This is a genomic window from Pseudomonas sp. Irchel s3a18 (assembly GCF_900187535.1).
Lineage (GTDB): Bacteria > Pseudomonadota > Gammaproteobacteria > Pseudomonadales > Pseudomonadaceae > Aquipseudomonas.
In genome coordinates, this window is sequence record NZ_FYDV01000008.1 from 1 (window position 1) to 54,969 (window position 54,969).

Sequence of the window (54,969 nt, forward strand, 5' to 3'; positions counted from 1 at the left end):
GCGGCTACTCATCGAGGGCCGAGCGCTGTTGCCACAGCGCTCACCATGAGCCCGGATACATTAGCGCAAGCCAGCTTTACCGAAAACAGCCAAAGAGGTTGCAGGAGATGGGCTGACCATACATTTTTCATGGGCGCATGACTGGCCCGGACACACACTGCAAAGCTCCCGAGCGCGCCCGCGCAATGGCTGGTCTAGCCTTCAAGCATCCCCCCAGAGCAAGGATGCTCATGATGCGACCTGTGCACCTGTTGTCGATCGGCGCATGGCTGACCACTGTTTGCCTGAACGTCAACGCAAGCCCCTGCCCCGACTGGCCAGCCAAGCGCGCCTACGCGGAAATCAACGCCCTGCAACAGCAGATCAGCGACTGGGATGACAACTACCATCGACAAGGGCGTTCACTGGTTGCCGATGAGCTCTACGACCAGTCCCGCGCCCGCCTCGACAGCTGGCGCTCCTGCTTCAACCCGGGCACGACACCGGTCAATCCGTTAAGCACGGCTCGCGGAACGGTGCTCCACCCCATCCCCCATACCGGCCTGGATAAATTGAGCGATGGCCAGGCGGTCCAGGACTGGCTCGCCTCCCGCGATGACGTGTGGGCTCAACCCAAAGTCGATGGCGTTGCCGTCTCACTGGTTTATCGCAACGGGCGACTTGCACAGGCAATCAGTCGCGGCGACGGCATCAACGGCCAGGACTGGACTATCCCGGCACGCAAGATCGATGCAATCCCTCAGCAACTGACGCAACCTGTCGACCTGGTGGTGCAAGGCGAACTCTACTGGCGCCTGACCGATCATGCACAAGCCGCCGCGGGCAGCCTCAATGCCCGTGGCAACGTGGCCGGGCTGATGGCCCGCAAGACGCTGAGTCTTGAGGAGGCCAACAAGGTCGGACTGTTCACCTGGGACTGGCCCCAAGGCCCGAGCAACCTGCCAGCCCGTGCGACAGCACTGACCGAGCTGGGCTTCGCCACCACGGGGCCCTACTCCCAGCCGATCAAGACTTTCGCCGATGCCGAACATTGGCGTGACCACTGGTATCGCACACCACTGCCCTTCGCCAGCGACGGTATCGTTCTGCGTCAGCAGTCGCGGCCGCCGGCCGAACGCTGGCAAGCAAAATCGCCGTACTGGGCCATCGCCTGGAAATACCCCGTTGCCCAAGCGTTGGCGCAGGTGCGCAAGGTTCACTTCACGGTCGGCCGCACCGGGCGCATCACCCCGATACTGGAACTGGAGCCGATTACCCTTGATGATCGGCGGGTCAAACGGGTCAGCGTCAGCTCGCTGCAACGCTGGCAGCACCTGGATATCCGCCCCGGCGATCACGTCGCCATCAGCCTTGCCGGCCTGACCATCCCCCGGCTCGACAACGTTGTATGGCGCAGCACCGAACGGCCCGAAGTGCTGGCGCCACGCCCTGAAGACTTCCACCCCCTCAGCTGCTGGCAACCGACACCCGGATGCGAAAGCCAGTTTCGCGCGCGCTTGACCTGGCTCAGTGGCAAGCACGGCCTGGCGCTGCAGCATATGGGAGCCGGCACCTGGGAAAAGCTGATCGATGCCGGCCGCATCAAAGGGTTACTTGATTGGTTGACCCTTGAAGCTCAAGAGCTTGCTACCATTGATGGTTTCGGCGAGCGCAGTGGTGCCCGCCTGGCAACCAGTTTTCAACACGCCCGACAACAGCCCTTTTCACGCTGGCTGAAGGCCTTGGGCATGCCGCCGACGGGCAACGCGAGCCTTGCTGGCTCATGGAAGTCCCTGGCACAACGAGACACCGGACAATGGCAGGCCGAAACCGGAATCGGCCCAGGGCGCGCGGCGCAATTGAGCGCCTTTTTTCGCGACCCTCAGGTACAGGCATTGAGCGAACAATTACGCACGGCCGGCATCGACGGGTTTTAGAGGCCCGAATGTCCGGCAACGGTTGAACCCACCGGGTATTGATGCGCTCCAATCGACCATCTGCTCGCCGACTTGAACACGTTCTTAAACGGAGCCTTTATGAAATTTCTTGCACCGATTGCCCTGCTCGCCCTGTGCAGTGCCATCGTCACGCCCCTGATGGCTACCGAGCAAACACCGGAACTCACTGGCTGCGCAGCCAAGCGCCAGTCCATCAGCACCCAGATTGAACAGGCCAAGACCCAGGGCAATGCCGAACAACTGGCCGGCCTGGAAAAAGCCCTGAGCGAAGTGACCGCGCACTGCACCGATGCTTCGCTGAAGAAAGAGCGCGAAAACAAGGTGCTGGACGCCAAGCACGAAGTCAGTCAACGCCAGGCCGACCTCGACAAGGCGATGAAAAAAGGCGATCCGGAGAAGATCAACAAACGCAAAGACAAACTCGCCGAATCCCGCAAGGAACTGCAGCAGGCGCTGGAAGAACTGGACAAGTAATTCGGATCACACGTGCAGGAGCCGGCTTGCCAGCGCCTGCACATCAGCGTGAAACGTCAACCTGCGAAGACTCTGGACTCAGTGATCACGAAACTCTTTATGGCACGCACTGCAGGCGTCTTCGACCTTCTGCATCGCAGGCCCCAGGTTACTGGCCTTGTAGGGCTGCACCTGGCTGGCGATCACCAATTCACCGGTGGCGGCCTCAAGCGTGCGAGCCATGTCCTGGAAACGTGCCTGCTTTTGCCAGACCTCATCCTTGGCGCTGGTGTGGTCTTCTTCGCGAACCTGCGGGAAATGCTTCCACGGCTCGCGGGACAACGCGTCGAGCTTCACAGCACCCTCGGCAAATCGAGGCCCGTCGAACGGGATGCGGCCACGCAGCATGCCACCCAGGTCTTCGCCGGTCTTGAGCATTTGCTTGAAGATCGCCTTGCGCTGACCCAGCGGCGAGTTCGGATCGACGCCGCCACAGGCGGACAGCGCCAGGCAGGCCAGCAATACAACAGAAAGTCTTTTAAGAGTCATGGTGGCTCAAGGTTCGGAAATCGGCGGCCAGTATCCTCGCCTCATTCGCAAAGACCAATAGCCCTATTAACAATAAGGGTTGCCTGAGTGCTTGAGCACTCCGGCAGCCGTCACAGGAAGCACTGCATGAACAGCCGTTACAAGGCCTGGCGCAAAAGCCTGCTCTGGACCTTCCCGATGATCGCCCTGCTTGCCGGTTGCAACGGTGGCGATCATACCAAGCCACAAACCCACGCCATCGCCACCTATTCCAGCGCGACCTGGGACGCCTTGCCAGCGGTGTCCGATAACGACCTGCTGGCCGGTTTCGGCTCATGGCGCAGCGCCTGCACCCGCTTGAAGGCCGACCCGGTCTGGGGGGCGACCTGCGCGGCAGCCGCCAACGTGCCGCAAAACGCCGAGGCGATCCGCTCCTTCCTCAAGGAGCACCTGCAGGTCTATGGCTTGCGCTCCTCGGGCGGCAATGCCAACGGCTTGATCACCGGCTACTACGAACCGGTGTATCCAGGCAGCCTGACGCAAACGCCAGTGGCCAATGTGCCGGTTTACGGCATACCGGAAGACATGATCATCGTCTCCCTCGACAGCATTTACCCGGAACTCAAGGGCAAGCGCCTGCGAGGCCGGCTGGAGGGGCGAGTACTCAAGCCCTACGACGATGCCGCGACCATCGGCGCCCAAGGCGTCAAGGCGCCAACACTGGCCTGGTTGACCGACCCGATGGACCTGCAGTTCCTGCAGATCCAGGGCTCGGGTCGCATTCAGCTCGAAGATGGCCGCCAACTGCGCATTGCCTATGCCGACCAGAACGGTCATCCGTACCGGCCTATCGGCCGTTGGCTGGTGGATCAGGGCGAGTTGAAAAAAGAAGACGTGACCATGGGTGCCATCAGCGCCTGGGCCAAGGCCCACCCGACACGCATCCCGGAACTGCTGGGCAGCAACCCGAGCTACGTGTTCTTCACCCGCAACCCGGAGAGCAACGAAGGCCCGCGCGGCTCACTGAATGTGCCGCTGACATCGGGCTACAGCGTGGCGGTGGATCGCAAGGTGATTCCGCTGGGCAGCCTGTTGTGGCTATCCACCACTCGGCCAGATGGCACCCCGCTCGTGCGGCCAGTCGCCGCACAGGATACCGGCGGCGCGATTACCGGCGAAGTGCGGGCCGACCTGTTCTGGGGCACGGGCGATGCCGCCGGGCAATTGGCCGGCGACATGAAACAGCAGGGTCAGATCTGGATGCTGTGGCCAAAAGGCGTGGCGTTGCCACAGTTGCCGCAAGTGACTGACGCCAAGTAAGTAGCCGCCATCCTGCCGCCGCCTGCGCTCGAAGACACAGGCCGCGGCAGCGACGGCAACTACATCGGCGCGCCGCTTTAGAGCGAGACGAAGAAGAAACTGATGATCAGTCCCATGCCGACAAACCACACCAGCGAACGCAGGATCGCCCAGTCCGCCAAGTAGCAAATGATGTACAGCAGGCGACTGGTGATGAACAGTACCGACAGTACGTTGATGGTCACCAGTTCCGCATTGCCGGCCAGGTGAGCGACGATGACCGCGGCGGCAAATGCCGGTGTGACTTCGAAACTGTTGAGCTGGGCCGAGTGAGCCCGCTTGGCGAAGCCGTCCAGGGTTTCCAGGAAGGACCGCGGGTCATGATTATCCCGAAGCCGGTACCCACCCCCGACCTTGGCGATGCCAATACACAGGTATGGCAGGAAAATCGCGATCAAAATGCACCACAAAGCAACAGTCATTACGGGTTCCTTTTTTAAGTTTTACGATCATTCGCTCAGAACTTCATCACCAGCATACCGATCAGCACCAGCCCACAGGCCAGCAGCCGTGGCCTGCCGAACGGTTCTTTCAGGTAACGCATGCCGAACAGCACCACCAGGATCACACTGATCTCGCGCAGTGCCGCCGCCTCGGCAATCGACCCCAACTGCATGGCCCACAGCACCAGAGCGTAGCTGAACAACACGCAGAATCCGACCGCCAGCCCCAACCGCCATTGCTCGCGCCAGAACAGCAAGAACGCAGGACGCTTGCGCACCAGCGCCAGCAGCGGGAACGGCCAGGCACTGAGCAGCGTGACCCACACCAGATAATCCAGTGGATGCGACCAGCGCCGTAGCGCCTGGCCATCGATGAAGGTGTAGCAGCCGATGCACAGGCCAATCAACGCCACCACCGGCAGCATCGACCAGGGCAGCCGCTCGCCACCACCGCCCTGCCACAGCAGGCAGAGCATGCCGAACGGGATCAACAGAATCCCGAGGATTTGTTGAGGGGTCAGCACTTCACCGGCGAAGATCAGCGTCAGTGCCAGCACCACCAACGGCGACAACCCGCGCATCAACGGGTAGACCAACCCCAGGTCGCCCACCCGGTAGGCCTGGATCAGCAAATAGCGATAGAGCAACTCGAACGCCGCCGAGGCCAGGATCCACGGCCAGATCGCCAGGGGTGGCAGGTTCACGAATGGCAACATCAGCGCGACGAAGAGCATCGCCACGCTGTCCATGCAGGCCACCACCAACAGTCGCTCAGCACTGAATTTGATCAGGGTGTTCCAGGCCGCGTGCAACAGCGCCGCCACCAGAACCAGAACCGTCGCCAGCACGTCGCCTCCTTGCTCGATAGAATTGATTCGCCATAGATCAGCAGCTGTTTATACTGCAACCGACCACGCTGCACTCACTTGCGCACATAACTTATTCCAAAAAATTCCGCTGCTGCCCGACTCGACACCGAATCGGGGGGCCGGCATGCGTTTGCCTGATCAGAGCGTCAAGACTAACGACAGAGACCTTGCGCATGCCACTGGCCTTGCTTGCTTTGGCTGTTGCCGCCTTCGGCATCGGCACCACTGAATTCGTCATCATGGGCTTGCTGCCCGATGTCGCCCGCGACCTGGGTGTCAGCATTCCCGACGCAGGGCTGCTGATCACCGGCTATGCCCTGGGCGTGGTGTTCGGTGCACCGATCCTCGCGGTCGGCACCGCCAACATGCCGCGCAAAGCCACGCTGCTGGGCATGACGCTGATGTTCATCCTCGGCAACATCCTCTGCGCCCTGGCGCCGAACTACAGCACGCTGATGGCGGCCCGGGTGATCACCGCACTGTGTCATGGCGCGTTCTTCGGCATCGGTTCGGTGGTGGCCGCCGGGCTGGTGGCCCCCAACAAGCGGGCCCAGGCGATCGCGATGATGTTCACCGGCCTGACCCTGGCCAACGTGCTTGGTGTGCCGCTGGGCACGGCACTGGGGCAGTACGCTGGCTGGCGTTCAACCTTCTGGGCGGTCTCGGTGATCGGCGTGATTGCCGCCATCGCCCAATGGCTCTGGTTGCCCAAGGCAATTGCCATGGACAAGGCCAACCTGGCCAGTGAATTCAAAGTGCTGGGCAAGGCCAACGTGCTGCTGGCGCTGGGCATGAGCGTGCTGGCGTCCACCAGCCTGTTCAGCGTTTTTACCTATATCGCGCCGATTCTGCAGGACATCACCGGTGTCAGCCCCCATGGCGTCACCGTCATGCTGTTGCTGTTCGGTGTCGGCCTGACCGCTGGCAGCATGCTCGGCGGGCGCCTGGCAGACAGCCGCTTGCTGCCTTCACTGGTGGGCATGGCCCTGGCGGTGGTCATTGTATTGGCCGCCTTCAGCCAGACCAGCCACTCGGTCATCCCGGCGGCCATTACCTTGGTGCTGTGGGGAATCTTTGCCTTTGCGCTGTGCCCGATCCTGCAACTGCTGATCATCGACCAGGCCCATGAAGCGCCGAACCTGGGCTCGACCCTGAACCAGAGCGCCTTCAACCTCGGTAACGCGGCAGGCGCCTGGATCGGCGGGCTGGTGGTGGCCAGCGGTGCCAACCTGGCCGACTTGCCGTGGACCGGCGCCCTGGTCAGCGGTTTGACCGTGCTGACGGCACTGTTCTTTATCTACCTGCAACGTCGCCGCGCTGCGACGGAAACGGTCCCCGGCTGAGACTTTCGCTGGGGCCGTGCAACGAAGCCAAACTCCGTGGCGAGGGAGCAAGCTCCCTCGCCCCAACGACCGCCATCATTCGACCGCGGCGTCATCCTGGAACTGGTCCTTGACGTACTTGATCTCGGTGCGGCCGTGCGGTGCGGGCAGGCCGTCTTCACCCAGATTGACGAAGACCATCTTCTCCACGGTGAGGATGCTTTTGCGGGTGATCTTGTTGCGTACTTCACACGTCAGGGTGATCGAGGTACGACCGAATTCGGTGGCGGTGATGCCCAGTTCGATGATGTCGCCCTGGCGCGAGGCGCTGACGAAGTTGATTTCGGAAATGTACTTGGTCACTACGCGCTGGTTGCCCAGCTGAACGATGGCATAGATCGCCGCTTCTTCATCGATCCAGCGCAACAGGCTGCCGCCGAACAGTGTGCCGTTGGGGTTGAGGTCTTCGGGTTTTACCCATTTGCGGGTGTGGAAATTCATGGGGGGGCGGGGCTCCGAGGGGGATGGACGCAAGGTTTACCCCCCCAGCTTCAAGTTTCAAGCGACAAGCTGCAAGTAAAAGCCGATCCGCTCTTACTTGCCGCTTGCGGCTTGCCACTTGCAGCTCAAAGAAAGCTATAATCGCCTCCGTTTCAAAACGGTCATCTTCGATTGCTACCGTTTTCCCGCCACCTGTCCGAGGGGCGCTGCAGCAGGTTCGACCTGTCAGGCTCGGATGGGGCGTTGCCTGGCTTTGAGTAGCCAGACTTTAAACGCACAACGGCGCCCATTCGCATACTTACGAATGGAGGCTCTTCATGAGCGCTGTCAACACGCCTGCAGATTTTAACGACTACAAAGTCGCCGACATGTCCCTGGCTGCCTGGGGTCGTCGCGAAACCATCATCGCCGAATCCGAAATGCCAGCCCTGATGGGTCTGCGCAACAAGTATTCCGCCGAGCAACCGCTCAAGGGCGCGAAAATCCTTGGCTGCATCCACATGACCATTCAGACCGCCGTGCTGATCGAAACCCTGGTTGCCCTGGGTGCCGAAGTACGCTGGTCGTCCTGCAACATTTTCTCGACCCAGGACCAGGCTGCAGCCGCCATCGCCGCTGCCGGCATCCCGGTTTTCGCCTGGAAAGGCGAGACTGAGCAAGAGTACGAGTGGTGCCTGGAGCAAACCATCCTCAAGGATGGCGCGCCATGGGACGCCAACATGATCCTCGACGACGGCGGCGACCTGACCGAGCTGCTGCACAAGAAGTATCCGGCTGTCCTGGACCGTGTACACGGCGTGACCGAAGAAACCACCACTGGCGTACACCGCCTGTTGGACATGCTGGCCAAGGGCGAGCTGAAAATCCCGGCCATCAACGTCAACGACTCGGTGACCAAGAGCAAGAACGACAACAAGTACGGCTGCCGTCACAGCCTGAACGATGCGATCAAGCGCGGCACCGACCACCTGCTGTCCGGCAAGCAAGCGCTGGTCATCGGTTACGGTGACGTGGGCAAGGGTTCCGCTCAGTCCCTGCGTCAGGAAGGCATGATCGTCAAGGTTTCCGAAGTCGACCCGATCTGCGCCATGCAAGCCTGCATGGACGGTTTCGAACTGGTTTCGCCGTTCATCGACGGTATCAACACCGGTACCGAAGCGAGCATCGACAAAGCGCTGCTGGGCAAGATCGACCTGATCGTGACCACCACCGGTAACGTCAACGTCTGCGATGCCAACATGCTCAAGGCTCTGAAGAAGCGTGCTGTTGTCTGCAACATCGGCCACTTCGACAACGAAATCGACACCGCTTTCATGCGCAAGAACTGGGCATGGGAAGAAGTGAAGCCACAGGTTCACAAGATCCACCGTACCGGCGCTGGCGATTTCGACCCACAGAACGACGACTACCTGATCCTGCTGGCCGAAGGCCGCCTGGTTAACCTGGGCAACGCCACTGGCCACCCAAGCCGCATCATGGACGGTTCGTTCGCCAACCAGGTACTGGCCCAGATCTTCCTGTTCGGCCAGAAGTACGCCGACCTGTCGCCAGCCCAGAAAGCCGAGCGCCTGACCGTTGAAGTACTGCCGAAGAAACTCGACGAAGAAGTGGCCCTGGAAATGGTTCGCGGCTTCGGTGGCGTGGTCACTCAACTGACCAAGCAACAGGCCGAGTACATCGGCGTGACCGTCGAAGGCCCGTTCAAGCCGCACGCTTATCGCTACTAAGCAGCTGCAAGTTTCAAGCTTCAAGCTTCAAGCTTCAAGCTTCAAGTAAGAGCATCGTTTACTTGCGACTTGAAGCCTGTGGCTTGCTTCTTCATCGCTATCATGCAGCCGTGAGCTGCAAGCTTCTTGCGCAAGACTCGGCGCTCTGCCCTCTTGCAGCTTGTAGCTTGCAGCTTGCTGCTGGGAGGCACTCCTGATGTCCCAAGATCGTCGCTACAGCTTCGAGTTCTTCCCGACCAAGACCGATGCTGGGCATGAAAAGCTCATCGCCACTGCCCGTCAGCTGGCCGGCTACAACCCCGACTTTTTCTCCTGCACCTATGGCGCTGGCGGTTCGACCCGTGATCGCACCCTCAACACCGTGCTGCAGCTTGAAAGCGAAGTCAAAATCCCTGCCGCGCCGCACTTGTCCTGCGTGGGTGACAGCAAAGCCGACCTGCGCGGCCTGCTGAGCGAGTACAAGGCTGCCGGCATCAAGCGCATCGTCGCCCTGCGCGGCGACTTGCCTTCGGGCATGGGCATGGCCAGCGGCGAAATGCGCCACGCCAATGACCTGGTTGAATTCATTCGTGAAGAGACCGGCAATCATTTCCACATCGAAGTCGCCGCCTACCCGGAAATGCATCCGCAAGCACGCAACTTCGAAGACGATCTCACCAACTTCGTGCGCAAGGCCAACGCTGGCGCCGACAGTGCGATCACCCAGTACTTCTTCAACGCCGACAGCTACTTCTATTTCGTCGAGCGTGTACGGGCCATGGGCGTGGACATCCCGATCGTGCCGGGCATCATGCCGATCACCAACTACAGTAAGCTGGCACGCTTCTCCGACGCCTGCGGTGCGGAAATCCCGCGCTGGATCCGCAAGCAACTGGAAGCCTACGGCGACGACACCCAGAGCATTCAGGGTTTCGGTGAACAGGTGATCACGCAAATGTGTGAACGTTTGTTGCAGGGCGGCGCACCAGGGCTGCATTTCTATACCCTGAACCAGGCTGAGCCTAGCCTAGCTGTCTGGAACAACCTGAAGCTGCCGCGCTGACACCGGCATCGTCTTCAGGAACAAGGCTCTGGCGAAAACCAGGGCCTTTTTTTTATTTGTCATATCACCAGGGTAAAACGTAGTAGATGTCGATACCTCATCCAGCCCCCACCCCCCAACTGATCTATCTGGTTTACGGGGCAAGCACCTACCACCAGGAAGCGGTCTTCAGCATCGCCAGCGCCTTGGCGGGGCTGCGAAAAACGCCGGGCGAAGCACTCGACATCCAGGTGTTCACTGATAACCCCGCGCCCTATCGTGACTTGCCAGTGCGTATCCGCGAGCTGGACGAAAGCACCCGTCAACGCTGGATTGCTCCTCACGGCTATCACTTCCGCGCCAAGCATGTGGTCATGCAACAGGTGCTGCGCGAATCCGAGCGGGCACTGCTGATCGACACCGACACGTTTTTCCATTGCTCGCCATTGGAGCTGTTCCGACGCATTGAGCCCGGCACGCTGCTGTGCAACGCGCTGGGCATGCCTTATGGCGCCAACCGGCAAACCCGGCTTTACCAGGCCCTGGCCCCGCTGCTGCAGCAACGACAACTGGCAGACGACCAGATGCCCTTGCTGAACTCCGGCGTGATCGGACTTGAGCGTACGGATGCCGATGTCCTCGATCACTCGATCGCCTTGATGGACGAGTTGTATCCCCTGGCCCAGGGCGCCTATACCCTTGAAGAGTTCTGCCTATCGGTGGCCGCCTACCGCACCCGGAACGTGCGCGAATGCACCGACCTGATCCATCACTACTGGAGCCGCAAGGAACTGTTTCGCGCCAAGATCAAGGCCTGGCTGGACAAGCACGGGGATGACCCCACCAGCGCTTTCGCCCTGGATGAAACCGGCCTGGTGACGGCCACCCTGCCTCGCCCGCCCACATTGCAGCGCCTGGCCTACAAAATCATTACCCTGGCCTTGCCCCGGCAACAGCGCCAATTCATGCGCGAAATCCTCTACGGCTGCTACCGTCACCCCAATCCGTTTGATCAGGCATGCACGCCCGTCTGGTGGGAAAAGGCCCGTGACAACCTCGAAAAGCGCTTGAAACGACCGCTTCAGAGCCACCAACTGGAACGCTGGTTCAACCACCCGATCAATCGACTGGTGCTCGGCCAACGAAGAAACGCCATTTACCTACATCTGATGCAGACAAAAGGCGACTCTGCCTCAGGCTAGCTATTTCACTACCTCTCGTCGTAATCTCAAACGATGCCCGTCATTGCCCAACTGCTGACAGCTGTACTTTTTGCTTGCCTGAGCCTTAGCGCCCGGGCGGAAAAATTGCGCATCGTCACCGAGCCCTGGGCTCCCTACGTTTACGAAGAAAACGGCCAGGCCCGCGGACTGGATTACGAAACCACGGCGATTGTCTTCCAGCGCCTGGGAATCGAAGTGCAATGGCAGTTCCTGCCCTGGAAACGCTGCCTGCAAATGCTCGACCAAGGGCTGGCCGACGGTGCGCTGGACATTTTCCACAGCAATGAGCGCGACGCCACGTTGCTCTACCCCAGCGAGCCGCTGTCGCAAGTCGAATTCGTGATGTTCTACGCCAATGCCCGCCCTCACCCCTTCCGCACCCTGGAAGACCTGCGCGGCCTGACCATCGGCACCTCCCCCGGCTACCTGTACAGCCAGGACTTTCGTGAATCGACGTTGTTCACCCGCGAACCGGCGCCGACCCATGAAGCCAACTTCGGCAAGCTGGCGCGCGGGCGCATCGACCTGCTGATCACCGACCGCCGAGTGGGCCAGACCCTGCTCGACAGCCTGAACCTGCGCGATCAGATCAGCGAAAGCCCGACCGTCATCAGTCAAGAAAGCCAGTTCCTGGCCGTACGCCGCAATGCCGGCATGGACCTGCTAGTGCAACGCTTCGGCGCCGAACTCAAGCGCTTCAAGCGCGAACCGGCCTACGCCCAGCTCAGCGCGCGCTATGGCGCAGCACCCGCCTCCGCGGCCCAGTTGGCGACGCCGCAAGCGGGCAATGAAAAAACCGTTGAGCAGCAGGAAAGCAGCGCACACTGATTGCTCTGTTATACTCCGGCCTTCCCGCCAGGCTTACGCCCGGACGCTCGGGACTGTTTAAGGCCTCTCGACATCGCTACAGCGCAGCTTTCCAGCCCGCGCGAGCACTCGAAGTTGAGCCTTCAGGCCCCAGCAGGACCGGACGCGATTGCGCTTCTCTCAAACGCCACTCGCGCCAGGCAAGACTATCCCATTGGGCCAAGCCCTAACTAAAAACAGGATTACTCATGTCCTTTGCTTCCCTCGGTCTCTCCGAGGCTTTAGTCAGCGCCATCGAAGCCGCCGGCTACACCCAGCCTACTCCGGTGCAACAGCGGGCCATTCCCGCCGTGTTGCAAGGTCGCGACCTGATGGTCGCGGCACAGACAGGCACAGGCAAGACCGGCGGTTTCGCCCTGCCGATTCTGGAACGCCTGTTTCCCAACGGTCACCCGGACAAATCCCAGCGTCACGGCCCGCGCCAACCGCGCGTACTGGTCCTGACCCCGACTCGCGAACTCGCCGCCCAGGTGCATGACAGCTTCAAGCTCTATGCCCGCGACCTCAAGTTCGTCAGCGCCTGCATCTTCGGCGGCGTTGGCATGAACCCGCAGGTTCAGGCCATGGCCCGTGGCGTTGACGTGCTGGTTGCCTGCCCGGGTCGCTTGCTCGACCTGGCCGGCCAAGGCAGCGTCGACCTGTCCCACGTGGAAATCCTGGTACTGGACGAAGCCGACCGCATGCTCGACATGGGCTTTGTCCATGACGTGAAGAAGGTCCTCGCCCGCCTGCCGGCCAAACGCCAGAACCTGCTGTTCTCGGCGACGTTCTCCAAGGACATCACCGACCTTGCCGGCAAGCTGCTGCACAACCCTGAGCGCATCGAAGTCACGCCGCCGAACACCACGGTCGAGCGCATCGAGCAACGGGTCTTCCGCTTGCCTGCCAGCCACAAGCGTTCGCTGCTGGCGCACCTGATTACCGCGGGCGCCTGGGAACAGGTACTGGTCTTCACCCGCACCAAGCACGGCGCCAACCGCCTGGCCGAGTACCTGGACAAGCACGGCCTGAGCGCCGTGGCGATCCACGGCAACAAGAGCCAGAATGCCCGTACCAAAGCCCTGGCTGACTTCAAGGCCGGCGAAGTGCGCATCCTGGTGGCCACCGACATCGCCGCACGCGGCCTGGACATCGACCAGTTGCCACACGTGGTCAACTTCGAACTGCCGAACGTCGACGAAGACTACGTGCACCGTATCGGCCGTACCGGCCGTGCCGGCCGTTCGGGCGAGGCCATCTCGCTGGTAGCACCGGACGAAGAAAAACTGCTGAAAAGCATCGAGCGCATGACCAAGCAGAAAATCGCCGATGGCGACCTGATGGGTTTTGACGCCAGTACCGTAGAAGCGGAAAAGCCTGAAGTACGCGAGCGTCCGGATGTGCGTAACCCGCGCAACCCACGTGGCCCTCGCGGCGACGGTCCGAACGGCGGTGGTGGCGGTCGCAAGGACAAGGGCAAGGACAAGGGTGGCAAGGAAAAAACGGCCGCCACCCGTGGCGAGCGCCCTGCGCAGAAGCCGCGCGAAGGCACTCCAGCCCGTGAACAGCAGCGCCCCGCTCCACGCGCCGCCGCTGATCGCGCACCGGACGAGTTCCTTGACGACGATATCGACAACTTCGGTAACCGTGTCGACTACGTGCCTCAGCAACCGAAAAACCAGGGCCGCGGCCGTCGTCCAGGCGCTCCGGCACAAGGTGCAGGCGCAGGCGCTCCGCGTACGGGTCAACCGCAAGGCCGTCAGAACGGTCCGCGCAACAGCAGCGGCGGCACCACCGGAACTCCACCGGCCAAACGCAGCGGCCCGCGTAGCGGTGCTCCTCGTGACGGCCAGGCCCGCCGCGAAGACTCGCGCACCCGTCGTCCGGCCCGTGACGATCAGGCGCGCCAGGAACCGGCGGTACAAAACCCGCGCGGCGGCCCGGCACCGAAGATCATTCACAAGGAGTCCAAGAGCGATCGCTTCCCGACACCTGAGCAGCTCGATCAACTGCCAAGCCGTCCACGCGGCGAAAAACCAGCGTTGCTGACCCGCAACCGCTGATTTTTCAAGCACCATGAAAAACGCCCCGGATCTTGCGATCCGGGGCGTTTTTGTTGTAGCTGCGAAAATTACTTCGCTTTCACGCCTTCAAACGTGATGTACAACTCAACCGCGTCGGAAGCCGGGCCCAGATTTTTCTGCTTGCCGAAATCGCTACGCTTGATGTGGGTGGTACCTTCGAAGCCCGCACGGTAGCCGCCCCATGGATCCTTGCCTTCGCCCAGGAAGGTGGCCTTGACCACCACCGGCTTGGTCACGCCCAGCAGGGTCAGGTCGCCTGTCACGTCAGCGGTTTCTTTACCCTCTGCGTTCTTGCCAGTGGACTTGACGCTGGTGGAGACGAACTTGGCATCAGCAAACTGGCCCGCATCCAGGAAGTCTTTGCTAGTGATGTGCTTGTCACGCTCGGCATGGTTGGTGAACACACTGCCAGTGCGTACGTTGACTTCGATCTTGCTGTCTTCCGGCTTGGCCGCGTCGAAGCTGAACTTGCCATCCAGGTCCTTGAAAGTACCGGTGATGTAGCTGTAACCCAGGTGGCTGATCTTGAAATCAACGAAGGCGTGCTGGCCTTCCTTGTCGATCACATAGTCCGCGGCCATCACCTGACCTGCCGACAATACTGCAGTACCAATTGCCAGAGCGGCGAGAGTCTTTTTCAACATGCTTTCTATTCCTTGGAGTCGAGGTTGAACATCAGGCTTTGCGACCCAGCATCCGGGTCAGCGTCACATCACGATCGAAAAAGTGGTGCTTCAATGCAGCCAATGCATGGAGGCCGGAAAAAATGACCAGCGCCCAGGCCAGATAAAAGTGAATCACACCCGCTATGTCTGCCTGGTCCGGTAGACCGGAAATCAAGGCAGGGACTTCGAACAGGCCAAACACCGGAATCCCGACACCGTCTGCGGTGGAAATCAGGTAGCCGGTAATCATCACGCCGAACAGGCCCAGGTACAGAAACCCGTGACCCAGCTTGGCGCCGAGGCGAGTCATGCGGTCGTAGCTGGCCAGAATCGGCGGTGGCGGGCTGAGAAAGCGCCAGAGCCCCCGCAATACCATGACCGCGAAGAGCACCAGGCCGATGCTTTTGTGCAAGTCGGGCGCGTCTTTGCGCCAGGTGCTGTAGTAATCCAGCCCGACCATCCACAAGCCCAGCGCAAACAGGCCGACAACGACCAGCGCCACGCTCCAGTGCAGAAAAATACTGACCCAACCATATCGGGAAAAAGAGTTACGTAGCTGCATTGCCCAAATCCTGTAAGAACTGCGACCAAGACTATCGAGTTATCTATCGATTTAAAGCCGAAAATTTCGCTTTGAAATATCGAGAAATACGATCAAGAGCCTGCAACAGGATGGTTAAGGAAAGATTAACGCCGTGGCAAGCTTCTCTCCCCGGCACACCAGGCGTGCCCCCGGACGCCGCCGACTCGTCAATGCAAACACGTGAAAAAGCCACAATAGGTTGTCCGCATCCCTTTCATTGCATAGGCTTGCGCGACTGTTTGCCCGCGAAACAAGCGAGCCGTCTCGAGGAGAATGAAAATGGGCCTGAATAATCAGTGGATGCAGCGCGATCTCGCGGTCCTGTGGCATCCCTGCACCCAGATGAAAGACCACGAACAACTGCCGCTGATCCCGATCAAGCGCGGCGAAGGCGTGTGGCTCGAAGACTTCGAAGGCAAACGTTATCTCGATGCGGTCAGCTCCTGGTGGGTCAACGTCTTCGGCCATGCCAACCCGCGGATCAACCAGCGAATCAAGGACCAGGTGGATCAACTGGAACATGTGATCCTTGCCGGTTTCAGCCATCAGCCGGTGATCGAGTTGTCCGAGCGCCTGGTGAAAATGACTCCGGAAGGCCTGACCCGGTGCTTCTACGCCGATAACGGTTCGTCGTGCATCGAAGTCGCGTTGAAAATGAGCTTCCACTACTGGCTCAACCGCGGCCTGTCGAACAAAAAGCGCTTCGTCACCCTGACCAACAGCTACCACGGCGAGACCATGGCCGCGATGTCGGTGGGCGACGTGCCGCTGTTCACCGAAACCTACAAGGCCCTGCTGCTGGACACCATCAAGGTGCCAAGCCCCGACTGCTACCTGCGCCCCGAGGGCATGAGCTGGGAGGAACACTCGCGCAACCTGTTTGCCGCGATGGAGCAGACCCTGGCGGAAAACCATGACACGGTCGCGGCAGTGATTATCGAACCGCTGATCCAGGGCGCGGGCGGCATGCGCATGTATCACCCGGTGTACCTGAAACTGCTGCGCGAAGCCTGCGACCGTTACGGCGTACACCTGATCCTCGACGAAATCGCCGTTGGTTTCGGCCGTACCGGCACGATGTTCGCCTGTGAGCAGGCCGGTATCCGTCCAGACTTCCTGTGCCTGTCCAAGGCCCTGACCGGCGGCTATCTGCCGCTGGCGGCCTGCATCACCACCGACGACGTCTACAGCGCCTTCTACGACGACTACCCGACCCTGCGCGCCTTCCTGCACTCCCACAGCTACACCGGCAACCCGCTGGCCTGTGCGGCCGCGCTGGCGACCCTGGATATCTTCGAGCACGACAACGTCATCGAGAACAACAAGGCCCTGGCCCAGCGCATGGCCTCGTCCACCGCGCACCTGGTGGACCACCCTAACGTCTCGGAGGTGCGCCAGACCGGCATGGTACTGGCCATCGAGATGGTCCAGGACAAGGCCAGCAAGACCGCCTACCCATGGCAGGAACGCCGTGGCCTGAAAGTGTTCCAGCATGCGCTGGAGCGCGGTGCGCTGTTGCGCCCGTTGGGCAGCGTGGTGTATTTCCTGCCGCCCTATGTGATCACCCCCGAGCAGATCGACTTCCTCGCCGAAGTCGCCAGCGAAGGCATCGACATCGCCACCCGCGACAGCATCAGCGTGGCCGTGCCGAAGGACTTCCACCCGGGGTTCCGTGATCCGGGTTAAGCCCTATCGATGACCCACTGTGGCGAGGGAGCTTGCTCCCGCTGGGGCGCAAAACGGCCCCAAAACCTGCAACCGTGTTTCACCGGTTAAAACGCATCCGCCGGGTTACGGCTGCTTCGCAGCCGAGCGGGAGCAAGCTCCCTCGCCACAAAAAACCGTTCCCGCAAATCAGTGTCAAGCTACATCCGACTTTTTACAGAGAACAGAAATGAGACTGTCCCGCTTCTTTATCGACGCCCCCTTGAGCCTCGGCGAACATGAATTGCCCGAGGCCCAGGCGCATTACATCAGCCGCGTGCTGCGCATGGCCGAAGGCGATGCCCTGCAAGTGTTCGACGGTTCTGGCCAGGAATTTCGCGGCACCCTGGCGGAAGTCGGCAAGAAGCGTGTACGGGTAGCGTTGACGGAAAGCTTCGCCGGGCAAATCGAGTCGCCCCTGCAGATTCATCTGGGCCAGGGCCTGTCCCGTGGCGAGCGCATGGACTGGGCGATACAGAAAGCCACCGAGTTGGGCGTGAACGAAATCACCCCGATCTTCAGTGATCGCTGCGAAGTCCGGCTCAAGGACGAACGCGCCGACAAACGCCTGCAACACTGGCGTCAGGTGGCGATCAGTGCCTGTGAGCAATGCGGTCGCTCACGAGTGCCGGTGATTCATCCACCTGTACTGTTGGCCGACTGGCTCAAACACACCGAAGCCGAGCTCAAGCTGGTACTGCACCCGGTGGCCGAGCCGCTGGTGAGCCATGCAAAACCCGCGACCCTGGCCTTCCTGATCGGCCCGGAAGGCGGCTTGACGGAGGCTGAAGTCGAACAGGCCCAAGGCGCGGGCTTCCATTCCGCTCGCCTCGGTCCACGGGTGTTGCGCACCGAGACCGCGCCGGTGGTGGCGCTGGCGGTGGCCCAGCAGTTGTGGGGGGATTTCTAGAAACCCAAGGTTTGATCGTTCCCACTCGTTGATCGTTCCCACGCAGGAGCACGGGAACGATCTGCGCTGAGGTTACTGCACCGGATCACTCACCGGCTTGGCGATGATGGCCTTGAGTTCGCTGGTCATCGGGAATTCAAGGTTCAGGCCTTTGGGCGGGATCGGCTGCTCGAACCAGCGCTGGTAGATCCCGTTGATTTCACCCGAGCTGTAGAGGTCGGCCAGCGTCCCGTTGACCAGTGCGAGGAACTGCGGATCGTCCTTGCGCACCATGCAGCTGTAGATTTCCCGCGACTGCTCTTCCCCGACCACCACCCACTTGTGCGGATCGCGGGCCTTGGCGCGCTCGCCGTAGAGCAACGCGTCGTCCATGTAAAACGCTGCCGCCCGACCCGATTGCAGCATCTGGAAGGCTTCGCCGTGGTCCTTGGCGCTGATCACGAACATGTCAATCTTGTGGTCGACGTTGTAGCTTTTCAGGAAGCGCTCGTTGGTGGTGCCAGCGGTGGTCACCACATTCTTGCCGCGTAGATCGGCGAAGCTCTTGATGCCGCTATCGTTGGCGGTCAGCAACTGGCCTTTGACGTAGATAAACCCGTAGGAAAACGCCACCTGCTTCTGCCGCTCAGCCGTCACCCCGGTCGACCCGCACTCCAGGTCCACGGTGCCGTTCTGCACCAACGGGATTCGGGTTTGCGAGGTCACCAGGTTGTACTTCACCTTGAGTTCGGGCAACGCCAGTTTCTGCTGGATACGCTCGACAATCTTGCTCGCCAGGTCCACCGAGTAGCCCATGGGCTGGCCCGAGTGATCCCCCACGTAGGAGAATGGCACCGACGCATCGCGGTAGCCCAGGGTGATGCTGTTGGCACTGGCGATCTTGCCCAGGGTGCCGGTCAACGGCGCTTCGTTCGCCTGGGCTTGAGTGCCGAGCAACAGGCCCAGGGTGCAGGCAATCAACGTGATTTTTTGCATTGTTATTCTCCGTTGTGGGTAAGAGGTGTTTATCGACGAGCCGCGATGACGGTAATTTCCACCAAGACCTGCGGGCGAGCCAGTTCGGCCTGCAAGGTGGTGCGGCTCGGTGCCTGGCTCGGCGACAACCAGGCCGACCAGACTTCATTCATGGCCGCAAAATCCTGCTCGATGTTTTTCAGGTAAATGGTCGCACTGAGCAGATGATCCTTGTCGCTGCCCGCTTCGGCCAGCAATGCATCAATCTTCTCCAGCACTTCGCGGGTCTGCCCGGTGGCATCGCTGGCATCGCCAGGCACCTGGCCTGAGAGAAAGACCAGGTCGCCAAAGGTTACGGCGCCGGACAGACGTGGGTTGGTGTGGAGGCGGGTGATGGTCATCTGACGTTCCTTCTCAGTAGGTAAGCGTTCAGGCCGCACGCGGTGTGAAGCCCTGCAGGTCGATGGAGGGGCGGCGCTGGCCGATCAGCTCGCTGAGCAGCCGGGCACTGCCGCAGGCCAGGGTGAATCCCAGCGCGCCATGGCCGAGGTTGAGCCACAGATTGCGATACGCCGTGGCGCCCAACAGCGGTACGCCACTGGGGGTGGCCGGGCGCATGCCGGCCCATTCGACAGCCGAGTCGTAAGCCCCGGCATCGGGAAAGGTGTCACGCGCCTGGCGCTTGATCAGGGCCAGTCGCTTGGGGTCCAGCGCCGGGTCGAAACCGACGATGTCGACCATTGCCGCCACCCGCAACTGCTCGCCGATACGGGCGTAGACAATCTTGCGGTCGTAGTCGGTGATGCTCAGGTCCGGCGCGCGGTGTTCGGCGCCGATCGGCACGGTCAGGCTATACCCCTTGAGCGGGTACAACGGCAGATTCAAGCCGGGCAGCGCCAGATGCGGGCTGCGATGGCCGGCAGCGATCACCAACTGATCCACCGGCAACACCTCGCCGCCCAGTTCGATGGCGGTCACCGCGCCACTGGCATGGCGAATCCCGGTCACGGCCTGCCCCAGTCGAAACTCGCAGCGACCGGAAGCCTGCAAGCGTGCCGCCAATTGCAGGCAAAAGCCATGGCAATCGCCGACTTCTTCATCCGGGGTGTAAATCGCTCCCACAAACGGTGCATCGGCCAGGGCGGGGTCAAGGCGCGCGCACTCGGCTTGCGACAGCACCTGCTGTTGCTGCGGATCGGCAAGACTGCCGCGACCATGGTCGAAGCTTGCGGCCTGGCGAAAGGTCACCAGTTTGCCGTTGCGCCGCCAGTTGAAACCGCCCAATGAATCCTCGTCGCGCCAGGTTTGCAGGGTGGACTGGCTCAACAGCGCCAGGCGCAACAGATGGGCAGCGTTAGCGCGGTTGACCGAGGACCGGCAGGCCCCCAGGAAGGACGCCATCCAGCGCCATTGCGCCGGGTCGAAACGCGGGCGCAGCTTCAGCGGGGAGTCGCCACGCAGCATCCAGCCGATGGCCTGCAAGGGCACACCGGCATCCGCCAGCGGCGCCACGTAGCGATAGGACAACTGGCCGCCGTTGGCGAAACTGGTTTCGCTGCCCAACGACTCGCGGGCCTCGACCAGGGTCACCGCTACGCCCTCGCGAACCAGCGCGTAAGCCGTTGCCAGGCCAATGACGCCACCACCGATGATGCACACTCGCTGAGCCATGTCAGTCCTTAAGCGTTATTCAGACGAGCCCGAGGTTAGAGCCAGGTGACAGGCGTCGAACAATGAATAAAGATGCCAATCCCATAAACAAAGGTTATGGACTTGTCATGCGCCTTCGCCACATCGAGATTTTCCAGGCCATCCGCCAGACCGGCACGGTCAGCGGTGCCGCGCAATTGCTGCACGTCTCCCAGCCTGCGGTAACCAAGGTGCTGCAGCACGCCGAGCAGCAGTTGGGGTTCCCGCTGTTTCTAAGGGTGCGCGGCAAGTTACAGGCGACCCCCGAAGCCCTGGAACTGGAGCGCGAGGTCGACAAGGTCACGGAAAGCCTGCAAGGGGTGCGGCGCTTGGCCCAGAGCCTGCGCCGCGAGCCAGGCCACAGCCTGCGGATTGGCGCGACACCGGCGCTGGCCCTGTCGCTGCTGCCACCGGCGATCCATGCCTGGACCCGGCACTACCCGGACATCGTCTGCGAGTTGTCCAGCGCCCACAGCCGCGAACTGGTGCAGAACCTGTTGATGCGCGAAATCGATGTCGCCCTGACCCTGCAACTGCCCGACCACCCGGGGCTCAAGGCCCAGGCGCTGGCCTGTGGGGTGCTGGTGGCGTTGGCGCCGGCCGGTTACTGGCCGAGCGAAGATGAGGGCAAGCCGCTGCCGCTGATGGCCCTGGCCGGTGCGCCGTTGATCGGGCTGTCGAGCGCCGACCCGCTGTCCGCACGGCTCGACAGTTACCTGAAAGCCGTCGAGCCGCCCCCGCGCGTCAGCATCGCCGTGCAGACATACTCACTGGCCAGGGCCATGGTCGAATCCGGTGCCGGGCTGGCCGTGATCGACCCGTTCACCGCGCTGGGTGCTGCGCCGAGCACAACCGCCATCCGCCCGATGGCACCACCGCTGCCGATCACCTTGTATGCCGTGACCCGCGCCGATGAACCTCCGCCCCATACCCTCAGCGATTTGCTGACAATCTTCAGCCAGCGCGCGCAGGAGCAGTTGAATCGCCTGGTCGGTCACTCACCGCCAAGTCAGATCACATAAAACAGAATCGCCACGAAATGCAGCACGCTGCCGGCGATGACAAACAGGTGCCAGATACCGTGGGCATGGCGCAGCCGGCTGTCGAGGGCAAAGAAGATAATGCCCACCGTATAAAACACCCCACCCGCCGCCAGCCAGGCGAAGCCGGCGGCACCCAGGGCGGCGATCAACGGCTTGACCGCCACCAGCACGATCCAGCCCATCACGGCGTAGATCACGATCGACAGGATCCGCGCCTCGGAACGCGGCTTGATCTCTTGCAGCATGCCGATCACCGCCAACCCCCAGACGATCCCGAACAACGTCCAGCCCCAGGGCCCGCGCAGGGTCACCAGGCAGAATGGCGTGTAACTGCCGGCAATCAGCAGGTAGATCGACAGGTGGTCGACCTTCTGCATGATCCGCTTCGCCCGCCCGCGCACGCTGTGATAGACCGTCGAAACGCTGTACAGCACAAGCAGGGTCACCCCGTAGATCGTCACGCTGACGATCTTCCAGGGACTGCCGTCGACGCTGGCAATCACCAGCAGCCAGACCGCCCCGATAAACGCCGCAACCGCCCCGAACAAATGGCTCCAGGCGTTGAATCTTTCCCCGTGGTACATGTGCCTCTCACCTCAAAGTCACAACGACGGCGTGCAAGGCTAAAGGCTGACAACACTGAAAGTGCATTATTTCCAAAGTACGCAGCATGAAACAAACAAGTGCTCACCTATTCAACCGACGCAGACTCATGGCACTCAACCTGCGAGGGCTTTCTCGATACGGGTCAGCATTTCTTGCGTACCGCCCAGCAATTGCGCAAGCAGCGACTCATCGTCATCCATGTATCCCTCGTACTCCGCCAGATTTCTGCGTTCGTGGCACAAGGCAAATAATCGAACCTGAAGCTTGCTCAATCCAGCGGTATGAATCAGGCACTGAAAGACAAGATAGCGCTTGTCCGAGCGATAGCCATGCAAACGCAACGCAGTGAGCGCAATGGCATGGGCCGCGTTGTAGGCCAGGTCAAACCGGCTGGCAAATGAGAGTTGTGGACTACTCGCATCCCTCAAGCGATCTGTCGCGGAGCGCATTAACCCTTCACACTCCTTTCGGTCAGGTGGCTCGCTTTTCAGTGCTCCACTATGCAGCAGGTTTTCCAGACTCTCATTGCTACCCATCCTTGGCCTCCAAAGGGTTTTCACCTATCAGGTTGATCTTTTCCTGTTGCGCTACCCGTTGTACGAAGCTGTTGCCCGATGCCAGTTTCCCGGCCCAGTCTTCAGGGGTGTAGAGCGTCGGATTGAGCGGACGGCCAAGTTGTTCCTCCATGGGCATCAGTCGCTCCATCACTTCACTGTAGTGCAGGCCTTCCCCGATCAGCATCAGGTCTATGTCACTGGATGCGTTTGCCTGATCCTTGGCAATGGATCCGTAGACGAATGCCCAAACCAATTGATCCGCGAATGGCGCCAAGACAAGACGCAGTGGCTCGGCAATACCAAAGGTTTTTCGCACAATACCCAACAGCTCCGGATAGATCGGGCACTGCGGATTAGCCTGGTAATGGGTCTGATTACCCTGACGGGTCATGCTCAATACACCTACCGACTGCAAGCGCCCCAACTCTCGCATCAAGCTGCCTTTACCCACTTGGGCCCAACGAGCAATTTCATTGGCATAAAAGCTTTGATCCGGTTTGCCGTAGAGCAATCCCAGCACTTTTTGCTGAGTCACGGTAAATAGCGCATTACTGAGCGATAGCGTTTGCAAAGCAATCACCAATGAGTCCCAAAAAGAGAACGATAGGTCCCTTTTTGAGACCTATCAAGCCAAGCCTGATTAAACGGCCAACCCCGCCCCCACCAGCAGCTCTTCCAGCGCCAGCAGGTCCGGGATTTTCGCCACCTGGTCAGCGATTTGCACCGCCGCCTTTTCCAGGGTGCAGAGCGGCACGTCGACGTAGCTCAACTGGCTGTCGAGCTTGTACGAGCGCGGGATGCCTTGAACCAGCAAGGCAATGAACTTGAGGTTCGGCCGGCCGCTCAGGGTGTTGAGGACGACGATGCGCGCGCGCTCGCCGATGACGGTTTTCTGGCCGCAGGCCGATTCGAAGCTCAGCAGCGGGATCTTGCGGTCGCGCCAGTTCACCTGCCCCAGGTACCAGGGCGGTGAGTCGAGGTCGAAGGCGCCGGGTTGGTAGTCGATCAGCTCGGCCACCGCGACGTTGGGCAGGATCAACGTGCGATCGGCCAAGGGCAGCAACAGCCCGATGAGATGGCTGGAGCGGTGTTCAAGCATGGGTTTTGCTCCACAAGGCGATGCTTTCGAGCAACACCGATTCCTGGTACGGCTTGCCGAGGTAATCATTGACGCCGATGGCCATCGCCCGGTCGCGGTGCTTCTGACCGGTGCGAGAAGTGATCATGATGATCGGCAGGTGCTGCAAGCGCGGGTCGTTGCGCACTTGCATGGCCACTTCGAAGCCGTCCATGCGCGGCATTTCGATGTCCAGCAGCATCAGGTCGGGCATGTGCTCTTCCAGCACCAGCATGGCGTCCACCCCGTCCTTGGCGGTCAGTACGTTCATGCCGTGGCGTTCCAGCAACCGGCTGGTGACCTTGCGCACGGTGACCGAGTCATCGACCACCAGCACCAGCATCGAACGCTGGGTCTCTGTCTCAGCGCTGGATGGCGGCCGCCGTTGCTGGGCCGGTACGTGCGCCTGCATCGCCCGCAGCGGTGCCAACAGGTCGAGAATCAGCACCACCCGGCCATCGCCGAGAATGGTCGCACCGGACAAACCCTGCACTGCGGCGAACTGCGGACCGAGACTTTTGACCACAATCTCCCGGGTCCCCGCCGTCGCGTCGACCTGCACCGCGATATGCCGCTCGTTGCACTGCACCAGCAGCACCGGCAACGGCAGGCTCTGGCCCAGGAGTTTCGGGCGGACACTGGTTTTCAGCAATTCGCCCAGATAACACAGCTCGTAACGCTGCCCCGCGTACTCATACTGCGGTGGATCAAGCTGGTAGTAAGCATCCAGTTCGTTGGGCAGCACGCGCACGATGCCTTCGATGGTGTTCAACGGGATGGCGTACTGATCCTCGGCACACTGCACCATCAAGGCCCGGTTGACCGAGACCGTGAACGGCAGGCGAATGCGAAAATGCACACCTTTGCCAGCGGTCGAGTCGATGCTCATCGAACCACCCAGTTGCCGCACCTCCTCGTGGACCACGTCCATGCCGACACCACGCCCGGAGATCTGGGTGATTTTCTCGGCCGTGGAAAACCCGGGCTGCAGAATGAACTGCAACACATCACGGTCGCTGATGTCGCTCTCGGGGGCGAGCAGGCCCCGCTTGATCGCCTTGCGTCGAACGGCGTCCAGCGGCACGCCGGCACCGTCGTCACGGATATCGAAAATAATGTCCCCGCCCTCACGGGACAGGTCCAGGGTAATCAGGCCTTTCTCGGGCTTGCCGGCGGCGCGGCGCACCTCGGCGGACTCCAGGCCATGGTCGACGGCGTTGCGCAGCATGTGCTCCAGCGGTGCTGCCATGCGCTCCAGGACATTGCGGTCCATCTCGCCCTCCGCATTGCCGACGACGAACTCGACGTCCTTGCCCAACTCGCTGGAGACCTGCCGCACGATGCGCTTGAGGCGTGGCAGCATGCGCTCGAACGGCACCATGCGCGTGCGCATCAGGCCTTCCTGCAGCTCGGTGTTGATCCGCCCCTGCTGCTGCAGCAGGTTCTCGGCGTCTTGGTTGCGCCGCTCGAGGGTTTCCTTGAGGTCGAGCAAGTCGGAGGCGGACTCGAACAACGCCCGCGACAGTTGCTGCAACTGCGAGTGGCGGTCCATTTCCAGCGGATCGAACTCTTCGTAGCCCAGCCGCTCGGCCTCGACCTGCTGCCGACTGAGAATCCGCCCCTGGGTTTCGGTATCCAGGCGTCGCAGTTGATCGCGCATGCGCTCGAGGGTGGTTTCAATCTCGCTCAACGTCACTCGGGCATCGTTGACTTGCTGTTCGATACGCCCGCGAAAGATCGAGGTCTCCCCGGCCAGGTTCACCAGGTCGTCGAGCAGCTCGGCGGACACCTTGACCATGTCGGCGCCGGTCTCCGGTTGCGGCATGGGCGGCTCGGGCTTGCTCACCGGCACCGCCTCGACCCCCTTCGCCGAGTGCTCGCCCGCGATCGGGTGACTGAAGCCCTTGATGGCCTCGATCAGGCTATCGGCCGGCTGCACCGGCTGACCGGCACGGGTGGCGTCGAGCATCTGTGCCAGTCGATCATGACTGCGCTGCAACAACCCGAACAGCTCGGCAGTGGCCTGCAGCAGGCCGGTCGACAGGCCTTCGTATAAAAATTCGAGCTCATGGGCCAGGTCGCCAATCGGGGCAATTTCGACCATCCGCGCACCGCCCTTGAGGGTGTGCAGGTCGCGCAGCAGGGTTTCCATTTCCTGACGGTTTTGCGGGTCCGCCTGCCAACGCGTCAGCGCCGCACCGGAACTGTCGATGATGTCGAACCCTTCCTCGAGGAAGATTTCCAGCAATTCCGGATCGTGATTCGCCGCATCCTGTGCGAGCGCAGGCTCGTCCGGTTCGGCGGGGCCAACGCAGTGTTGGCGTTGGCGCCACTGCTCAATAGCCTTGATCAGCGCAGCGCAATCACCCAGTGGTTGCTGCTCGTGCAGTTGCTCCAGCAGTTGTTCCAGGCGGTCGTGGCTGCGCTGCAACAACAGCGCCAGCTCGGCGCTGTAGCTGAAACGCCGATCCACCAGCCCCTCGTACAGGCTTTCCAGCTCATGGGCCAGGTCACCGACCGGCCCGACCTCGGCCATCCGCGCCCCCCCCTTGAGGGTATGCAAGTCGCGTTGCAACGACGACAAGGGCGCGCCGTTCTCCGGGTCAGCCAGCCAGCGCTGCAAGGCTTGCCCGGCGCTTTCCAGAATATCCACCGCCTCTTCGAGGAAGATCGACACCATTTCATCATCGGTATCGAGCGTCGCGGTCGGGTCCTGTTCCAGTCCGGACGTGGCGCTACCCAGCTCGGTAATGCTCAGAGTGCGGCCGCCCTCGCTACGGATCAGGCCCAGGGCAGAAGGATCAAGACCTTCACCGAGCAAATCACGCAGGGCGCGCACCCGCGCAGGCTGATGGCTGACTTCCTGGCCGGCGGCCAGTTCGTCGAGCATGTTGATCAAGGCTTCGTGAGCACTTTGCGCCTCGAAGAAAAACCGCTCGCTGACGGCAAGGCTGCTTTCTTCCACCGCGCCGTAAAGGTCGAGCAAGGCTTCGCACAGCTCATCCACCGGGTGCAGATCGGCCAGATGGGCGCCCTCTCCCAGCGTGGTCAGCTCATCCAGCAACGCGCTGAGTTCCTGTCGTTCGCCAGGATGCTGCTGCCAGCGTTTCAACAGGCTTTCGGCATCCAGCAGGATGTCCATGCCCTGGGCCAGGAAATTATTGATCAGCTGCGGATCACGCTTGATCCGCAGGCCCGTGTTCGGGGAGTTGAGTACGGCTTCCAGGCGTTCGGCAAGCAGTGCCCGGGCGCGTTCGATCACCCCTTGGGCACCTTGAATGGCCTGCAGCGGGTCGTTTTTCAACTGCTTCAAACCCTGGCGCAACAGCCCCTCGGCCTCCAGCAGCAACTCGACCTCATCCAGGTCCAGTGCAATCAGGTGCGCCTTGTACTCGCGGGCCAACTGATCCAGTGGCGCCGCCAGCTCGGCAATCGGCAGTACGCCGGCCATCGATGCGCTGCCCTTGAGGGTGTGCAACGCGCGCTGCAATTCGTCGCTGGCCTGCAGAGGCACATGTTCCGCGGCCTGGTCGAGAAAGCGGTTGAGACTGGCGAGGTGGCTTTGCGCTTCGTTGCGAAAGATCTCCAGCAACTGCGGATCGGCCGCGGTGGCACCCGCCCGAACAAGCGGCTCCGAGGCCCCTGCCCCCCTGGCCAGGCCGTGGGCACGGGCGGCCAGGCGGTCGACATCGTCACGCTGGCGCTGGGCATTGCCGGCGAACTCGGCCACCAGTTCCGGCAGCAGTTGCAGCACGTCACGCAACAGGTCCCGCACCTGTGGACCGGGTTCGACACTGTGTTCCAGCACCCGATTGAGCAGGTTTTCCACGGCCCAGGCCAGTTCACCCAGCACCAGTGCGCGAACCATGCGCCCACTGCCTTTCAAGGTGTGGAACGCGCGCCGCAATTCGCTCAGCGCCGAGGTACTGTCGGGGTTGGACGACCAGCGCGGCAAGTACTCGCGCAGGATGTCCAGCACCTCGTCGGTCTCCTCGAGGAACACTTCCCGCAGCTCGTCATCCACCGGCGCTTCGTCGCTCGGCGGCGGCAGCAGACTGCCCGGCGTTATCAGGGCCGGCGGATTGACGGCCGACACCGGGCTCGCCAGCACGTCGGCCAGCGACTGCACGGTCTGAGGATCGGACAGCGCCTGCAGATCCGCCATCAGGTGCGGGTCGTCGGAGTCGAGTACCTCATCGAGCACCGGCACATGAACATCGCAGGGCACATAGCCGAGCGCCGCCAGGCTTTGCTCGGCCACATCGAGCAACGGCTCACCGAGGGTTTGCGGGTCTTCGTTCAAGCGTTCCAGGTAATACTCGATGCTGGTGATGGCATCGGCCAGGCTGTCGAGCTGCTGCCAGTGCGGCGGGGCCTGATCCACCAACAGGTGCTCGCGAATGTAGCTGTTGCAGGCTTCGAGCAGGCTCGCTCCACGGCTCAGCGGGATCATCGCCAGCGCCCCCCGGACCTGGGTCAGCAAGGCCGGCAGCGGTTGTAACAGCTGCCGGTCCCACTCGGCGTCGATGTAGTCGACGATCATGTCCTTGGCCTGCTGCAGGCAGAGCCGGGCTTCCTTGATGACGATCTGGTGAATCTGGGTCAGGTCGGTGGTCGGCAAGCGGCTCTCTTCACGGCTTTCCTCGACAATGCCCACCATGCCGGCCAGGGTCGCCTCGACATAGAGCAAGGCACCGGCGACGTCCATCAGGATCGCGTCGTTCGGTTCGCGCTGGCCCTGCGCCAGACTCTGGACCACCGCCAGTTGATCAATGATGACCTTGCGCGGCTGACCGAAGCCGAGCACCGCCAGGGTGTCGGCGATTTGCCGCAACGGGGCCAACAAGCTGTCGAGGTCCGAGGTGTGCTGACGGTCGCTGCGCACGAACAGGTCCAGGCGCTCCTTGACCCGCACCAGTTCCTCGCACAGCGCGGCCAGCACCGAGCGCATGGCGTCACGGTCAGGCCCGGCCAGGCGTGCGCGCTCTTCATCGACCACGGCACTGTCAGGCAAGGCTTCATCGAGCCCATAACGATCTTTCAGGGTTTGCATCTGTGCGCTGGGGTACTGCGCCTTGGCGATATAAAACAGCAAGCTCTTGAGCAGTTCAGGCGGGGCGGGCTGATTGATGCCCGGCATCCCTTGCTCAAACAGGCGCTTGAGTTCCTTGTCGGCCTCCTTGAACAAACTGCGCAGCGCCGGGCTGTTGCCGATGCGCCCGTCGATCATGCCTTCGACCAGGGCCGAAGCCACTTGCCACAGGGGGCTGAGCGGAGCATCGCCGCACAGCGCCTCAAGACGGCTGAAGACCTTGGCCAGGTAACCAAGATTGGTCCCATCGTCCTGTTCGCGCAGCAAACCGACCAGGCCCATCTGCAGCATTTGCCGCACCTTGCGCAGGACGTTCGGCAAGTCCACGGGCGCCAGCAGCGCCAGCTGCGCATCATCCAGCGCCGGCAGATCCTGCAGTTGCGGACTGAACAGGCTGGTTTCCGATAACAGGCTTTCGCCACGGGCGCTGCGCAGGTCGTTGATCAGTGGCAATACCACCAACGGCAAATCACGGCGGGCACTGTGTACGCGATCCAGGTAGATCGGCAGCTGGCCAAGGGCCTGTTGCAGCAGGCGAATGGCTTCCTGACGATGGCTCACGCTGCCTCGCAGCAAGGCGGCGGCAAGCTGTTCCATTTCCTCGGCGAGCAAGGCCGCGCCGTAGAACTCGACCATCTGCAAACTGCCGTGAACCTGATGTATGCCTGTCAGGCACTCTTCGAGCGCGTGCATGGCCTGCGGGTCCTCGACCAGATTGTCGAGGGCAAAGTAGGCCTGCTTCAGCGTTTCGGCAATTTCGCCCTTGACCCACTCGAGGGCCACATAGTCGTGCCGATCACCCATAACCACTCCACTCAAAGTTCGTTCCCGACAGGCCTTGTTCAGGCGTTGTCAGTGCTGCGCGCAGGCTGCGCAGGTAAGGTAAAACCGGACACCGAGCGCCGTAACTGACTGGCCATTTTTGCCAGGTTGCCAATGCTTTCGGCGGTGGCCGTGGAGCCCGACGACGTTTGCGTGGTGATCTGCTGGATCACGTTCATCGTCAAGGAAATCTGTCCTGCCGAAGTCGTCTGCTGCTGTGCCGCGTTGGAAATACTCTGGATCAACGCCGCGAGGGTCTTGGAAACGCCTTCGATTTCTTCCAGGGCCACTCCGGCATCCTGCGCCAGACGCGCGCCACGCACCACCTCGGTGGTGGTCTGCTCCATGGAAATCACCGCTTCGTTGGTATCGGCCTGAATCGCCCGTACCAGGGTTTCGATCTGCCGGGTGGCCGCCGAGGAGCGTTCGGCCAGCCGCTGGACTTCGTCGGCCACCACCGCAAAACCGCGCCCGGCATCGCCGGCCATGGAGGCCTGGATCGCCGCGTTGAGCGCAAGAATGTTGGTCTGGTCGGCGATGTCGTCGATCAGGCTGACAATGTCACCGATTTCCTGGGACGACTCGCCCAGGCGCTTGATGCGCTTGGCCGTGTCCTGGATCTGTTCACGAATGTTGTCCATGCCGTGGATGGTGTTATGCACCACCTCGTTGCCCTTGTTGGCAATTTCCACCGAGCGCTCGGCCACCGCCGAGGACTCGGCGGCGTTGGCCGACACTTGGTCGATGGACTGGGCCATGTCGTTGATCGCGGTCGAGGCTTCGCTGATCTGCTGCGCCTGATGCTCCGAAGCCTGGGCCAGGTGCATCGCCGTGGCCTGGGTTTCCTGCACCGCGGCGGCTACCTGGCCCGCCGTCAGGTTGATGGTCGCCACCAGGTCGCGCAACTGATCGACCGAGTAGTTGATCGAGTCGGCAATGGTGCCCGTGAAGTCTTCGGTCACCGAGGCCGTCACCGTCAGGTCGCCGTCAGCCAGGTCTTCGATCTCGTCGAGCAGGCGCATGATCGCGTTCTGGTTGCGCTCGTTCTTCTCGGCGGTTTCGCGCAACTGGCGGTTGGTTTCGCGAACCATCACCAGGCCGATCAGGATGATCGACATCAAGGCCAACAGGCCAAGAACGTAGCCGCCGATGGTATCGGTGGAGCGCCCGCCGACCAGGTTCTCAAAGCCGCTGGCCAGGTGCGAGGCTTCATCGAGCAAGGTCTGCGACAGGCTGAAAATGTTGCCCGCCGACTCCCGGACCTTGAACAGCTCCGGTGAGGTTTCGAGGATTTCATCGACGGAGCCGGAAACGAACTCGAACAGTTCGGAGATTTCGGTCAGGCGCGCCCGGGCATCGTGGTCTTCGACCTGGCTGACTTTGAGTGCCGGGTTGCCCTGGAGCATGCCATTGAGCACCTGCCCGAAGCGCGCGGCATCGCGCCCGAACACATCGGCCGCCTGCTGGGCATTTTCATCGCCGGCCAGCACCGTGTTGACCGCGCCGAGGATGCGTTCGGCGAGCAACGACTGGCGCTGGGCCATGGCCACCTGGGCGGCCGGTGCACCGCGTTGCAGAAGGATCTCGACCACTTTCTCGTATTCGACCTGCAACTGCGGCACGGTTTCGGCCAGGGTCGCGGCCACCTGGTGCAGCGAGAGCACGGTCTGTTCGCTGGAGAGGATCGCGTCGGTATTCTTCAGCAGGCGTTCCCAGTCCAGCTGCACGGCGCGCATTTGCGGGCGTACCGCCGCCGGCGCTGGCGGCAGGCCGGTGCTCGGGTCGCCTTTCTTCAAGTACCCCCAGCGTCGGGCAAAGTCGTTGCGCGCATCACTGAGCAGCTTGAACGCGGCGGCCTTGCCCGCGGCGGCTTCCGTGGCATTCTTGGCGATGCGCTGGGACAGCACCCGCAGTTCGCCGGCATGGCCGATGTATTGCTTGTCGTAGGAGGCCTGCGTGTTGAGGTAGGCGAAGTTGGCGAACAACAGCACGATGAACACAATCAACGCGATGAACAGCGCAATGATTTGCGAGCGACTGCGCGACCCTTCGGTAGAGGTGCCTGTGTTTGGATTTATCATCGATCTTCGCCTGTTGACCCACGCCCTTGTGAAACCTGCCAGCACACCCGCTCGGATCACAGGGCCACGTCCATGAATCGTGGTGACTGCGCCAGGGCGAACGGGCTGAAGACCTGCCAGCGTTGCTCGCGCTCGAACCGGCCTTTGATGAACATCCCTGCCGGCCCCTCTTGTGTACCCGGTGAAACCGGCTCGAACCGGGCCTGATCGAAATGCTGCATGCCCAGCACCTCGTCGACGAGCAACCCGACGAACACCTCGTTGTATTCCACCACCAGCACCCGCCGCTGCTTGCGCTGTGCCGACAACTCCTCACCGAAGAACCCGCACAGGTCCATCAACGGCAACAAGCGCCCGCGCAGGTTGGCCACGCCCTTGACCCACGACTTGACCCCGGGCAACTGGGTAAAGCGTGGTTCATGCAACACCTCGCTGACTTCCCCCATGGGAGCCACGTACCAGCGCTCGCCCAGACGAAAGCCGATCCCGCTCCAGCCGTGGTTGCGGGTGGGTTGGGACGGCAGGTCAGCCGCCAGCAGGCGACAGCGTTGGTCGATCTGCAGCAGCAATTCGAAGGCAGTCAGCGACTCGGCCATGGCTCAGCCGTCAGTCCGCCAGTACGGCGTTCAGCGTCTTGATCAGGGTGTCTTCGTCCACCGGCTTGGTCAGGTAATCCCTGGCGCCCTGGCGGGTGCCCCAGACCTTGTCGGTCTCCTGATCCTTGGTGGTGATGATGATCACCGGGATGTGCCCGGTTTCCGGGTCCTTGGTCAGTTGGCGGGTCGCCTGGAACCCGTTGAGGCCGGGCATGACGATGTCCATCAGCACCGCGTCGGGTTTTTCCTGACGGGCCAGCGCCACGCCGTCGGCGCCATTTTCCGCTTTCAACACTTCGTGACCGTGCTTTTCCAGCATGCCGGTCAGTTTGTACATTTCAGTCGGCGAATCATCGACGATCAGAATACGTGCCATGGTCTTCCCCATTTTTTATCGGCGCAGGGCCCGTTGGCCGAGCGTCACTGTGCGTGTCCTACTGCGGCAAATCGGCGGCAAACCCCGGTACATGGGCCTGGATCGCGCTCAGCAGTTCTTCCTTGCTGAAGGGTTTGGTCAAAAACTGATCGGAACCGACAATCCGCCCCTTGGCCTTGTCAAACAAACCGTCCTTGGACGACAGCATAATCACTGGCGTGGATTTGAACGCACTGTTGTTCTTGATTAAAGCGCAGGTCTGATAGCCATCCAGGCGAGGCATCATGATGTCGACAAAAATGATCCCGGGATGGTGATCGGCAATCTTGGCCAGGGCATCGAAACCGTCAATGGCGGTGATCACCTCGCAACCGGCATTGCGCAGCAATGTTTCAGCGGTGCGGCGAATCGTCTTCGAATCGTCGATCACCATGACCTTCAGGGCGTTGGGATGCTGTGCCATAGTTGCTCTACCATCGCCTTTGCGAATCAGTTTGTACGTTAGCCGGTGACCGGTGGTCCGAAACCCTTGATGTTCAAGGGCCAGCGCGACATGCCAGTCTTTTTAGCACAGTCTCCCACTCCAATCTATCGGCCGGCCAGCGTGGTGGTTTTTCCTTGACCGGGAACACACTCAGCGCCACTCTGACGCCACTTTTTCATGCCATTTTGAACCCCGTTTTCTACCCCAGATCAGGGGCCACCCCATTTTCGAGGAAAAACCCATGAGCGTTCGCGTCGGGATTGTCATGGACCCAATCGCCAACATTGCCTACAAGAAGGACAGTTCGCTGGCCATGCTGCTGGCGGCCCAGGCCCGTGGCTGGGAGCTGTTCTACATGGAGCAGCGCGACCTGTACCAAGGCGAAGGCGAAGCCCGCGCGCGCATGCGCCCGCTGAAAGTCTTCGCCAACCCGGAAAAATGGTTTGAGCTGGAAGCCGAGACCGATGCGCTGCTGAGCGATCTGGACGTAATCCTGATGCGCAAGGATCCGCCGTTCGACATGGAGTTCGTGTACTCCACCTACCTGCTCGAGCAAGCCGAGCGGGCGGGCGTGCTGGTGGTCAACAAGCCGCAGAGCCTGCGCGACTGCAATGAAAAACTGTTCGCCACGCTGTTCCCGCAGTGCACGCCGCCGACCGTGGTCAGCCGTCGCGCCGACGTGCTACGCGAATTCGCCGCCCAGCATGGCGATGTGATCCTCAAGCCGCTGGATGGCATGGGCGGCACCTCGATCTTCCGTCATCGCGCGGGCGACCCGAACCTGTCAGTGATCCTTGAGACCCTGACCGCGATGGGCACTCAGCAGATCATGGGCCAGGCCTACCTGCCGGCGATCAAGGACGGCGACAAGCGCATCCTGATGATTGACGGCGAGCCTGTGGATTATTGCCTGGCGCGGATTCCCGCTGCCGGCGAGACCCGGGGCAACCTGGCCGCTGGCGGCCGTGGCGAAGCCCGCCCGCTGAGCGACAAGGATCGCTGGATCGCCGCACAAGTCGGCCCGACCCTGCGTGAAAAGGGCTTGCTGTTCGTCGGCCTCGACGTGATTGGCGAGCACCTGACCGAAATCAACGTCACCAGCCCGACCTGCATTCGCGAGATCGACAATGCGTTTGGCACCAACATCGGCGAGATGCTGATGGCCGCCATAGAGAAGAAGCTGCAAGCTGCCAGCCACAAGCGGCAAGCTTGAGGCGCGTGGCGTAACGCTTGTCGCCTGAAACTTGAAGCTTGAAGCTTAAAACCAACATTGCGTTATCATGCGCAGCCTGTGAAACACGCGATGTTGGTTTTCTAGTGGCCTGTACGGTTAGTTTGTTAGCTCAAATTCGGATGCCCGCAGCCCAGAGCCAAGGCGCTATGACGAGTCATAGCCCGCTATGGCGAGGAACAGCAACGCAGGACATGGGCCGCTGGCGCCGAAGTTGACTAACAGAACCAACCACACAGGCCACTCGCCATGACCCTTCCATCCGATCTGCCCCCCGAACTCGCCCACCGCGGCGTGCGCCCGGCCGATCGCCTTGGATTTACCCTGTTTCTCGCGGCGTTGATTCACCTGGCCTTGCTGCTCGGTGTTGGCTTCACCCTGGTCGAGCCCCAGCAGGTCAGCAAAACCCTGGAAATCACCCTCGCCACCTTCAAAAGCGAAACCAAACCGCAAAAAGCCGATTTCCTGGCCCAGGAGAATCAGCAAGGCAGCGGCACCCTGGATAAAAAGGCCATTCCCAAGACCACCGAGGTCGCGCCCTTCCAGGACAACAAGGTGCAAAAAGTCACGCCACCGCCCGTGCCCAAGCCTCAAGTGCCGGAGGCCGCTCCCAAGGCGGCGGTAACCACGGTTGCGCCCGCACCGAAAAAGGCGCCGACCAAAAAAGAAGAAATCAAGACCGCTCCGTCCCCCAAGGTCGTGACGCCGACGTTCGACAGCGCGCAGCTGTCCAGCGACATCGCCAGCCTGGAAGCGGAACTGGCCAACGAACAACAGCTCTACGCCAAGCGCCCGCGCATCCACCGCCTCAATGCCGCGTCCACCATGCGCGACAAGGGTGCCTGGTATAAGGACGAATGGCGCAAGAAAGTCGAACGCATCGGCAACCTGAACTACCCGGACGAAGCACGCCGCAAGCAGATCTACGGCAATCTGCGCCTGATGGTTTCGATCAATCGCGACGGCTCGCTGTACGAAGTGCTGGTGCTGGAGTCCTCCGGCCAGCCGCTGCTCGATCAGGCGGCGCAGCGCATCGTTCGCCTGGCGGCGCCCTTTGCCCCCTTTACCGGCGATCTGTCGGACATCGACCGACTGGAAATCATCCGCACGTGGAAGTTTGCCCGTGGAGACCGGTTGTCGAGTAATTGAACACTGCCCTCACATCGGATCGGTGTCATTGCCGGGATTTGGGCATTTCCTGCGCATCCCCAGCTTGTCAGTTTGCCCCTCCAACGCCACACTAGCGCACATGAAGAACGTCAGCCCCAGCTACCTCAAGCATCACTTCCTGATCGCCATGCCACACATGGCCGACCCGAACTTTGCGCACACCTTGACCTACATCGTCGAGCACACGGCCAATGGTGCCATGGGCCTGATCATCAACCGTCCACAGGACCTGACCCTGGCGGACGTCCTTGAGCAATTGCGCCCGAACATCGAACCCTCCGTACTGTGCCAGCACGTACCGATTTTCACCGGCGGACCGGTGCAGACCGATCGCGGTTTTGTCCTGCACCCCATCGGCCAGACGTACCAGGCCACCGTCGAACTCGACGGCCTGGCGTTGTCGACGTCCCAGGATGTGCTGTTTGCCATCGCTGACGGCGTTGGCCCAGCTAAAAGCCTGATCGCCCTCGGCTACGCAGGCTGGGAAGCCGGTCAGCTGGAGGCCGAGCTGGCCGACAATGCCTGGCTGACCTGCCCGTTCGATGCCGACATCCTGTTCAATACCAGCAGCGAACTGCGCCTGGAAGCGGCGGCCAAGCACCTGGGCGTCAACCTCAGCCTGCTGATCAGCCAGGCGGGACACGCCTGATGGCCCTGCGTCTGATCCTCGGTTTTGACTACGGCACCAAGCAGATCGGCGTTGCCGTTGGCCAGGTCATTACCGGCCAGGCCCGCGAGCTGTGCACCTTGAAGGCACAGAACGGCATTCCGGACTGGAATCAGGTCGAAGCCCTGATCAAGGAATGGAAACCCGACGCCGTAGTGGTCGGCCTGCCGCTGAACATGGACGGTACGCCCAGCGACATGTGCGCACGCGCCGAGAAATTCGCCCGCCGCCTCAATGGCCGCTACAACCTGCCCTTTTATACCCACGATGAACGCCTGACCACCTTCGAAGCCAAGGGCGAACGCCTGGCGCGCGGCGGACAAAAAGGCAGCTACCGCGACAACCCCGTCGACGCCATCGCCGCCGCGCTGCTGCTGCAAGGCTGGCTCGACGAAAACACCGCATTGTTCGAATCCTGAAGAGCCGCGACAAGCGTCTCTCTTAGCTACAACCCGGGCCACATTCAGCCTGTACCGGCCCGGGCCCAAGAAGGAGCAACCATGAGCCTGCCCAATCCCGCCGAACTGATCAGCCAGATGGCGATCGACCTCAAGGCCCACCTTGAACATCGCAGCATCAGCGAACCGCGCTACATCGGTATTCGCACCGGTGGCGTGTGGGTCGCTCAAGCCTTGCTCGAAGCGCTTGGCAGCGATTCGCCATTGGGCACCCTGGATGTTTCCTTCTACCGTGACGACTTCAGCCAGAACGGCCTGCACCCACAAGTGCGCCCGTCCGAGCTGCCGTTCGAGATCGAGGGCCAGCACCTGGTGCTGATCGATGACGTGCTGATGAGCGGCCGAACCATCCGCGCCGCCCTGAACGAACTCTTCGATTACGGCCGCCCGGCCAGCGTCACCCTGGTCTGCCTGCTGGACCTGGACGCCGGTGAGCTGCCCATCAGCCCGGATGTTGTCGGCGCCACGCTGCCCCTGCCGCCCCATGAGCGGGTCAAGCTGTCGGGACCGGAACTCAAGCTTGAACTGCAAGACCTCGCCCTTTAATTCGCCCTTTTAAAGAGTCCATTGCGATGACGCCTCCAGACACCAAGCGCCCGCTGCAGCTCAATGATCAGGGCCAGCTGCGCCACTTCCTCTCGCTCGACGGCCTGCGCCGTGAGCTGTTGACGGAAATCCTCGACACCGCCGACTCGTTCCTTGAAGTCGGCGCCCGGGCGGTGAAGAAGGTCCCGTTGCTGCGCGGCAAGACCGTATGCAACGTGTTCTTCGAAAACTCCACCCGCACCCGTACCACCTTCGAACTGGCGGCCCAGCGGCTGTCGGCGGACGTGATCACCCTGAACGTGTCGACCTCGTCGGCGAGCAAGGGCGAAACCCTGCTCGACACCCTGCGCAACCTGGAAGCCATGGCCGCCGACATGTTCGTCGTGCGGCACGGCGACTCCGGCGCCGCGCACTTCATCGCCGAGCATGTCTGCCCACAAGTGGCGATCATCAACGGTGGTGACGGCCGTCACGCCCACCCGACCCAGGGCATGCTCGACATGCTCACCATCCGTCGGCACAAAGGCAGCTTCGAAAACCTCTCGGTGGCCATCGTCGGCGACATCCTGCATTCGCGGGTTGCTCGTTCGAACATGCTGGCCCTGAAAACCCTCGGTTGCCCGGACATCCGCGTGATCGCGCCAAAAACCCTGCTGCCGATCGGCATCGAGCAATACGGTGTGAAGGTCTACACCGACATGACCGAAGGCCTGAAAGACGTCGACGTGGTGATCATGCTGCGCCTGCAGCGTGAACGCATGACCGGTGGCCTGCTACCGAGCGAAGGCGAGTTCTACCGTCTGTTCGGCCTGACCACTGCACGCCTGGCCGGGGCCAAACCGGATTGCATCGTCATGCACCCGGGACCGATCAACCGCGGGGTGGAGATTGAGTCGGCGGTGGCCGATGGTCCGCACTCGGTGATTCTCAATCAGGTGACCTACGGGATCGCCATTCGTATGGCCGTATTGTCCATGGCCATGAGCGGGCAAACTGCCCAGCGCCAATTCGAGCAGGAGAACGCCCAGTGAAGCTCAGCATTCTCGGCGCCCGCGTCATCGATCCAAGCAGTGGCCTGGATCAAGTCAGCGATATCCACGTCGAAGCCTGCAAGATCGTCGCCATTGGCGCCGCGCCTGCCGGTTTCGTCGCGGCTCAAACCATCGAGGCTCAAGGCCTGGTGGTCGCCCCCGGCCTGGTCGACCTGAACGTCGCCCTGCGTGAACCGGGCTACAGCCGCAAAGGCACGATTGCCAGTGAAACCCGTGCCGCGGCGGCTGGCGGTGTCACCAGCCTGTGCTGCCCACCACGGACCAAGCCGGTGCTGGACACCTCGGCCGTGGCCGAACTGATCCTCGACCGCGCCCGCGAGGCCGGCAACGCCAAGGTGTTCCCGATTGGCGCATTGAGCAAAGGCCTGGATGGCGAACAGCTTGCAGAACTCATTGCCCTGCGCGATGCCGGCTGCGTGGCGTTCGGCAACGGCCTGGACAGTTTCCGCAACACCCGCACCCTGTGCCGGGCGCTGGAGTACGCGGCCACCTTCGACCTGACGGTGATCTTCCACTCTCAGGATCATGACCTGGCCGAAGGCGGCCTGGCTCACGAAGGCCCGACCGCCAGCTTCCTCGGTTTGCCGGGGATTCCGGAAACCGCTGAAACCGTGGCCCTGGCCCGTGACCTGTTGCTGGTGGAGCAGACCGGCGTGCGTGCGCACTTCAGCCAGCTCACCAGCGCTCGCGGTGTGGCCCTGATTGCCCAGGCGCAGGCCCGAGGGTTGAAGGTGACGGCCGACGTGGCGCTGTATCAGTTGATCCTCACCGATGAGGCGCTGATCGACTTCAACAGCCTGTATCACGTGCAACCGCCGCTGCGCACCCGCGCTGACCGCGATGGCCTGCGTGCTGCAGTGAAGTCCGGGGTGGTGCAAGCGATCTCCAGCCATCACCAACCCCACGAGCGTGATGCCAAGCTGGCGCCGTTCGGTGCGACCGAGCCAGGCATCAGCAGTGTTGAGCTGCTGTTGCCGCTGGCCTTGACCCTGGTGGAAGACGGCTTGCTCGACCTGCCGACCCTGCTCGCCCGCTTGAGCGCCGGTCCGGCCGAGGCCCTGCGCCTGCCCGCGGGCAAGCTGGCGGTGGGTGCTCAGGCGGACCTGGTGGTGTTTGACCCTGCTGCGTCTACCGTAGCGGGCGAGAACTGGCTGTCGAAGGGTGAAAACTGCCCGTTTGTCGGCCACAGTCTGCCGGGTGTGGTGCGCTATACCTTGGTGGACGGCCGGATCAGCCACCAGGCTTGAGGGGGCAAAGTGTAGGAGCGAGCGTGCTCGCGATGAACTCAAGCGCAACGCGTTTAATCAGAAAACACGCGTTATCGTTAACGTCCATCAGCACGCTCGCTCCTACTCCACCTGCTTAACGACTCTGCGCGTTGCGAATCGAAACCTGGTCATTCAACGTCCAGAAGTCGTACAGCACCCCAATCAAGAACAAACCACCCGTCAACAGGTACAGCAATCCGCTGATCCATTTCCCCTGATACATCCGGTGCAAACCGAACACGCCGAGAAATGTCAGCAGAATCCAGGCAACGTTGTATTCGATCGGCCCTGCGGTAAAACGCAGATCCGCTTCGCGATCCATGGCCGGGATCAGGAACAAGTCGATCAGCCAGCCAATCCCCAGCAAGCCGAAGGTGAAAAACCAGATCGTCCCGGTCACGGGCTTGCCGTAATAGAAGCGATGGGCGCCGGTGAATCCGAAAATCCACAGCAGGTAACCGATGACCTTGCTGTGCGTATCTTGATGCATTGCAGGCTGTTGATAGGTGTTCATAAAGACCTCGAACCACGCGATAGATAAATATTCTTGAATTCTTTGTGACTTTTTTACAGGCGCCCGACGTATGGCAAATGCTACCGTCACTTCCGTCCAGGCCTTGTAACACCTGACTTCTGTCCGACAATTGCGTCAGTTTGCCGCGTCTTTACCGCGTTTGACCGCCAGATTGAATCGACCAGCGGCCTCGGAACGGACAAAAAAGCTGTTATAAAGTTGCGCGCTAACTTATACGAGCCCTGCCTAATGCGTCCATTTTTCAAGACATGGCTAACCATTTGCCTATTACTGCCACTGGCCGCCCACGCCACCAATCGTGAGCAACGTCTTCCGAACGTTAATGGTTACACCCCTAAATCTCATGTTTCTGCCGCTACCAGCAAAAACAAACACTCGGTAAAAAGCCCGACTCAACTGAGCAAGGCCAACATGGTTCCGCCCATGGCGCCCAAGCAGAGCAGCGATGTATTGAGCCGCGCGGTGAACGTGCTCGGTACGCCTTATCGTTGGGGCGGCAGCAGCCCAAGTAAAGGCTTTGATTGCAGCGGCCTGGTGAAATACGCCTTCAATGACGTCGCCGAGATCGATCTGCCACGCACCTCCAATGCCATGGCCAGCGGTCACGGGTTGAAAGTCGAGCGCAAGGACCTGAAACCCGGCGACCTGATTTTCTTCAAGCTCAAGAGCCGCCGGGTGAACCACGTTGCCATCTACCTGGGCAACGACCGCTTCATCCATGCGCCACGTCGCGGCAAGTCGGTGTCCATCGACACCTTGAACAAACCGTACTGGAACAGCCACTACGTGGTTGCCAAGCGGGTTCTGCCGAAAGAGCCGAACACCATGCGCATCGCCCAGCGCTGATTGAACGCAGAATCAGCGTGGCGAGGGAGCCTGCTCCCTCGCCACTGGTTTGCCCCCCTCTCAAAAACCTTCCGGTGACCGCGCCTTTTCCCGCGCATGCTCGCGGCTGATCAGGCCTTTGTTCACCAGCGACTTCAGGCCCATGTCCAGGGTCTGCATCCCCAACGATCCGCTGGTCTGAATCGACGAGTACATCTGCGCCACCTTGTCTTCACGGATCAGGTTACGGATCGCCGAGGTACCAAGCATGATTTCATGAGCCGCCACCCGGCCACCCCCGACCTTCTTGATCAGCGCCTGGGAAATCACCGCCTGCAACGACTCGGCGAGCATCGAGCGGACCATGGCCTTCTCCGCGCCCGGAAACACATCCACGACCCGGTCGATGGTCTTGGCGGCCGAGGTGGTGTGCAACGTGCCAAACACCAGGTGTCCGGTTTCGGCAGCCGTGAGTGCCAGGCGAATGGTTTCCGGGTCACGCATCTCGCCCACCAGGATCACGTCCGGGTCTTCACGCAGGGCTGAGCGCAGCGCCGCACTGAAACTGCGGGTATCACGATGGACCTCACGCTGATTGATCAGGCATTTGCGCGGCTCGTGGACGAATTCGATCGGGTCCTCGATGGTCAGGATGTGCTGATGCCGGTGACTGTTCAGGTGATCGATCATCGCGGCCAGGGTGGTCGACTTGCCGGACCCCGTAGGCCCGGTGACCAGCACCAATCCCCGTGGCAGCTCGGCAATACGGCGAAACACATCCCCCATGTCAAGCTCGTCCAGGCTCGGCACTTTTGCCGGGATGCTGCGAAATACCGCACCGGGCCCGCGATGCTGATGGAAGGCATTGACCCGAAAACGCGCCACACCCAATGCCTCAAAGGCAAAATCGGTCTCCAGCACCTGCTCGAACTCGGCCTGCTGCTGTTGACTCATGATGGCGCGGATCAGCTCATTGACCTGCCTTGCATCCTGGGCCGGCAGGTTGATGCGCCGCACATCGCCATCCACCCGGATCATCGGAGGCAACCCGGTCGACAGATGCAAGTCCGATGCGCCCTGCCTGACAGTGAACGCCAGCAGTTCCGTGATATCCATTGAACTCCTCAATTCCAGTAGAATGCCGCGAACCTCAGACTGCCGGCGTCCCTTGAATGTCCACGATAGCAGACAATATTTCACAGGTAGCTGCGCGCATCCGCGCGGCGGAACAGGCCGCACACCGCGTCGAACACAGTGTCCGGCTGCTGGCCGTCAGCAAGACCAAGCCCAGCGAGGCGGTGCGCGAAGCCTTCGCCGCCGGCGTGCGGGACTTTGGCGAGAATTATCTGCAGGAAGCCCTGGGCAAGCAGCAGGATTTGACTGACCTGCCCTTGTCCTGGCACTTCATCGGCCCCATTCAATCGAACAAGACGCGCGCTATCGCCGAGAACTTCGCTTGGGTGCATTCCGTGGATCGTTTGAAAATTGCACAACGCCTGTCCGAACAACGTCCTGCCGACCTGCCGCCCCTGAACATCTGTATTCAGGTCAACGTCAGCGGCGAGGCCAGCAAGTCTGGCTGCACTCCCGCCGACTTGCCGCAGCTGGCCAGCGCCATCAGCGCCCTGCCTCGTCTGAGATTGCGTGGCTTGATGGCGATCCCGGAGCCAACCGACGCTCGCGCCGAGCAGGACGCAGCCTTTGCCGCCGTTCGCGAACTGAACACAAGCCTGCAAGAACGCCTCAATCTGCCACTCGATACACTGTCCATGGGCATGAGCCACGACCTGGAGTCGGCCATTGCCCAGGGCGCTACCTGGGTCCGCATCGGTACGGCCCTGTTTGGTGCCCGCGATTATGGCCAGCCATGACCGTGGCTGACTCACCTCTCTATAAGGACCTGTCATGAGCAAGACTCGTATTGCCTTTATTGGTGCCGGCAACATGGCCGCCAGCCTGATTGGCGGCCTGCGCGCCAAAGGTCTGGATGCCGCCCGGATCCGCGCCAGCGATCCCGGCGCCGAAACCCGTGCACGGGTGAATGCCGAGCACGGCATCGACGTATTTGCCGACAACGCTGACGCCGTCCAGGGTGCTGACGTGGTGGTGCTGGCGGTCAAGCCCCAGGCCATGAAAGCCGTGTGTGAAGCCCTGCGCCCAAGCCTTGCGCCGAATCAGTTGGTGGTGTCGATTGCGGCCGGGATCACCTGCGCCAGCATGACCCGCTGGCTCGGCGCCCAGCCGATCGTGCGGTGCATGCCCAACACCCCGGCGCTGTTGCGCCAGGGCGTGAGTGGTTTGTACGCCACGGGCGAAGTGAGCGCCGAGCAACGCCAGCAAGCCGAAGAGCTGCTGTCGGCGGTCGGCATCGCCTTGTGGCTCGACGAAGAGCAGCAACTGGACGCGGTCACCGCCGTATCCGGCAGCGGCCCGGCGTATTTCTTCCTGCTGATCGAAGCCATGACCGCGGCCGGCGAGAAACTGGGCCTGCCACGGGAAACCGCCGCCCGACTGACCTTGCAGACCGCGCTGGGTGCCGCCCACATGGCGGTTGCCAGTGACGTCGACGCCGCCGAACTGCGCCGTCGCGTGACTTCGCCTGCGGGCACCACGGAAGCGGCGATCAAAACCTTCCAGGCCGGCGGTTTCGAAGCGCTGGTCGAAAGCGCACTGGATGCTGCGGCACACCGCTCGGCCGAAATGGCCGAACAACTGGGTCGCTAATCAGCTCTTACAAAGGAATCAATAATGCTTGGACTCAATGATGCTGCCATTTTCGTAATTAAAACCTTGGGCAGCCTGTACCTGTTGATCGTGATGTTGCGCTTCATCCTGCAATTGGTTCGGGCGAATTTTTACAACCCGCTCTGCCAGTTCGCCGTGAAAGCCACTCAACCGCTGCTCAAGCCCCTACGCCGGGTAATCCCGAGCATGTTCGGGCTCGACATGTCGTCACTTGTACTCGCGCTGATCGTGCAGATGGTGCTGATAGCGGTCATCCTGCTGCTCAAGGGCTTCCAGATCGACTGGTTGTTTTTAGTGCCTTGGGCACTGATCGCCATTTTCTCGCTGTTTTTGAATATTCTGTTCTACGCGATGATCATCAGTGTGATTCTGTCCTGGGTCGCCCCGGGGAGCCACAATCCGGGCGCAGAGCTGGTCATGCAGATTACTGAGCCGGTACTCGCCCCGTTCCGTCGCCTCGTGCCGAACCTGGGCGGTCTCGACATCTCGCCGATCTTCGCGTTTATCGTGATCCAGTTGCTGCAAAGCTGGCTGATCCCACGCCTTGCGTACTATGCCCTCATGCCGCAGGGGCTGCTCGGGCTGATCTGATGAGCTACTTTCGCTGGGACGGCGATGACCTGATCCTTGAGTGCCACCTGCAACCTGCGGCCCGTAGCGATGATTTCGCCGGGCTGCATGGTGATCGCCTGAAGATCCGCCTCACCGCCCCGCCGGTCGAAGGCAAGGCCAACGCCTACCTGATGGCGTTTCTGGCCAAGGCGTTTGGGGTATCCAAGAGCCAGGTCAGCTTGATCAGCGGGGAGCTGAACCGGCAGAAACGGGTGCGGATCTGCTCGCCGAAGAGGCTGCCGGATTTACCGGGGCTGACACCACCCTGATGATTCCCGCGCTCGCGCGTGGGAACGAGTGGTCGTCGCTTGCTGCCAGGGGCAGCGGTCTTTAGACTTACGCCTCATTTCAACGAGAGCAGGGTCGATGCCAACTGCCTTTCCCGCCGATTCCGTTGGCCTGGTGACGCCCCAGGTGGCGCACTTCAGTGAGCCCCTGGCCCTTGCCTGCGGCCGCTCCTTGCCAGCCTATGACCTGATCTATGAAACCTACGGCACGCTGAACGCCACGGCGAGCAACGCCGTGCTGATCTGTCACGCCCTGTCCGGCCATCATCACGCCGCGGGTTTCCACAGCCCTGACGACCGCAAGCCCGGTTGGTGGGACAGCTGCATAGGCCCCGGCAAGCCGATCGACACCAACAGGTTCTTCGTTGTCAGCCTGAACAACCTTGGCGGCTGCAACGGCTCCACCGGCCCGAGCAGCACCAACCCGGACACCGGCAAGCCATTCGGTGCCGACTTCCCGGTGCTGACCGTGGAAGACTGGGTCCACAGTCAGGCGCGCCTGGCGGACCGCATCGGCATCACGCAATGGGCTGCCGTCATCGGTGGCAGCCTGGGCGGCATGCAGGCGATGCAATGGAGCATCACCTACCCCGATCGCATCCGCCACTGCCTGGCGATTGCCTCGGCCCCCAAATTGTCGGCGCAAAACATCGCCTTCAACGAAGTGGCGCGCCAGGCGATCCTCACGGACCCCGAATTCCACGGCGGCTCCTTCCAGGAAGCCGGGGTGATCCCTAAGCGCGGGTTGATGCTGGCGCGGATGGTCGGGCATATCACCTACCTGTCCGACGACTCCATGGGCGAGAAATTCGGCCGCGGCCTCAAGAGCGAAAAGCTCAACTACGACTTTCACAGTGTCGAGTTCCAGGTCGAAAGCTACCTGCGTTATCAGGGCGAAGAGTTCTCCGGGCGTTTCGACGCCAATACCTACCTGTTGATGACCAAGGCACTGGATTACTTCGATCCGGCGGCGAACTTCGACGATAACCTGGCGAAAACCTTCGCCGGGGCCAAGGCCAGCTTCTGCGTGATGTCCTTCACCACCGACTGGCGCTTCTCCCCGGCCCGCTCGCGGGAACTGGTGGACGCGCTGATGGCGGCCAGGAAAGACGTTTGCTACCTAGAAATCGACGCTCCGCAAGGCCACGACGCCTTCCTGATTCCGATCCCGCGCTACTTGCAGGCGTTCAGTAACTACATGAACCGAATTACGGTGTGAGAAAGCCATGAGAGCTGATCTGGAAATCATCCAGGAATGGATCCCCGCCGGCAGCCGCGTGCTCGACCTCGGTTGCGGTGATGGCGAGCTGCTGACCTGGCTGCGCGACCACAAGCAAGTCACCGGCTACGGCCTGGAAAACGACCCGGACAACATTGCCGAGTGCATCGCCAAGGGCATCAACGTCATCGAACAGGACCTGGACAAGGGCCTGGGCAACTTTGCCAGCAACAGTTTCGACATCGTGGTCATGACCCAGGCCCTGCAAGCCGTGCATTACCCGGACAAGATCCTCGACGAGATGCTGCGGGTCGGCCGCCAGTGCATCATCACCTTCCCCAACTTCGGTCACTGGCGCTGCCGCTGGTACCTGGCGAGCAAGGGCCGGATGCCGGTTTCGGAGTTTTTACCGTACACCTGGTACAACACGCCGAACATCCACTTCTGCACGTTCGAAGACTTTGAAGCCCTGTGTCGCGAACGGGAAGCCCGCGTTATCGATCGGCTTGCCGTCGATCAACAACACCGCCACGGGTGGGCCAGTAAGCTATGGCCTAATCTATTAGGTGAGATTGGCATCTACCGCGTCAGCAGTCCTGGCCTGCAGGATCACCAGGTAGCGGTTTAATCCGGACATTTCGAGGAGAACGATCATGGGGCGTCTAGCTCTTTTTCTAGTTACAGCCTGCCTGAGCGTCAGCGCCATGGCAGCCGACGTCATCAAAGGCGAGCGCCAGGAAACCTTCGGTGACGTGACGGTGCACTACAACACCTTCAACTCCACCTACCTGACACCCGACATCGCCAAAGGCGCCGAACTGGTCCGCAGCAAGAACCAGGGTGTGATCAACGTCTCGGTGATCAAGGACGGCAAGCCGATGATCGCCAACGTCACCGGCACCGTGAAAGACCTGACCAGCCAGAGCGTGACGCTGAAGTTCAAGCAGATCACCGAACAAGGCGCGGTCTACTACATCGCTCAGTACCCGGTGGACCAGCAGGAAACCCGCACCTTTGACATCAAGGTGCAGACCGGCGACAAAATCAACACCATCAATTTCAACCAAGAGCTCTTCCCTGGCCAATGATCAACTTCACGCAACTCGTACTGGCCAGCCACAACGCCGGCAAACTCAAGGAACTCCAGGCCATGCTCGGCGACTCGGTGCACCTGCGCTCGATCGGCGAGTTCAGCAGCGTCGAGCCTGAAGAGACCGGCCTGTCGTTCGTCGAGAATGCCATCCTCAAGGCCCGTAACGCGGCACGTATTTCCGGCTTGCCGGCGCTGGCCGACGATTCGGGGCTGGCGGTGGACTTCCTCGGTGGTGCGCCGGGCATCTACTCGGCGCGCTATGCCGACGGCCAGGGCGATGCGGCCAACAATGCCAAGCTGCTCGATGCGCTCAAGGATGTGCCTGAAACCGAGCGCGGCGCGCAGTTCGTCTGTGTGTTGGCGCTGGTGCGTCACGCCGATGACCCGCTGCCGATTCTCTGCGAAGGCCTGTGGCACGGGCGCATCCTGACCCAGGCCAGCGGCGAACACGGCTTTGGCTACGACCCGCTGTTCTGGGTCCCGGAGCGCGACTGCTCCAGCGCCGAACTGGGCCCGACCGAGAAGAACCAGCTCAGCCACCGCGCCCGCGCAATGGAATTGCTGCGCCAACGCCTGAGCCTGAAATGACCCACGACCCCACCGCGTCGCCGCTGATCTTCGGCGGCGCCGCACCCTCGTCTCGGGCCGCGCTGCCAACACTGCCGCCCCTGGCGCTGTACATCCACATCCCGTGGTGCGTACGCAAATGCCCTTATTGCGACTTCAACTCCCACACCGCAAGCGTAGTGCTGCCGGAAGAAGAGTATGTCGACGCCCTGCTGGCCGACCTCGACCAGGACCTGCATGCCGTGTATGGCCGCGAACTGAGCTCGATCTTCTTCGGCGGCGGCACGCCCAGCCTGTTCAGTGCCCAGGCGCTGGGCCGACTGCTCAAAGGCGTGGAGCAACGCATCCCGTTCGCCAGCGACATCGAAATCACCCTGGAAGCCAACCCGGGCACCTTCGAACAAGAGAAGTTCGTCGCCTATCGAGCGCTGGGCATCAATCGCTTGTCGATTGGCATCCAGAGTTTCCAGCAAGAGAAACTCAAGGCCCTGGGACGAATCCACAACGGCGACGAAGCGGTGCGTGCCGCCGGCATGGCCCGTCAGGCCGGGTTCGACAACTTCAACCTGGACTTGATGCACGGCTTGCCCGACCAGTCCCTGGAGGACGCCCTGGGCGACCTGCGCCAGGCCATCGCCCTGAACCCGACCCACCTGTCCTGGTATCAGCTGACACTGGAGCCGAACACGGTGTTCTGGAACCAGCCGCCGACGCTGCCGGAAGACGACACCCTGTGGGACATTCAGGAGGCTGGCCAGGCGCTGTTAGCCGAACACGGTTATGCGCAGTACGAAGTCTCGGCCTACGCCCAATCCGGTCGCGCGGCGCGGCATAACCTCAACTACTGGAGTTTCGGCGACTTCATCGGCATCGGTGCCGGCGCCCACGGCAAGCTCAGCCATCCGGACGGGCGCATCGTGCGCACCTGGAAGACTCGCCTGCCCAAGGACTACCTCAACCCGGCCAAGAGCTTCCAGGCGGGCGAGAAAGCCCTGACCAATGACGAGTTGCCGTTCGAGTTCCTGATGAACGCCCTGCGCCTGACCGAGGGTGTGGAGGCGCGACTGTATCCGGAGCGCACCGGGCTGACCCTGGAAAGCCTTGCCGAAGGCCGGCGAGAGGCCGAACAAAGTGGCTTGTTGCAGGTCGAACCGTCACGTCTGGCGGCGACGATGCGCGGACAACTGTTCCTCAATGACTTGTTGCAGAACTTTCTGACATAAGGAAATCGAATGGATTTGGTACTCGACCTGCTCGCCACCGTATCTCGCTGGAGTCGCGGAAATCTGTCAGAAATCGCTCTGGCATTGGTGGGGTGTTTGCTGGTGCTGTTTGGCGCGGACTTCAAAGGCTGGGTCGAGCAACGCCTGGGCAACATCGCGGGCGCCTTGCGCGTGCCGATGATGGCCCTGCTGTGCGTGATCGGCAGCGGTGCAGCCCTGATCTACGCCACGCCCTTGATCGTCAAGGGCTTGAGTCAGTTCAACAACTACAGCCTGGCACCGGTGTTGTTGGTGGTATTGGTGTTGATCGGCGTCGTAGCCGACCGCCGCTGACCCTGCGCCCTATACAAATCCACTGTAGGAGCGAGCTTGCTCGCGATGATTGTTAACGAAAACGCGGGGCATCTGAAGCCCCGCGCTGCTTTGTAGTTTTTCGCGAGCAAGCTCGCTCCTACGACTGTTTTTCGAACTTCAGATCCCACACCCCGTGCCCAAGCCGTTCGCCACGGCGTTCGAACTTGGTGATCGGGCGTTCGGCCGGGCGCGGTACGCATTTGCCGTCTTCGGCCAGGTTGCGATACCCCGGCGCGACGTTCATCACTTCCAGCATGTACTCAGCGTACGGTTCCCAGTCAGTGGCCATGTGCAGCACACCGCCAACCTTCAACTTGCTGCGCACCAGCTCAGCGAACGACGCCTGAACGATACGGCGCTTGTGGTGACGGCTCTTGTGCCACGGGTCCGGGAAAAACAGCATCAGGCGATCCAGGCTGTTGTCGGCCACGCAACGGTTGAGCACTTCGATCGCATCGCAATCGTAGACCCGCAGGTTGGTCAGGCCTTGTGTCAGCACGCCATTGAGCAGCGCGCCGACACCCGGACGGTGTACTTCAACGCCAATGAAGTCCTGGTCCGGCGAAGCCGCGGCCATTTCCAGCAGCGAATGGCCCATGCCGAAGCCGATTTCCAGCGAGCGCGGTGCCGAGCGACCGAACACCTGGTCAAAATCCACCGGCGCATCGGCCAGTGGCAGGACGAACAGCGGCGTGCCCTGCTCCAGGCCTTTTTGCTGGCCTTCGGTCATGCGCCCGGCGCGCATCACGAAACTCTTGATACGGCGGTGTTGGCGCTCTTCGCCTTCTTCCGTCTGGATTGGCGTGTCGTTCGATTCAGTCATCAATGGCTCTTACTTGATCAGACCATCCAGCGGCGAGGAGGCGCTGGCATAGAGTTTTTTTGGCATACGCCCGGCGAGGTAGGCCAGGCGACCTGCCACAATGGCGTGTTTCATGGCTTGCGCCATCATGACCGGCTGCTGGGCGTGGGCAATGGCCGAGTTCATCAGCACGGCATCACAACCCAGTTCCATGGCGATGGTGGCGTCGGAAGCAGTACCGACACCAGCATCCACCAGCACCGGAATCTTGGCTTCTTCCAGGATGATCTGCAGGTTGTACGGGTTGCAGATCCCCAGACCGGAGCCGATCAGACCGGCCAGCGGCATCACCGCGATACAGCCGATTTCCGCCAGTTGACGGGCGATGATCGGATCATCACTGGTGTAAACCATCACGTCGAAGCCTTCCTTGACCAGCGTTTCGGCGGCCTTGAGGGTTTCGATCACGTTGGGGAACAGGGTTTTCTGGTCAGCCAGCACTTCCAGCTTCACCAGGTTATGGCCATCGAGCAGCTCACGGGCCAGGCGGCAGGTGCGCACGGCTTCGATGGCGTCGTAGCAACCGGCGGTGTTCGGCAGGAAGGTGTAGCGATCCGGCGACAGCACTTCGAGCAGGTTCGGCTCGCCCTCGATCTGGCCAAGGTTGGTGCGGCGCACGGCGAAGGTGACGATCTCGGCACCCGAGGCTTCGATGGCCAGGCGGGTTTCTTCCATGTCACGGTACTTGCCGGTACCGACCAGCAAACGCGACTGGTAAGTACGACCGGCCAGGACGAAAGGCTTGTCGCTGCGAACGATGCTCATGGGAAATCCTCTATAGGGGTGAGGTACTTGCAGAATTCCTTATAAACCAAACGCTGTGAAAACGTCGCGAGCGAAGGAAAGACAAGGCAAAAACAGGCGAGGAAGCGGAGTTTACGGGTTGTAAATGAGCATTCCGAGCCTGTTTTTAACGCAGTATTTCCGAGCGCAGCAGTTTTCACAGTGTTTGGCGGCTAGCCGCCGCCGATGGCGTGCACCACTTCGACGTTGTCGCCGTCGTTCAACGCGGTGTCTGCATGCTGACTGCGCGGGACGATATCCAGGTTGAGTTCGACCGCCACCCGGCGTCCGGTCAGGTCCAGACGGGTCAGCAGGGCCGCAACGGTTTCACCGTCGGGCAGTTCAAGGGATTCGCCGTTCAACTGAATGCGCATGCCGGATGCCGCCATCATTTTTAGGGGCCAGCATTCTAGCCCGATCAGTCAGGCCGACCCAAGCCATTCGTCTTGAAATGGACTCGCAAGTCAGCCCAGGCGCCAGGCGGCAAGCCCCAGGCAAACCCAGCCAGCCAGGAAGGCCAGGCCACCGAAGGGCGTGACGATGCCCAGCTTGCCGACACCCGTAAGCGTCAGCAGGTACAGGCTGCCGGAAAACAACAGGATTCCGAGGGCAAACGAGACACCCGCCCACGTGATCAACCGTCCGGGAATCTGCGTGGCCAGCAGTGCGACACCCAGCAACGCCAGGGTGTGTACCAACTGATAGGTGACGCCGGTATGAAAGATTGCCAGGTATTCGCTGCTCAGGCGGCCCTTGAGGCCATGGGCGGCAAATGCGCCCAGGGCGACGCCGGTAAAACCGAAGAAAGCAGCCAGCATCAAAAAGCCACGCAGCATGAGGAACTCCAGTCAGATTCATCGGGCAGGGTCTGTATAATGGCCGGCTCGACGGGTTCGGCCAAGCCATCTCTATGCTGCGTATATTTCTCCAACGCTTCACGAAAGTCCTGCTCTGGTTCGTGGGCGGCAGCGTATTGCTGGTGCTGGTGTTCCGTTTTGTCCCGCCACCGGGGACCACACTGATGGTCGAGCGCAAGATCGAATCCTGGTTCGACGGCGAACCCATTGACCTGCAACGTGACTGGGAGCCGTGGGACAACATCTCCGACGACCTGAAGGTCGCGGTCATGGCCGGCGAAGACCAGAAGTTTCCCGAGCACTGGGGCTTTGACTTTGGCGCCATACAGGCCGCCTTTGCCCACAACGAACGCGGTGGTTCGATCCGCGGCGCCAGTACCCTGAGCCAGCAAGTGTCCAAGAACCTGTTCCTGTGGTCGGGTCGCAGCTGGCTGCGCAAGGGCCTGGAAGCCTGGTTTACCGCGCTGATCGAAATCTTCTGGCCCAAGCAGCGGATTCTCGAGGTGTACCTCAACAGCGTGGAATGGGATGAGGGCGTGTTTGGCGCCGAAGCTGCCGCACGGCATCACTTTGGCGTCAGCGCCCGCTCACTGAGCCGCCAGCAAGCCAGCCTGCTGGCTGCGGTACTGCCCAACCCACGGGTCTGGAGCGCCAGCCATCCAAGCAGTTATGTCGCACGCCGTGCCGGCTGGATTCGGCGACAGATGAGTCAACTGGGTGGGGACAGTTACCTGCTGGGGCTCAACGATTCGCGCCGGGCACCGTGGTCTCAATAAGTCCTTTCTGCCGATTACGATCAGGTACCACAAACGAAAACGCCCCGATCAGTGATCAGGGCGTTTTTTATTGCCAGCAAGAAAGTTACGCGGCAATCGACAGCTTGAGCTTGTTCATCGCGCTCTTTTCAAGCTGACGGATACGCTCGGCCGACACGTTGTACTTCTGCGCCAGGTCGTGCAGCGTGGCTTTCTCTTCGGCCAGCCAGCGCTGGTAGAGAATGTCGCGGCTGCGGTCGTCCAGCACGTCCAGTGCCTCATGCAGGTTGCTGGTGGAGTTGTCGCTCCAGTCGGCATCTTCCAGTTGACGCGCCGGGTCGTACCGATGGTCTTCCAGATAGTTGGCCGGCGACTGGAATGCGCTGTCGTCATCCGCTTCGGCAGCCGGGTCAAACGCCATGTCGTGGCCGGTCAGCCGGCTTTCCATCTCGCGCACTTCCCGCGGCTCCACGCCGAGGCTTTCAGCCACGCGATGGACTTCATCGTTGTTCAGCCATGCCAGGCGTTTTTTCTGGCTGCGCAGGTTGAAGAACAGTTTGCGCTGGGCCTTGGTGGTTGCGACTTTCACGATGCGCCAGTTGCGCAGGATGAATTCGTGGATCTCCGCCTTGATCCAGTGCACGGCAAAAGACACCAGGCGCACACCCATCTCCGGGTTGAAGCGCTTGACCGCCTTCATCAGGCCAACGTTGCCTTCCTGGATCAGGTCAGCCTGGGCCAGGCCGTAGCCGGAATAGCTGCGGGCAATATGTACAACAAAACGCAGGTGGGCGAGCACCATCTGCCGAGCCGCCCCCAAATCCTGCTCATAGTAGAGACTCTCGGCCAGTTCACGCTCCTGCTCCGGTGTCAGCAATGGAATGCTGTTCACCGTGTGCACATAAGCCTCCAGGTTCGCGCCTGGGACCAGAGCATAAGCAGGTTGCAAAGAAGTGGTCATACGAAAAAACCTCCGACTCACATAACTCGTGCAGTTCAGCACTGCGAAAATTGACCGGAAACCGAAGGACAAGTTCCCCTACACGCTGAAAGGACATACAAGCAAAAAGACACTACTTCGGGGCAAGCTCTCTCAAATGGCGTGCCACCGCAATCCACGCACCGATATACCCCAACAACACCGCACCTAGCAAGAGAGACAGACCATCGGCTGCCGGCACCCCGGCCAGTGCGAAATTACTGCCGTACAGGCCAGCCAACCCTGTTACCGCGTCATTCAGCCAGTTGAGGCCGAATGCCAGGACACCCCAGGAAAGGATCCCCGCGCCGAAGCCATACAGCGCCCCCATATACAGAAAGGGCCTACGCACATAGCTGTCAGTGCCGCCGACCAGTTTAATCACTTCTATCTCGGTGCGGCGGTTTTCAATATGAAGACGAATGGTATTGCCTATCACCAAAAGTAATGCAGAAACCAGCAACACGGTCAGACCGAAGACAAACCGCTCGCCCAGCTTGAGTATCGCCGCCAAACGCTCGACCCAGACTAGATCAAGTTGCGCCTGCTGTACCTTCGGCAACTCGGAAAGTCTTTGTCTTAATGCTTCAAGCGCCGCTTTGTCGACCTCCTTCGGCGTCACCAGCACCACGCCAGGCAGCGGGTTTTCCGGCAGCTCCTTGAGCGCTTCACCCAGTCCCGACTGCTGCTGGAACTCTTCCAGCGCCTGCTCGCGACCGATGTACTCGGCCTCGGCCACGCCTGGCAGGGCATTGATCTGCTCGCGCAGTTGCTCGCCTTCGCTGGCGCTGGCGTCGAGTTGCAGGTACAGCGAGATCTGCGCCGCACGCTGCCAGGAGCCGCCCAGGCGCTCGACGTTATTCAGCAAAAGTGACAGACCCATCGGCAAACTCAGGGCAACCGCCATCACCAGGCAGGTGAAGAAGCTGCCAATCGGCTGCTTGCCCAGGCGACGCAGGCTGTCGAGCAGGCTGGCGCGATGGCTTTCAATCCAGGCATGCAGCAAGGTCTTGAAATCCGGGCCATCGTCTTCATCGCGGTTATTCTTTTGCGGTTGCGGATCGGCGGCCTTCGGGGCCACTCGCTCGGAAACCTTCGGACTACGGGTAGCACTCATACCGCGGCCTCCCCGTCGCCGATCAATCGGCCACGTTGCAAGGTCAGCATGCGATGACGCATGCGGGCAATCAGCGCCAGGTCGTGACTGGCGATCAATACGCTGGTGCCCAGACGGTTGATGTCTTCAAAGACACCCATGATTTCCGCCGCCAGCCGCGGATCGAGGTTAC

58 protein-coding genes and 1 riboswitch (1 of these 59 only partly in view) are annotated in these 54,969 nt (G+C 61.4%); of the genes, 31 read left to right on the plus strand and 27 right to left on the minus strand.

What is annotated here, in order from left to right; genetic code table 11:
• The first annotated feature begins 233 nt into the window (after positions 1–233).
• Positions 234–1,916 (plus strand): NAD-dependent DNA ligase LigB, encoded by a 1,683-nt coding sequence (gene ligB, locus CKW29_RS13005; RefSeq protein WP_095148631.1) that lies wholly within the window; start codon positions 234–236, stop codon positions 1,914–1,916.
• Between the two features lie 99 nt (positions 1,917–2,015).
• Positions 2,016–2,411, plus strand: coding sequence for a DUF1090 domain-containing protein (locus tag CKW29_RS13010; protein ID WP_095148632.1), 396 nt, complete (start codon positions 2,016–2,018; stop codon positions 2,409–2,411).
• A 78-nt stretch (positions 2,412–2,489) separates the two neighbouring features.
• Here CKW29_RS13010 and CKW29_RS13015 read toward each other — a convergent pair whose 3' ends face one another.
• Positions 2,490–2,939: a cytochrome c gene (locus tag CKW29_RS13015; protein ID WP_095081472.1), complete on the minus strand. Its 450-nt coding sequence runs from the start codon at positions 2,937–2,939 to the stop codon at positions 2,490–2,492.
• A 126-nt stretch (positions 2,940–3,065) separates the two neighbouring features.
• Between CKW29_RS13015 and CKW29_RS13020 the strand changes: the two genes are divergently transcribed.
• Positions 3,066–4,238 (plus strand): murein transglycosylase A, encoded by a 1,173-nt coding sequence (locus tag CKW29_RS13020; RefSeq protein WP_095081473.1) that lies wholly within the window; start codon positions 3,066–3,068, stop codon positions 4,236–4,238.
• A 77-nt stretch (positions 4,239–4,315) separates the two neighbouring features.
• Here CKW29_RS13020 and CKW29_RS13025 read toward each other — a convergent pair whose 3' ends face one another.
• Together CKW29_RS13025 and CKW29_RS13030 are read right to left on the minus strand one after the other, a co-directional pair.
• The gene (locus CKW29_RS13025; RefSeq protein WP_095148633.1) at positions 4,316–4,699 is read right to left on the minus strand and encodes an MAPEG family protein; all 384 of its coding nucleotides are present in this window, start codon (positions 4,697–4,699) and stop codon (positions 4,316–4,318) included.
• A 35-nt stretch (positions 4,700–4,734) separates the two neighbouring features.
• Positions 4,735–5,568 carry an EamA family transporter gene (locus tag CKW29_RS13030; protein WP_095081477.1) on the minus strand — a complete coding sequence of 278 codons (834 nt, stop codon included), beginning with the start codon at positions 5,566–5,568 and terminating at the stop codon, positions 4,735–4,737.
• 194 nt (positions 5,569–5,762) lie between these two features.
• Here CKW29_RS13030 and CKW29_RS13035 point away from each other — a divergent pair, with 194 nt between their 5' ends.
• Entirely contained in the window at positions 5,763–6,932 is a 1,170-nt protein-coding gene (locus tag CKW29_RS13035; protein WP_095148634.1) for an MFS transporter, read from the plus strand.
• A 75-nt stretch (positions 6,933–7,007) separates the two neighbouring features.
• Here the strand turns inward: CKW29_RS13035 and CKW29_RS13040 are convergent, their stop codons facing one another.
• A complete protein-coding gene (locus CKW29_RS13040) occupies positions 7,008–7,412 on the minus strand; it encodes an acyl-CoA thioesterase (RefSeq protein WP_020295316.1) in 405 nt (134 codons plus the stop codon).
• 192 nt (positions 7,413–7,604) lie between these two features.
• Positions 7,605–7,707: riboswitch (S-adenosyl-L-homocysteine riboswitch) on the plus strand.
• A gap of 22 nt (positions 7,708–7,729) precedes the next feature.
• Here CKW29_RS13040 and ahcY point away from each other — a divergent pair.
• The 5 genes from ahcY (at position 7,730) to CKW29_RS13065 (ending at position 14,292) form a co-directional block, all read left to right on the plus strand.
• Positions 7,730–9,139, plus strand: a complete 1,410-nt coding sequence (gene ahcY, locus CKW29_RS13045; RefSeq protein WP_095148635.1) for an adenosylhomocysteinase — start codon at positions 7,730–7,732, stop codon at positions 9,137–9,139.
• A 196-nt stretch (positions 9,140–9,335) separates the two neighbouring features.
• On the plus strand, positions 9,336–10,181 hold the full coding sequence (gene metF / locus CKW29_RS13050; RefSeq protein WP_095081480.1) for a methylenetetrahydrofolate reductase [NAD(P)H]: 846 nt from the start codon (positions 9,336–9,338) through the stop codon (positions 10,179–10,181).
• Between the two features lie 86 nt (positions 10,182–10,267).
• Entirely contained in the window at positions 10,268–11,362 is a 1,095-nt protein-coding gene (locus CKW29_RS13055; RefSeq protein ID WP_095146122.1) for a hypothetical protein, read from the plus strand.
• Between the two features lie 33 nt (positions 11,363–11,395).
• Complete coding sequence (locus CKW29_RS13060) at positions 11,396–12,211, plus strand: ABC transporter substrate-binding protein (RefSeq protein WP_095148636.1); 816 nt, start codon at positions 11,396–11,398, stop codon at positions 12,209–12,211.
• 227 nt (positions 12,212–12,438) lie between these two features.
• Positions 12,439–14,292, plus strand: coding sequence for a DEAD/DEAH box helicase (locus CKW29_RS13065; protein WP_095146118.1), 1,854 nt, complete (start codon positions 12,439–12,441; stop codon positions 14,290–14,292).
• Between the two features lie 68 nt (positions 14,293–14,360).
• On the opposite strand, the gene CKW29_RS13070 is transcribed toward CKW29_RS13065, so the two are convergent.
• Entirely contained in the window at positions 14,361–14,957 is a 597-nt protein-coding gene (locus CKW29_RS13070; RefSeq protein WP_095146116.1) for a YceI family protein, read from the minus strand.
• Between the two features lie 31 nt (positions 14,958–14,988).
• Entirely contained in the window at positions 14,989–15,540 is a 552-nt protein-coding gene (locus tag CKW29_RS13075) for a cytochrome b (RefSeq protein WP_095146114.1), read from the minus strand.
• 300 nt (positions 15,541–15,840) lie between these two features.
• Between CKW29_RS13075 and CKW29_RS13080 the strand changes: the two genes are divergently transcribed.
• Both CKW29_RS13080 and CKW29_RS13085 read left to right on the plus strand, forming a co-directional pair.
• A complete protein-coding gene (locus CKW29_RS13080) occupies positions 15,841–17,247 on the plus strand; it encodes an adenosylmethionine--8-amino-7-oxononanoate transaminase (protein ID WP_095146112.1) in 1,407 nt (468 codons plus the stop codon).
• A gap of 208 nt (positions 17,248–17,455) precedes the next feature.
• Positions 17,456–18,175: a 16S rRNA (uracil(1498)-N(3))-methyltransferase gene (locus CKW29_RS13085; RefSeq protein WP_095146111.1), complete on the plus strand. Its 720-nt coding sequence runs from the start codon at positions 17,456–17,458 to the stop codon at positions 18,173–18,175.
• A 72-nt stretch (positions 18,176–18,247) separates the two neighbouring features.
• On the opposite strand, the gene CKW29_RS13090 is transcribed toward CKW29_RS13085, so the two are convergent.
• The 3 genes from CKW29_RS13090 to CKW29_RS13100 are packed head-to-tail and all read right to left on the minus strand — an operon-like array spanning position 18,248 to position 20,800.
• Complete coding sequence (locus CKW29_RS13090; protein WP_095081489.1) at positions 18,248–19,150, minus strand: transporter substrate-binding domain-containing protein; 903 nt, start codon at positions 19,148–19,150, stop codon at positions 18,248–18,250.
• Between the two features lie 29 nt (positions 19,151–19,179).
• Complete coding sequence (locus CKW29_RS13095; RefSeq protein WP_095146109.1) at positions 19,180–19,530, minus strand: RidA family protein; 351 nt, start codon at positions 19,528–19,530, stop codon at positions 19,180–19,182.
• Positions 19,531–19,558: 28 nt separating this feature from the next.
• On the minus strand, positions 19,559–20,800 hold the full coding sequence (locus CKW29_RS13100) for a D-amino acid dehydrogenase (RefSeq protein ID WP_095146107.1): 1,242 nt from the start codon (positions 20,798–20,800) through the stop codon (positions 19,559–19,561).
• A 107-nt stretch (positions 20,801–20,907) separates the two neighbouring features.
• Here CKW29_RS13100 and CKW29_RS13105 point away from each other — a divergent pair, with 107 nt between their 5' ends.
• Positions 20,908–21,840 carry a LysR family transcriptional regulator gene (locus tag CKW29_RS13105; RefSeq protein WP_095146105.1) on the plus strand — a complete coding sequence of 311 codons (933 nt, stop codon included), beginning with the start codon at positions 20,908–20,910 and terminating at the stop codon, positions 21,838–21,840.
• On the opposite strand, the gene CKW29_RS13110 is transcribed toward CKW29_RS13105, so the two are convergent.
• From CKW29_RS13110 to pilG, 9 genes are all read right to left on the minus strand, one after another.
• Positions 21,828–22,445, minus strand: coding sequence for a hemolysin III family protein (locus CKW29_RS13110; RefSeq protein WP_095146104.1), 618 nt, complete (start codon positions 22,443–22,445; stop codon positions 21,828–21,830). The two genes, CKW29_RS13105 and CKW29_RS13110, sit on opposite strands and share 13 nt — an antisense overlap.
• A 135-nt stretch (positions 22,446–22,580) precedes the next feature.
• Entirely contained in the window at positions 22,581–23,003 is a 423-nt protein-coding gene (locus CKW29_RS13115) for a hypothetical protein (RefSeq protein WP_095146102.1), read from the minus strand.
• Positions 22,996–23,595, minus strand: coding sequence for a nucleotidyltransferase domain-containing protein (locus CKW29_RS13120; RefSeq protein WP_095146167.1), 600 nt, complete (start codon positions 23,593–23,595; stop codon positions 22,996–22,998). The genes CKW29_RS13115 and CKW29_RS13120 overlap by 8 nt, the downstream gene beginning before the upstream one ends.
• A gap of 69 nt (positions 23,596–23,664) precedes the next feature.
• Positions 23,665–24,123, minus strand: coding sequence for a chemotaxis protein CheW (locus tag CKW29_RS13125; protein WP_095148637.1), 459 nt, complete (start codon positions 24,121–24,123; stop codon positions 23,665–23,667).
• Positions 24,116–30,037, minus strand: a complete 5,922-nt coding sequence (locus tag CKW29_RS13130) for an Hpt domain-containing protein (protein WP_095148638.1) — start codon at positions 30,035–30,037, stop codon at positions 24,116–24,118. The genes CKW29_RS13125 and CKW29_RS13130 overlap by 8 nt, the downstream gene beginning before the upstream one ends.
• Positions 30,038–30,075: 38 nt before the next feature.
• Positions 30,076–32,136 carry a methyl-accepting chemotaxis protein gene (locus CKW29_RS13135; RefSeq protein WP_095146096.1) on the minus strand — a complete coding sequence of 687 codons (2,061 nt, stop codon included), beginning with the start codon at positions 32,134–32,136 and terminating at the stop codon, positions 30,076–30,078.
• A 56-nt stretch (positions 32,137–32,192) separates the two neighbouring features.
• On the minus strand, positions 32,193–32,732 hold the full coding sequence (locus CKW29_RS13140) for a chemotaxis protein CheW (RefSeq protein ID WP_095146095.1): 540 nt from the start codon (positions 32,730–32,732) through the stop codon (positions 32,193–32,195).
• A 10-nt stretch (positions 32,733–32,742) separates the two neighbouring features.
• A complete protein-coding gene (pilH, locus tag CKW29_RS13145; RefSeq protein ID WP_095081505.1) occupies positions 32,743–33,108 on the minus strand; it encodes a twitching motility response regulator PilH in 366 nt (121 codons plus the stop codon).
• A gap of 58 nt (positions 33,109–33,166) precedes the next feature.
• Positions 33,167–33,571: a twitching motility response regulator PilG gene (gene pilG, locus CKW29_RS13150; protein WP_095081507.1), complete on the minus strand. Its 405-nt coding sequence runs from the start codon at positions 33,569–33,571 to the stop codon at positions 33,167–33,169.
• A gap of 262 nt (positions 33,572–33,833) precedes the next feature.
• Between pilG and gshB the strand changes: the two genes are divergently transcribed.
• The 7 genes from gshB (at position 33,834) to CKW29_RS13185 (ending at position 39,963) form a co-directional block, all read left to right on the plus strand.
• Positions 33,834–34,805 (plus strand): glutathione synthase, encoded by a 972-nt coding sequence (gene gshB, locus CKW29_RS13155; protein ID WP_095146093.1) that lies wholly within the window; start codon positions 33,834–33,836, stop codon positions 34,803–34,805.
• Positions 34,806–35,072: 267 nt separating this feature from the next.
• A complete protein-coding gene (locus CKW29_RS13160; protein ID WP_095148639.1) occupies positions 35,073–35,972 on the plus strand; it encodes an energy transducer TonB in 900 nt (299 codons plus the stop codon).
• A 100-nt stretch (positions 35,973–36,072) separates the two neighbouring features.
• Complete coding sequence (locus tag CKW29_RS13165) at positions 36,073–36,642, plus strand: YqgE/AlgH family protein (RefSeq protein ID WP_095146089.1); 570 nt, start codon at positions 36,073–36,075, stop codon at positions 36,640–36,642.
• Complete coding sequence (gene ruvX / locus CKW29_RS13170; protein ID WP_095146087.1) at positions 36,642–37,079, plus strand: Holliday junction resolvase RuvX; 438 nt, start codon at positions 36,642–36,644, stop codon at positions 37,077–37,079. Before CKW29_RS13165 ends, ruvX begins: the two co-directional genes overlap by 1 nt.
• An 81-nt stretch (positions 37,080–37,160) precedes the next feature.
• On the plus strand, positions 37,161–37,664 hold the full coding sequence (gene pyrR, locus CKW29_RS13175; protein WP_095146085.1) for a bifunctional pyr operon transcriptional regulator/uracil phosphoribosyltransferase PyrR: 504 nt from the start codon (positions 37,161–37,163) through the stop codon (positions 37,662–37,664).
• Between the two features lie 26 nt (positions 37,665–37,690).
• Positions 37,691–38,695 carry an aspartate carbamoyltransferase catalytic subunit gene (locus CKW29_RS13180; protein ID WP_095146083.1) on the plus strand — a complete coding sequence of 335 codons (1,005 nt, stop codon included), beginning with the start codon at positions 37,691–37,693 and terminating at the stop codon, positions 38,693–38,695.
• Positions 38,692–39,963, plus strand: coding sequence for a dihydroorotase (locus CKW29_RS13185; RefSeq protein WP_095146082.1), 1,272 nt, complete (start codon positions 38,692–38,694; stop codon positions 39,961–39,963). The genes CKW29_RS13180 and CKW29_RS13185 overlap by 4 nt, the downstream gene beginning before the upstream one ends.
• Positions 39,964–40,078: 115 nt before the next feature.
• On the opposite strand, the gene CKW29_RS13190 is transcribed toward CKW29_RS13185, so the two are convergent.
• Entirely contained in the window at positions 40,079–40,498 is a 420-nt protein-coding gene (locus tag CKW29_RS13190) for an NINE protein (protein ID WP_095081518.1), read from the minus strand.
• Positions 40,499–40,747: 249 nt separating this feature from the next.
• On the opposite strand from CKW29_RS13190, the gene CKW29_RS13195 reads away from it, so the two are divergent.
• Positions 40,748–41,365, plus strand: coding sequence for a C40 family peptidase (locus CKW29_RS13195; protein ID WP_095146080.1), 618 nt, complete (start codon positions 40,748–40,750; stop codon positions 41,363–41,365).
• A gap of 60 nt (positions 41,366–41,425) precedes the next feature.
• On the opposite strand, the gene CKW29_RS13200 is transcribed toward CKW29_RS13195, so the two are convergent.
• Positions 41,426–42,460: a type IV pilus twitching motility protein PilT gene (locus tag CKW29_RS13200; RefSeq protein ID WP_095146078.1), complete on the minus strand. Its 1,035-nt coding sequence runs from the start codon at positions 42,458–42,460 to the stop codon at positions 41,426–41,428.
• Positions 42,461–42,516: 56 nt separating this feature from the next.
• Here CKW29_RS13200 and CKW29_RS13205 point away from each other — a divergent pair, with 56 nt between their 5' ends.
• The 10 genes from CKW29_RS13205 to CKW29_RS13250 all read left to right on the plus strand — a co-directional run bounded on the left by CKW29_RS13205 (position 42,517) and on the right by CKW29_RS13250 (position 49,423).
• On the plus strand, positions 42,517–43,215 hold the full coding sequence (locus CKW29_RS13205; protein ID WP_095146077.1) for a YggS family pyridoxal phosphate-dependent enzyme: 699 nt from the start codon (positions 42,517–42,519) through the stop codon (positions 43,213–43,215).
• A 34-nt stretch (positions 43,216–43,249) separates the two neighbouring features.
• On the plus strand, positions 43,250–44,068 hold the full coding sequence (gene proC, locus CKW29_RS13210) for a pyrroline-5-carboxylate reductase (protein ID WP_095146075.1): 819 nt from the start codon (positions 43,250–43,252) through the stop codon (positions 44,066–44,068).
• 24 nt (positions 44,069–44,092) lie between these two features.
• Positions 44,093–44,680, plus strand: coding sequence for a YggT family protein (locus CKW29_RS13215; RefSeq protein ID WP_095146073.1), 588 nt, complete (start codon positions 44,093–44,095; stop codon positions 44,678–44,680).
• Positions 44,680–44,970, plus strand: coding sequence for a DUF167 domain-containing protein (locus tag CKW29_RS13220; protein WP_095146071.1), 291 nt, complete (start codon positions 44,680–44,682; stop codon positions 44,968–44,970). The genes CKW29_RS13215 and CKW29_RS13220 overlap by 1 nt, the downstream gene beginning before the upstream one ends.
• Before the next feature lie 97 nt (positions 44,971–45,067).
• Positions 45,068–46,207, plus strand: coding sequence for a homoserine O-acetyltransferase (locus CKW29_RS13225; RefSeq protein ID WP_095146070.1), 1,140 nt, complete (start codon positions 45,068–45,070; stop codon positions 46,205–46,207).
• Between the two features lie 7 nt (positions 46,208–46,214).
• Positions 46,215–46,835, plus strand: coding sequence for a methionine biosynthesis protein MetW (gene metW / locus CKW29_RS13230; protein WP_095081535.1), 621 nt, complete (start codon positions 46,215–46,217; stop codon positions 46,833–46,835).
• 25 nt (positions 46,836–46,860) lie between these two features.
• Complete coding sequence (locus CKW29_RS13235; protein WP_095146068.1) at positions 46,861–47,295, plus strand: DUF4426 domain-containing protein; 435 nt, start codon at positions 46,861–46,863, stop codon at positions 47,293–47,295.
• Positions 47,292–47,888 carry an RdgB/HAM1 family non-canonical purine NTP pyrophosphatase gene (rdgB, locus tag CKW29_RS13240; protein ID WP_095146066.1) on the plus strand — a complete coding sequence of 199 codons (597 nt, stop codon included), beginning with the start codon at positions 47,292–47,294 and terminating at the stop codon, positions 47,886–47,888. The genes CKW29_RS13235 and rdgB overlap by 4 nt, the downstream gene beginning before the upstream one ends.
• Complete coding sequence (gene hemW, locus CKW29_RS13245) at positions 47,885–49,090, plus strand: radical SAM family heme chaperone HemW (RefSeq protein WP_095146064.1); 1,206 nt, start codon at positions 47,885–47,887, stop codon at positions 49,088–49,090. Before rdgB ends, hemW begins: the two co-directional genes overlap by 4 nt.
• A gap of 9 nt (positions 49,091–49,099) precedes the next feature.
• Positions 49,100–49,423 carry a DUF3392 domain-containing protein gene (locus CKW29_RS13250; RefSeq protein ID WP_095081541.1) on the plus strand — a complete coding sequence of 108 codons (324 nt, stop codon included), beginning with the start codon at positions 49,100–49,102 and terminating at the stop codon, positions 49,421–49,423.
• Positions 49,424–49,541: 118 nt separating this feature from the next.
• Here CKW29_RS13250 and trmB read toward each other — a convergent pair whose 3' ends face one another.
• The 4 genes from trmB to CKW29_RS13270 form a co-directional block, all read right to left on the minus strand.
• Positions 49,542–50,267 (minus strand): tRNA (guanosine(46)-N7)-methyltransferase TrmB, encoded by a 726-nt coding sequence (gene trmB, locus CKW29_RS13255; protein ID WP_095146062.1) that lies wholly within the window; start codon positions 50,265–50,267, stop codon positions 49,542–49,544.
• A 9-nt stretch (positions 50,268–50,276) separates the two neighbouring features.
• Complete coding sequence (locus tag CKW29_RS13260) at positions 50,277–51,071, minus strand: thiazole synthase (RefSeq protein WP_095146061.1); 795 nt, start codon at positions 51,069–51,071, stop codon at positions 50,277–50,279.
• A gap of 191 nt (positions 51,072–51,262) precedes the next feature.
• Entirely contained in the window at positions 51,263–51,463 is a 201-nt protein-coding gene (gene thiS / locus CKW29_RS13265) for a sulfur carrier protein ThiS (RefSeq protein WP_162184594.1), read from the minus strand.
• A gap of 90 nt (positions 51,464–51,553) precedes the next feature.
• On the minus strand, positions 51,554–51,925 hold the full coding sequence (locus CKW29_RS13270; protein ID WP_095081545.1) for a DUF423 domain-containing protein: 372 nt from the start codon (positions 51,923–51,925) through the stop codon (positions 51,554–51,556).
• A gap of 74 nt (positions 51,926–51,999) precedes the next feature.
• Here CKW29_RS13270 and mtgA point away from each other — a divergent pair, with 74 nt between their 5' ends.
• Entirely contained in the window at positions 52,000–52,722 is a 723-nt protein-coding gene (gene mtgA, locus CKW29_RS13275) for a monofunctional biosynthetic peptidoglycan transglycosylase (protein WP_095146059.1), read from the plus strand.
• A gap of 85 nt (positions 52,723–52,807) precedes the next feature.
• Here the strand turns inward: mtgA and rpoH are convergent, their stop codons facing one another.
• The 3 genes from rpoH to ftsE all read right to left on the minus strand — a co-directional run.
• Positions 52,808–53,662 (minus strand): RNA polymerase sigma factor RpoH, encoded by an 855-nt coding sequence (gene rpoH, locus CKW29_RS13280; RefSeq protein WP_095146057.1) that lies wholly within the window; start codon positions 53,660–53,662, stop codon positions 52,808–52,810.
• Between the two features lie 112 nt (positions 53,663–53,774).
• On the minus strand, positions 53,775–54,797 hold the full coding sequence (gene ftsX / locus CKW29_RS13285) for a permease-like cell division protein FtsX (RefSeq protein WP_095146055.1): 1,023 nt from the start codon (positions 54,795–54,797) through the stop codon (positions 53,775–53,777).
• On the minus strand, positions 54,794–54,969 hold the 3' portion of the coding sequence (gene ftsE / locus CKW29_RS13290) for a cell division ATP-binding protein FtsE (protein ID WP_007975383.1). The gene runs 496 nt beyond the window's last position; only the last 176 of its 672 coding nucleotides appear in the window; the start codon falls outside the window, past its right edge; its stop codon occupies positions 54,794–54,796. Before ftsE ends, ftsX begins: the two co-directional genes overlap by 4 nt.

What these genes read in the sequence shown, in the direction of transcription:
- trmB (WP_095146062.1), bottom strand. Translation starts at nt 50,267, where the DNA reads ATGACTGAATCGAACGACACGCCAATCCAGACGGAAGAAGGCGAAGAG.
- CKW29_RS13235 (WP_095146068.1), top strand. Translation starts at nt 46,861, where the DNA reads ATGGGGCGTCTAGCTCTTTTTCTAGTTACAGCCTGCCTGAGCGTCAGC.
- CKW29_RS13070 (WP_095146116.1), bottom strand. Translation starts at nt 14,957, where the DNA reads ATGTTGAAAAAGACTCTCGCCGCTCTGGCAATTGGTACTGCAGTATTG.
- rdgB (WP_095146066.1), top strand. Translation starts at nt 47,292, where the DNA reads ATGATCAACTTCACGCAACTCGTACTGGCCAGCCACAACGCCGGCAAA.
- pilH (WP_095081505.1), bottom strand. Translation starts at nt 33,108, where the DNA reads ATGGCACGTATTCTGATCGTCGATGATTCGCCGACTGAAATGTACAAA.
- CKW29_RS13080 (WP_095146112.1), top strand. Translation starts at nt 15,841, where the DNA reads ATGGGCCTGAATAATCAGTGGATGCAGCGCGATCTCGCGGTCCTGTGG.
- CKW29_RS13100 (WP_095146107.1), bottom strand. Translation starts at nt 20,800, where the DNA reads ATGGCTCAGCGAGTGTGCATCATCGGTGGTGGCGTCATTGGCCTGGCA.
- CKW29_RS13130 (WP_095148638.1), bottom strand. Translation starts at nt 30,037, where the DNA reads ATGGGTGATCGGCACGACTATGTGGCCCTCGAGTGGGTCAAGGGCGAA.
- ruvX (WP_095146087.1), top strand. Translation starts at nt 36,642, where the DNA reads ATGGCCCTGCGTCTGATCCTCGGTTTTGACTACGGCACCAAGCAGATC.
- CKW29_RS13160 (WP_095148639.1), top strand. Translation starts at nt 35,073, where the DNA reads ATGACCCTTCCATCCGATCTGCCCCCCGAACTCGCCCACCGCGGCGTG.
- CKW29_RS13215 (WP_095146073.1), top strand. Translation starts at nt 44,093, where the DNA reads ATGCTTGGACTCAATGATGCTGCCATTTTCGTAATTAAAACCTTGGGC.
- CKW29_RS13020 (WP_095081473.1), top strand. Translation starts at nt 3,066, where the DNA reads ATGAACAGCCGTTACAAGGCCTGGCGCAAAAGCCTGCTCTGGACCTTC.
- gshB (WP_095146093.1), top strand. Translation starts at nt 33,834, where the DNA reads ATGAGCGTTCGCGTCGGGATTGTCATGGACCCAATCGCCAACATTGCC.
- CKW29_RS13180 (WP_095146083.1), top strand. Translation starts at nt 37,691, where the DNA reads ATGACGCCTCCAGACACCAAGCGCCCGCTGCAGCTCAATGATCAGGGC.
- ligB (WP_095148631.1), top strand. Translation starts at nt 234, where the DNA reads ATGCGACCTGTGCACCTGTTGTCGATCGGCGCATGGCTGACCACTGTT.
- hemW (WP_095146064.1), top strand. Translation starts at nt 47,885, where the DNA reads ATGACCCACGACCCCACCGCGTCGCCGCTGATCTTCGGCGGCGCCGCA.
- CKW29_RS13260 (WP_095146061.1), bottom strand. Translation starts at nt 51,071, where the DNA reads ATGAGCATCGTTCGCAGCGACAAGCCTTTCGTCCTGGCCGGTCGTACT.
- CKW29_RS13075 (WP_095146114.1), bottom strand. Translation starts at nt 15,540, where the DNA reads ATGCAGCTACGTAACTCTTTTTCCCGATATGGTTGGGTCAGTATTTTT.
- CKW29_RS13220 (WP_095146071.1), top strand. Translation starts at nt 44,680, where the DNA reads ATGAGCTACTTTCGCTGGGACGGCGATGACCTGATCCTTGAGTGCCAC.
- pilG (WP_095081507.1), bottom strand. Translation starts at nt 33,571, where the DNA reads ATGGCACAGCATCCCAACGCCCTGAAGGTCATGGTGATCGACGATTCG.
- CKW29_RS13035 (WP_095148634.1), top strand. Translation starts at nt 5,763, where the DNA reads ATGCCACTGGCCTTGCTTGCTTTGGCTGTTGCCGCCTTCGGCATCGGC.
- CKW29_RS13165 (WP_095146089.1), top strand. Translation starts at nt 36,073, where the DNA reads ATGAAGAACGTCAGCCCCAGCTACCTCAAGCATCACTTCCTGATCGCC.
- CKW29_RS13135 (WP_095146096.1), bottom strand. Translation starts at nt 32,136, where the DNA reads ATGATAAATCCAAACACAGGCACCTCTACCGAAGGGTCGCGCAGTCGC.
- metW (WP_095081535.1), top strand. Translation starts at nt 46,215, where the DNA reads ATGAGAGCTGATCTGGAAATCATCCAGGAATGGATCCCCGCCGGCAGC.
- CKW29_RS13010 (WP_095148632.1), top strand. Translation starts at nt 2,016, where the DNA reads ATGAAATTTCTTGCACCGATTGCCCTGCTCGCCCTGTGCAGTGCCATC.
- CKW29_RS13200 (WP_095146078.1), bottom strand. Translation starts at nt 42,460, where the DNA reads ATGGATATCACGGAACTGCTGGCGTTCACTGTCAGGCAGGGCGCATCG.
- rpoH (WP_095146057.1), bottom strand. Translation starts at nt 53,662, where the DNA reads ATGACCACTTCTTTGCAACCTGCTTATGCTCTGGTCCCAGGCGCGAAC.
- CKW29_RS13095 (WP_095146109.1), bottom strand. Translation starts at nt 19,530, where the DNA reads ATGACCATCACCCGCCTCCACACCAACCCACGTCTGTCCGGCGCCGTA.
- CKW29_RS13190 (WP_095081518.1), bottom strand. Translation starts at nt 40,498, where the DNA reads ATGAACACCTATCAACAGCCTGCAATGCATCAAGATACGCACAGCAAG.
- ftsX (WP_095146055.1), bottom strand. Translation starts at nt 54,797, where the DNA reads ATGAGTGCTACCCGTAGTCCGAAGGTTTCCGAGCGAGTGGCCCCGAAG.
- CKW29_RS13115 (WP_095146102.1), bottom strand. Translation starts at nt 23,003, where the DNA reads ATGGGTAGCAATGAGAGTCTGGAAAACCTGCTGCATAGTGGAGCACTG.
- CKW29_RS13040 (WP_020295316.1), bottom strand. Translation starts at nt 7,412, where the DNA reads ATGAATTTCCACACCCGCAAATGGGTAAAACCCGAAGACCTCAACCCC.
- CKW29_RS13125 (WP_095148637.1), bottom strand. Translation starts at nt 24,123, where the DNA reads ATGCTTGAACACCGCTCCAGCCATCTCATCGGGCTGTTGCTGCCCTTG.
- mtgA (WP_095146059.1), top strand. Translation starts at nt 52,000, where the DNA reads ATGCTGCGTATATTTCTCCAACGCTTCACGAAAGTCCTGCTCTGGTTC.
- thiS (WP_162184594.1), bottom strand. Translation starts at nt 51,463, where the DNA reads ATGCGCATTCAGTTGAACGGCGAATCCCTTGAACTGCCCGACGGTGAA.
- proC (WP_095146075.1), top strand. Translation starts at nt 43,250, where the DNA reads ATGAGCAAGACTCGTATTGCCTTTATTGGTGCCGGCAACATGGCCGCC.
- CKW29_RS13205 (WP_095146077.1), top strand. Translation starts at nt 42,517, where the DNA reads ATGTCCACGATAGCAGACAATATTTCACAGGTAGCTGCGCGCATCCGC.
- ahcY (WP_095148635.1), top strand. Translation starts at nt 7,730, where the DNA reads ATGAGCGCTGTCAACACGCCTGCAGATTTTAACGACTACAAAGTCGCC.
- CKW29_RS13065 (WP_095146118.1), top strand. Translation starts at nt 12,439, where the DNA reads ATGTCCTTTGCTTCCCTCGGTCTCTCCGAGGCTTTAGTCAGCGCCATC.
- CKW29_RS13270 (WP_095081545.1), bottom strand. Translation starts at nt 51,925, where the DNA reads ATGCTGCGTGGCTTTTTGATGCTGGCTGCTTTCTTCGGTTTTACCGGC.
- CKW29_RS13110 (WP_095146104.1), bottom strand. Translation starts at nt 22,445, where the DNA reads ATGTACCACGGGGAAAGATTCAACGCCTGGAGCCATTTGTTCGGGGCG.
- CKW29_RS13055 (WP_095146122.1), top strand. Translation starts at nt 10,268, where the DNA reads ATGTCGATACCTCATCCAGCCCCCACCCCCCAACTGATCTATCTGGTT.
- CKW29_RS13140 (WP_095146095.1), bottom strand. Translation starts at nt 32,732, where the DNA reads ATGGCCGAGTCGCTGACTGCCTTCGAATTGCTGCTGCAGATCGACCAA.
- CKW29_RS13025 (WP_095148633.1), bottom strand. Translation starts at nt 4,699, where the DNA reads ATGACTGTTGCTTTGTGGTGCATTTTGATCGCGATTTTCCTGCCATAC.
- CKW29_RS13195 (WP_095146080.1), top strand. Translation starts at nt 40,748, where the DNA reads ATGCGTCCATTTTTCAAGACATGGCTAACCATTTGCCTATTACTGCCA.
- CKW29_RS13090 (WP_095081489.1), bottom strand. Translation starts at nt 19,150, where the DNA reads ATGCAAAAAATCACGTTGATTGCCTGCACCCTGGGCCTGTTGCTCGGC.
- CKW29_RS13105 (WP_095146105.1), top strand. Translation starts at nt 20,908, where the DNA reads ATGCGCCTTCGCCACATCGAGATTTTCCAGGCCATCCGCCAGACCGGC.
- CKW29_RS13085 (WP_095146111.1), top strand. Translation starts at nt 17,456, where the DNA reads ATGAGACTGTCCCGCTTCTTTATCGACGCCCCCTTGAGCCTCGGCGAA.
- CKW29_RS13225 (WP_095146070.1), top strand. Translation starts at nt 45,068, where the DNA reads ATGCCAACTGCCTTTCCCGCCGATTCCGTTGGCCTGGTGACGCCCCAG.
- pyrR (WP_095146085.1), top strand. Translation starts at nt 37,161, where the DNA reads ATGAGCCTGCCCAATCCCGCCGAACTGATCAGCCAGATGGCGATCGAC.
- CKW29_RS13015 (WP_095081472.1), bottom strand. Translation starts at nt 2,939, where the DNA reads ATGACTCTTAAAAGACTTTCTGTTGTATTGCTGGCCTGCCTGGCGCTG.
- CKW29_RS13060 (WP_095148636.1), top strand. Translation starts at nt 11,396, where the DNA reads ATGCCCGTCATTGCCCAACTGCTGACAGCTGTACTTTTTGCTTGCCTG.
- metF (WP_095081480.1), top strand. Translation starts at nt 9,336, where the DNA reads ATGTCCCAAGATCGTCGCTACAGCTTCGAGTTCTTCCCGACCAAGACC.
- CKW29_RS13250 (WP_095081541.1), top strand. Translation starts at nt 49,100, where the DNA reads ATGGATTTGGTACTCGACCTGCTCGCCACCGTATCTCGCTGGAGTCGC.